Below are 52,876 nucleotides of genomic sequence, written 5' to 3'. Positions count from 1 at the left end.
CAGGATCAGCGGATCGGCGTTCGGTGCGAACCGGCGTACGGTGACATGGCACACCACGGGCATCGCGGCTGCCGTCAGGCAGGTCAGCGCCATACCCGGCGGCAGCTTGCCGCTGACGGCGAGGGCCGTCTCCGCATAGCCGTAGCAGCAGATGAGGATGGCGCCGAGGAGCAGGACGAGCTCCAGGTTCCGGTCACTCAGGCGTCCCGACCGGCCCGGCCACACGGCCAGTTTCGCCGGTTCACGCCGACCAGTCATGCTTTCCCCCTCGATCGGGTCCACCCCCTCGATTCCCGCTGCGGGACTTGGCCAACAGGGTTATATGGTTGCGCAATAACGCAACTGAACTGTAGCCGAGGCCAGGTAAGAGGAGGGTCGGCGTGGCGGCACGCAGGAGGGGGCGCCGCAAGGCGTGGGCGGTGCTGATCGGGGTGAGCGTGGTCCTGGCGCTCGTGAGCTATCTCGCCGTCCGGCTCATCCGCTCGGCAACTCCCGACGAATGCACGGCGCATGGCACGGACGGCACGACCGTCACGCTCGATCTGGACCAGGCATCCCACGCCGCGACCATCGCGGCCGTGGCCCACGCGCACGGCCTGCCGCAACGCGCCGTCACCATCGCCCTGGCGACCGCGATCCAGGAGTCCAAACTCCACAACTTGACGTACGGGGACCGCGACTCCCTCGGCCTGTTCCAGCAGCGCCCGTCCCAGGGCTGGGGCACTCCCGCCCAGATCCGCGACCCCGTCTACGCGTCGGGCAAGTTCTTCGACGCGCTGGTCAAGGTGCCCGACTACCTCGGCCTTCCGGTCACCGTCGCCGCGCAGCGAGTCCAGCACAGCGGCTACCCGGAGGCCTACGCAGCACATGAGGCCATGGCGGCGACGCTGGCCGACGTGCTGACGGGGCGGGAGGGGCCGGCGCTGAACTGCACGGTGAGTGGGGCCGATCCGGCTCCCTCCGATACAGCGAGCAGCGCGGCGGGTGGCGTGAGCGAGGCCGGTGGCGGCAGCGGTGTCGCGGCAGCCGTCCGACGGGAGTTCGGCGACGCGCCGGTCGCCCTGCCCGCGACCGGCGGCGACAGCGTCAGCTTCCCGATTGCGACCGAGCAGGCTTCCACAGGCTGGTCCCTCGCCCTGTGGCTGCTCTGCCACGCCACCGCACTGCACGCCACATCCGTGACATTCGACGGCCGGCGCTGGAGCAGTGCCGCCTCGGACCGAGGCTGGACGCACAGCACCCCCGATTCCCGGCAGACCGGGATGCTGGCGGTGGAGCTGGGTTAGGCCCGCGCGGGCGGACCTTCATCATCTGAAGGAGCCCCACCGCCACACACGGCGAACATGGACGAGCCGGCGTAGGAGACGAACGGCAATGGGCCACAGCGCGCCTTGAGCGGCACTGATCCATCAGCACGTGGCCTGTGTCCGCGATCGCGGGATCGCCGACCTGCTCGGCATGGGTGCCAGGGCCTGTCGTTCCCGCATGTGCCGGACCCGGGGATCGACGCGGGAGTATCGCGCAGTCCGAGTCTTGCGATCAATGCGTCCGTCCCGCACTCTGGGTAACGCCGGGCTGCGCGAACCGCGCCCCCGCCGGCCGGCGCGCGGCTATGGTCGCCGTCCCGTGCGTGACATTGCCGACGAGGTCGCTCAGTCCGGGGCACGCCCCTCCACCGTTTGACCCTACGAGGACCAACCCAGCTCAAACACTTGCCTACTTGCGTGACTGTGCAACCATCAGGGGTCCGATTTCGTCTCACTGGTAGCAGTCGGGGCGACACTCCGGATTCAGCCGTGTTGCCCGCGTCGAGATGAGCGAGAGCGAGCGCATGCGCCATCAACAGGAACGCGTCAACAGCGCCATCGGCGCGCAGCGGCAGCACAGCTCCGTGACGCACGGTCGGGTGGTCCCTCAGGGTCGGACCGGAGAGCGGACGCCGTCCGAAGACACATTCCGTGCACGACGCTCGCGGCGGGACGAGGGCGGCGCGCCTCCTGTGCGTCGGCCCCGGGCAGGGGCCATCGCAGCGATGCTGCTGGGACCGTTGCTTCTGGGGGACGGGGTGGATGCCCTGGTCGGCCGGGAGCCCGGCTGGGGTGTGGTGGTGGGAGCGACGGCGGGAGCCCTGCTCGCGGCCCTGGCGGCGGTTCGTCGCCGCACTCTGGGGTCCGTGGCACCGCTGCCGGCCCTTGCTGTGGCCGTTGTCACGGCGGGGACGGTGCTGACGTCGCACGGTCCGCTGGCCACGCGGCTGGTGCGGTGGGCCGTGGCGGTGTTCCCGGCGATGGCCGCGGCGGAGTGCGCGGTGGTCGTCGTGGCGCTGGCGGTAGCCGTGCTCCGGTACGGAATGAACAGGAGGGATCGTGCCTGAGAGCATGCGACACCGTTCGTACCCGGCCGCCGTCACACGCGGACGCAGGGCGCCCTGGCTTGTCATGTTGCGTGTTGCGACATGGACGGTTTCGGCGGCTCTGCTGCTCGGCTGCGGTGCGACCTGGTACGCCTACCGGTCCCTGACGCACGGCCTCACCACCTCTGATGCGCTCGACGCGGTCCGCGGCAAGGCGCCCCGACACCTGGACAACGCGGTCAACTTGCTGCTCATAGGTCTCGACTCGCGCAAGGACATGAACGGCAACGACCTGCCACGGCAGTTCGTGCAGAGCGAGTTGCACGCCGGGTCCAGCGACATCGGTTACTACAACACCAACACCCTGATCCTCATGCACATCCCCGCGAACGGCGGCAAGGTGCAGGCGTTCTCCATCCCGCGCGACGACTACGTGCAGACGCTGAACGGAGACGGCTCGGTGCAGGGCCACTTCAAGATCAAGGAGGCGTACGCCAACGCGTACACCACTGCCCACGACAAGTACGCCGCCCAGGGCGTCAGGGGCGCGGATCTGGAAGCGAAAAGCCGTGAGGCCGGCCGGGAGGCGACGCTGGCGACGGTGCAGCAGTTCGCCGGTGTGCCCATCGACCACTTCGCCGAGATCAACCTCCTCGGCTTCTACGACATCGCCAAGGTTCTGCAGCCCATCACGGTGTGTCTCAAACACCCGGTCAAGGACCGTTATTCGGGTGCCGACTTCCCGGCCGGCGTGCAGCAGCTGAACGCCCGTCAGGCGCTGGCCTTCGTACGGCAGCGGCACGGGCTGGACGCCGGGGACCTGGACCGTACGCGCCGGCAGCAGGCCTTCATCTCCACAGTCACGCATCAGCTCAAGACGGAGGGTGTCTGGGGCAGCCCGTCCAAGCTTCAAGGACTGTTCGACGTCGTGAAGAAGGACGTCGTTCTCGACAGCAGCTGGAACGTGCTCGATTTCGCACAGCAGGCCCCGGACCTCACCGGCGGCAACGTGGTGTTCCACACCCTGCCCATCGAGGGCTTCGGGATCCGCAACCGCGAGGACGTCAACCTCGTGGATCCGGAGAAGATCAAGTCGATCGTGCAGCAAGCCTTCGGAGCGGCCGGTGCCCCGTCTCCCGCGGCCTCCGGCACCACTGCGGCCGCACCCGCCACCGTGGATGTCATCAACGGCAACGGCGGTCGGGGCCTCGCCTCGAAGGCGCTCTCCTCTCTGGTCGAACTCGGCTACACGGCCGGTACCACGGGCAACACCACCACGCAGCCTGCGACCACCGTCCGCTACGGCGCCGGGGCACAGCAGGCGGCTCAGCAGATCGCCGGCCGGCTCCACGCCGGCACCGCCGCTTCCAGTCCTGCCGTGTCCGCGGGCCACGTCGTCGTCACCCTCGGCGAGGACTACACGCATCCCGGTCAGGCAGCTCCGACCCGGACGCCGACCGCATCCGCGTCGAGCACGGCAACAGCGGACGACTCCGGCCCGGCCGTGAAGGCGGGCGGTGTGCCGTGCGTCAACTGACCCACCCTCGATGCGTGACTCGCGTGAGCGGTGATCCAGGACCGGGTTGCTTCTTGCCGAGTCGACGTCGACGCGCGTATCCCTGGCCGGAAGGAGGCGAGAGACATGGTTCGCAGCATGGGCGGACCCGAGGCGGCCCGGCCGCCCGTGGCGGCGTAGGGCGGCGCAGGTGTCAGGTCGGCCAAAGCGCAGGTGGACGAGTGGCGTTACCGGGTGCCGAGGGTGGGCGAGGTCGATCGGATGCGGGGCCGACTGTGGCCCGGACTACTGCAAGTGCGGTTCATCTGACTCCCGCCTCCCTCCGGCGTGGCGTCGTACGACTCGGCAACGAGCAGACCGGCCCACACGGCGGTGGCCCGTGCACCCCGACTCGTGGCCGTCCGCGATCCGGGTCGCCGCGTCCCGTCCAGTGGTGCAGGTGCGAGAACCGCCTCGGTGGGCTTCGGCATGTCGTCGCGCCATGGGAGGGCGTACCCTGGCCGGAGGGCGCGATGCGTCGTTGCCCGATCTGACCGCCGCGAGCGCGAGGAGGTGAACGGGATGAGTTCCTGCAGCAGTAGTCCCAGCTCCCATTCCGTGGCACCACGGGCGTCCGGCGGGCACCGCACCGCTGTCTGACGGCCTGGCTCTCCAGAGTATTCCGGACAGTCATCACGCCTGCCTCCGGTCCGCCAGCGGGTGCCGATCAGGCGGAGGTGCGTCATGACGATCACGATCACACTGCCCCGGTTCACGCTGCCCGCCGTGGCCGAGCGTGGCCTGCGGACGCTGCTCCCCGTCGCCGAGCCGGCGGTCCTCGCCGTAGCCGATGCCTGCGGTGTCGGGATGCCGGTGCGCCTGCTGGGACTCGGTGTCAAGCTTGCCCGGTCGGCCACGCAGGACTGATCCGGCTCGGTCCCGGGGAGGCAGGCGGTGAACGATCAGCGGTGGGCACAGGAACGCCTCGCGGTGCGCCAGGCGGCGCAACGGCTGACCGAGGACGCGGGGGCCCTGATGGCGGCCTCCGCGGAGGCCGCCGAGGCCGGGCTGGCGACGCGTGCGGAGGACCTTCGGCGTGCCGTCGTCGCTGCCTGGAGCGCCGGTGTCACGCCCGAGGTCCTGGCCTTGGACGCCGGGGTAAAGGTCGCCGTGATCGATGACTGGATCGGTCCGGGCGACGTACGCCATGGTCCGTGACCGCGTCAAGAGGTCATCAATGACTTGCGCAAACATGCAAGCGTTGGGCTACACTCTTTGAGGTTTGAAAAGGGCACCTCGTTCGGTGAGGCGTCTTCACGGACACAGGCCACTGACCCCACGACGTCGAGAGACGCCCAGGGTCAGGACACCTCTCCCCGGCCTAAGGGGTGAGGCCAAGTGGCTTCCCTTGCAGGGGGATTACGCCGTGGAGTGCCAAAGCTCTGACGAGTTGGGGTGTACCGGCCGCAGTCTGCGCGCCGGTCCGCTCCCTGCCGAGTCGACGTCGACGCGCGCCGTGCGTGTCTCCGGCCGGAAGGAGGCGAGAGACATGGACTGCAGTTGCAGTAGTCCGGGCCACAGTCGGCCCCTTACCCGCTTGTCCTCGCATTCTTCCGGCACGCGGTAACCACCTTCCCTGCGCGGATTTCCGTCCGCGTCTCGCGCCCCCGCACGGCCGTGCGCCGTGACGGGCTGCCGTCCTGCGCGCTCGCGCGGGGAGGATGGCTTTCGCGTGCCCCCTGCCTCCCCCAATTGGGGGGATTCGGGAGGTACGTCATGACCACTGTGACCAACATGTCCGAGGCCCCGCGCTCCGCGGTCCTGGACGACGCGCACGTCGGCGACATCCAGGGTGCGCTCGGCACCATCCGGCTCGACGACACCGCACCCCGCACCGGCCTGTCCGCCAAGCTCAAGACACTGCTGGCGATCGTCGGGCCCGGCCTGATCGTCATGGTCGGCGACAACGACGCCGGCGCCTTCGCCACCTACGGCCAGGCCGGCCAGAACTACGGCACCCACCTGCTGTGGACCCTGCTCCTGCTGGTCCCCGTCCTGTTCGTCAACCAGGAGATGGTGCTGCGTCTGGGCGCCGTCACCGGCGTCGGCCACGCCCGGCTCATCCTGGAGCGGTTCGGCAAGTTCTGGGGCGCGTTCAGTGTCATCGACTTGTTCCTACTCAACGCCCTCACCTTGGTGACCGAGTTCATCGGCATCACCCTGGCCACCGGCTACCTGGGCCTGCCCAAGGCCGCCTCCGTGGTGCTCGCCGCCGCCATCATCGTCGCCTCGGCGTTCACCGGCTCCTTCCGCCGCTTCGAGCGGGTCGCCATCACCCTGTGCGCGGCCTCGCTGCTGCTGGTGCCGGTCTACTGCATGGTCCACCCGCACGCCTCGCAGATGGCACGGGACTTCGTCGTGCCCAACATGCCCGGCGGTACCGGGCAGTTGTCCACCGTCATGCTGCTGATCATCGGCATCGTCGGCACCACGGTCGCCCCCTGGCAGCTGTTCTTCCAGCAGTCGTACGTGATCGACAAGCGGATCACCCCGCGCTTCATGAAGTACGAGAAGGCCGACCTGTGGATCGGCATCGCCGTGGTCGTCATCGGCGCGGCGGCCATGATGGGCTTCACCGCCGCCGCCTTCGCCGGCACCCACGGCTTCGGGAACTTCACGGACGCCGGGGGCATCGCCACCGGTCTGGAGGCCAAGGCCGGCAAGCTCGCCGGCGTGCTGTTCGCCATCGCGCTGCTGGACGCCTCCATCATCGGCGCCTTCGCCGTGTCCCTGTCCACCGCCTACGCGATCGGGGACGTCTTCGGCATCCGGCACTCGCTCCACCGGGGCGTCAAGAAAGCCAAGGGCTTCTACGCCGTCTACGCCGGCCTGGTCGCCGCAGCCGCCGCCATCGTGCTCATCCCCGGCTCCCCGCTGGGCCTGCTCACCGAAGGCGTCCAGACCCTCGCCGGCGTCCTGCTGCCCTCCGCCAGCGTGTTCCTGCTCCTTCTCTGCAATGACAAGCAGGTCCTCGGCCCCTGGGTCAACGGCCCCAAGACCAACGCGTTCACTTCGGCCGTCGTCGGCGTCCTGGTCGCCCTGTCGATCATCCTGACCGCCTCGGTGCTTTTCCCGGACATCTCCGCGACCGCGATCCTCGACATCATGGCCGCCTGCGGCATCGTCGGCGTGCTGGCCGCCGGGTACGCCTTCACGCGCCGCCGCACCAACACCAAGGAAGACCCGATCGACCGCATCGGCCGGGACACCTGGCGCATGCCCGCACTGGCCACACTGACCCGGCCGACCATGTCCACCGCCCGCAAGCTCGGCATGGGCGCCCTGCGCACCTACCTCCTCATCGCCATGATCCTCGTCGTCATCAAGATCGTGGAAGTGGCCCTCGGCCACTGAGTCCCCCCACCGGCCGGGGTGCGCCCTCGGCCTGACCGAGATCCCCAAGCCACCGGTGCTCGCCGCCCGGGGTGGCTGCTGGTTCGCCACCCCTGACGGCAGCGTGCGGCTCCACTTGGGCATCGAAGACCCCTTCCGGCCCGCGCAGAAGGCCCACCCCGGGCTGCGGGTGACCGGCATCGACGCCCTCGCCGACTGCCTCGCCGCACACGGCGCGCCGGTCGTGTGGGACGACAACCTGCCCGGCCACCGCCGCTTCTACAGCACCGACCCCGTCGGCAACCGCCTGGAATTCCTCGAGCCGCTCGCCTGACGTCCGGCGCCGGACGCCGTGCGGATACCGCCTGGGGCGTCACTGTCACGCATATGATCCGGCCGCTCGCGGCCCCGGTCCTCAAGGAGGTGCCTCGTGCACGCACTGACCACCGTCGAATTCCTGACTCGACTCGGCACCGGGGTGGCCTGTGGCGCGCTGATCGGCGTCGAGCGGCAGTGGCGGGCCCGGATGGCGGGCCTGCGCACCAACGCCCTGGTCGCCACCGGCGCCACCCTGTTCGTGCTGTACAGCGAGGCCGTCGGCGATATGGGCAGCCCCACCCGGGTCGCCTCCTACGTGGTGTCCGGCATCGGATTTCTCGGCGGTGGCGTGATCCTGCGCGACGGGGCCGGAGTGCGCGGCCTGAACACCGCCGCCACCCTGTGGTGCTCGGCGGCCGTCGGAGTGCTGGCCGCCTCCGGCAAGCTGAGCCTGGCCGTCCTCGGTACCGTAGTGGTCCTGGCCGTCCACCTTGTGCTGCGGCCGGCCGGGCGGCTGCTGGACCGGGCGCCGGCTTCCGGTACGGACCCTGATGCCACTGTCCACGCCACTGTCCACCTGGTGTGCGAGCGCAGTGCCGAGACGCACTTGCGCGCCCTGCTGCTGCAGACCCTGACCGCTTCCGGACTCGCCCCTACCGGGCTGCGTGCCCGCCGGGAGGGCGAGGCGGCCAGCCTGCGTGCCGCGGTCATGATCAACGGCGATGTCGCCGCCGCACTGGAGCAGGTCATCTCCCGGTTGTCCCTGGAGCCGGGCGTGAGCGACCTGCACTGGCACGTGGACGACGAGGAGTCCGAACGGGAACGCCCGCGGGCGCTGGCCTGACGCACCAGGGCAGCGCCCTCCGGCCGCCCGGCCCGGGGTCCTCAGGGGCCCGCCACGAGTTCGGGATGCTCATGCTCGCAGGTGTCGTCGATGCCGTAGGTGTCCCAGGTGGGGAACGGGTCCGTGGGCGGCAGGCTCTCGCCGTCGGCCATGAGGCAGTCGGTCAGTGCCGCGTGCAGTGCGTCCGCGTGCAGGTGCGTGCCGATGAAGACCAGTTCCTGGCATTCGGGGCTCTCGGTGTCGCGGGCGGCGGACGGCTCGAAGCGTGCGACGGAGCCGGCCTGTGACCACAGGCCCGTCACGTGCGGGCGGCTGGCGAGGGTGAAGAAGCCCTTGGAGCGCAGGATCTGTCCGTACGCGCCGCTGTCGAGTTCCTCGGTCACGAACGTCCACAATCTGCCTGGATGGAAGGGCAGTTCGGAGCGGAAGACGGTGGAGGAGATGCCGTACTCCTCCGTCTCGGGTACGTGGTCGCCGTTGAGTTCCCTCACCCAGCCGGGGGCCTGTTGGGCGCGTTCCAGGTCGAACAGCCGGGTGCCCAGCACGTCGCCCACCTTCACGCGGCCGTGGACGGCCGGGACGAGACGTGCGGCGGGGTTGAGGCGGGTGAGTGTCGCTCGCAGCCGGTCGGCCGACTCCTTGTCCACAAGGTCGAGCTTGTTCAGGACGATGACGTCGGCGAACTCGATCTGGTCCATCAGCAGGTCGCTGACGGTGCGTTCGTCGTCCTCGTACTGGTCCAGGCCGCGCTCGACGAGTTCGTCGCCGCTTGCCAGCTCGGGCAGGAAGTTCGCGGCGTCCACGACCGTGACCATGGTGTCCAGGCGGGCGAGGTCGCCGAGGGTGGCGCCGTCGTCGCGGGCGAAGGCGAAGGTCGCGGCGACCGGCATGGGTTCGGAGATGCCGGACGACTCGATGAGCAGGTAGTCGAAGCGGCCCTCTCGGGCCAGCCGGTCGACCTCTTCGAGCAGGTCGTCGCGCAGGGTGCAGCAGATGCAGCCGTTGGTCATCTCGACCAGGCGTTCCTCGGTGCGTGACAGGGCGGCCTCGCCGCCGCGCACCAGGGCGGCGTCGATGTTGACCTCGCTCATGTCGTTGACGATGACCGCGACGCGCAGTCCTTCGCGGTTGCCGAGGACGTGGTTGAGGAGGGTGGTCTTGCCGGCGCCGAGGAATCCGGACAGGACGGTGACGGGCAGTCGGCCGGAGGGGCCGGGCGGCATCATCGCTCAGTCCTCGGGTCGCAGCAGGCCGCGCTCGTACGCCTTCACCAGCCGCTGCGGTACCAGGTATGACACCCCGTCGACGATGACCGGTACGAGCGCCGGCGTGGTCGCCTTCCACTGGGCGCGGCGGTGGCGGGTGTTGCTGCGGGACATCTTCCGCTTGGGAACGGCCATGGGAATCCTCCTGGTTGGGATGGCGAGTAGAGGCTACATGAAAATGAACACCATTACGAAGTGATCCATGATTCATGTTTCCGTGAATTCAGGAATCCGTGTACCGTTGTCGGTGTGCTGACTGTTGCCTCCGACATCGAGGTCCTGGTCCGGTTCGGCCGGGCGCTCGCCGATCCGATCCGCTGCCGCATCCTGCTCGCCCTGCGGGAAGCACCCGCCTATCCCGCTGACCTGGCCGACGCGCTGGGCGTCTCGCGCACCAGGCTGTCGAACCACCTGGCGTGCCTGCGTGACTGCGGCCTGGTCGTCACCGTCCCCGACGGCCGTCGCACCCGCTACGAACTCGCCGACGAACGCCTCGGCCACGCGCTCGACGACCTGCGCACCGCCGTGGTCGCCGTCGAGGGCGACCGGACGTGCGTCGACGCGGACGACAAGGGGTGCTGCTGACCGTGAGCGCAGAGATATCCATGTCCTTCGGCCCCGACCCGGCCAGGCGCGGCGCGCTTGCCCGGCGGATACGGCTGCTGGTTGCCGCGACCATCACCTACAACGCCGTCGAGGCGGCCGTCGCCCTCACGGCCGGGACCCTGGCTTCGTCCGCCGCGCTGATCGGCTTCGGCCTCGACTCCGTCATCGAGGTCTCCTCGGCCGCCACTGTCGCCTGGCAGTTCTCCGCCCGCGAACACGCGGTGCGTGAGGCCCGGGAGAAGACCGCGTTGCGGATCATCGCGCTGTCGTTCTTCGCGCTCGCCGCCTACGTCACCGTCGATGCCGTACGGGCCCTGACCGGCTCAGGCGAGGCCACGCGCTCCCTGCCCGGGGTTGTGGTGGCTGCCTTCTCGCTCGTGGTCATGCCGGTCCTGTCGGCGGCCCAGCGTCGCGCCGGTCGGGAACTCGGCTCCGCATCTGCCGTGGCCGACTCCAAGCAGACCCTGCTGTGCACCTATTTGTCGGCGGTGCTGCTGGTGGGCCTGGTCGTCAATGCCGTGTTCGGCTGGTCGTGGGCGGATCCGCTCGCGGCCCTGGTCATCGCCGCGGTCGCGGTGAAGGAGGGGCGCGACGCGTGGCGTGGGCAGGGGTGCTGCGCAACGCCGTTGGCCGCCGTGCCGGACGAGGGTCGGCGGGAGGCGGATGCCTGCGGCTGTGCTCCGGGCTGCGACTGCCGCCCTTGACGGTGACCACTCCGGAAAGGAAGTGGCGCCGGAGTTCACCGGTGCTCGTCCGCTGCCAGCCGTCGGCCGCAGTCCGGGCACACCCCGGACAGCTGCACCGTGTGCCGGACGTTCGCGAACCCGGAGGTCTGCGCGACCGTGTCGGCCCATTCCTCCACCGGGCCGGAGTCAACGGGCCGGCTCAGGCCGCATTCGGTGCAGATGAGGTAGTGGCGGTGTTCCGGTCCCGGGCGGTAGCGGAAGAGGCGTTCACCGCTGGTGTCGCGCACCATGTCGGCCCGGCCGACGGCGGCCAGGCCGGCCAGCGTGCGGTAGACCGTGGAGAGGCCGACCGGTGAGCCGGCGGCGGCGAGCTGGTTGTGGAGGGCTTGGGCGCCGACGAAGCCGTCGGCCCGGATGAGCGCCTCGACCACGGTGGTGCGTTGCTGGGTGAGGCGGCCGATCAGCGTGACGTCGTGCGAGGGGGTGGGGGTGTGCTGGCGGTCGGGTGCCATCGGGTGCCTTCGCTCATGTGCCGGTGGGGACGGCGGTGCGCGTACGAGGACGGGGGACCGGGCGTCGTATCAGGAAGGTCGCGGCGTAGACGGCCGTGGCGGCGGCCATGATGGCGAAGCTCGGCGGCATCTTCGGCACCGCGTACGAGGCGAAAAGCCCCGCCCACATCTCCAGCACCGCCAGCCCTGCGGAGAGGGCGAGCGCACGGTAGGGGCGATCGGTAATCCGGATCGCGGCGCCCGCAGGGGCGGCGAGCAGACCGAGCAGGAGCAGGGAACCGACCGCCTGGGTGGCCTCGGCGGCGCTGATCCCGGCCAGGGCGAGGAAGCCGTAGCCGAGCAGCCGGACGGGTACCCCGCGGGCGGCGGCCACGGCCTCGTCGAGCGTGGCGAACAGCAGCGGTCGGGCGATGAGGACCACCAGCAGGCCGACCCCGGCGGCCACCAGGGCGGCGACGGCCGCGCTGCTGGAGGAGATGCCGAAGATGGAGCCGAACAGGACGCTGACGCCGGCGGTGCCGTTCGTGGTGCTGCGCGAGGTCGTGTAGAGCGTGATGAAGAAGGCTCCCAGGCCCAGGATCCAGGAGAAGACGCTCCCGATGACCACGTCGTCGGGTCGCGCCTTGCGGCCGAGGGTGCCGAAGAGCAGCGCCATGGCGATGGTGGCGGCGAACAGTCCGAGGCGAAGGTCGGCGCCGAAGGCGAGAGCGGCCATCGCGCCGGTGAAGGCGACATGACTGAGCGCGTCCCCGGTGAAGACCTGGGCCCGCAGCACCAGGAAGTAGCCGACCAGCCCGCAGGCTGCGGCGATGGCGGTCCCGGCGAGGAAGGCGTGCAGGAAGAACGGGTGGGACAACGGGGACGCGGCGAGCAGGACCGTCATGCGACCACCTCCTTGGCAGCGGGCGTGGCCCCGGCCCGGGTGCGAGTGAGTACCTCGCGCAGCGAGCGTCGGCCCAGTGCGAGCAGGTATCCGGCGAAGGCGATGGTCGTCACGAAGAAGCCCAGAGGGTAGGGCCAGTAGTAGGCGGCGGTCAGCCCCAGCCAGGTCGCGGCGAAGGCCAGCAGGACGGCCAGGGCCAGACTCAACGCCGGGCGGGCAGTGAGGACTTGCGCGGTGGCGGCCGGGATCACCATGAGCGCGAAGACCAGGAGGGTCCCGGTGATCTGGCTCGCCTCGGCGGTGGCCGCACCGAGCAGGACGAGGAAGACCACCGACAGGGCGCGGACCGGCACCCCGCGCCCGCCGGCGACCTGCGGGTCGACCGACGCGAACAGCAGCGGCCGTCCGATCAGCGCCAGCATCGCGAGCACCACCGCGCCGACCACCGTCAGCACGGTCACCTGGGAGGAGGTGATTCCCAGGAAGGTGCCGAAGAGGATGGTCTGCGGCCCCTCCAGCAGCCCTCTGTACAGGGCGGTGAACAGGAAGCCGGACGCGAGCAGGAACGCCTGCACGGTCCCGGTCAGCGCCGACTCCTCGTGCTCTCCGCCGCCCCGCAGGGCCGCGATGACCAGCGCGGCGGCCACACACAGCGTGAAGTAGCCGTAGACCGCGCTGAACCCGAGCAGGAGCGCTCCGGCGGCGCCGGGGAAGGCGACGGCGGAGACGGTGTGCGCGGCGAACGTCTGCCGCCGCAGCACCACGAACCACCCCACGACCGCCGAGACCACGGCCACGACCGCGCCGGCGCGGAACGCGTTGACCATGAAGGGATAGGACCACATGTCCTGGAAGTCGGTCAGGAGGTTCCACGACCAGGTTGGTGCCCCTGTCTCAGCCAGCAGCATGACTGCTCCCCGGGGTGTCGTGCCGGTCGGTGTGCACGGCCGGTGCCTCCGGCTGGCCCACGACGACCAGCCGCCCGTCCGAGGTCTGCAGCACCTCGACCGGTGTGCCGTACAGCCGGGTCAGCGTCTTTGAGGTGATGACCTCGGTCGGTGTGCCTGCGGCGGCGCCGCCCTCGGCCAGGTACACCACCCGGTCCAGGTGGTGGAGTATCGGGTTCACATCATGGGCGACCATGACCACCGAGACACCCTCGTGATGGCAGATGCGCCCGATCAGCGCCGCGACGGCGCTCTGGTTGGGCAGGTCGAGGCTGTCCAACGGCTCGTCCAGCAGGAGCAGTTCGGGCCTGCGGACCAGTGCCTGGGCGATCAGTAGGCGCTGCTGCTCGCCGCCGGAACACTGCCCGATGGGCCGGTGTGCGTACGCCGATGCTCCGACCAGCTCGATCACCTCGTCCACCCGCGCGCGGGCGGACCGCCGACGCGCGCTCGGGATCGGCAGGGGCACCCCCCACCGGTCACCGTCCAGGCCCATGCGCACCACATCGACACCGCGAATGCGCAGATTGGCGTCGAAACTGCGCCGCTGCGGCAGGTAGCCGATGCGGTCGTTGGCCTGCCCGGGCCGGGCGCCGAGCACCCGAACCTCGCCGGCCACCGCAGGCAGAGCACCCAGCAGAACCTTGATCATGGTGGACTTGCCGACGCCGTTGGGGCCGAGCACGGCGGTGAACTCGCCGGCCCCGATGTGAAGGTCCACCCCCGACCACAGCGTCCGGCCGCCGACGCGCACGGCGGCGCCGCGCAGGGCGACCACCGGGCCGCTTCCTGTTCCTGCGGCCGTGTCGTGACCCCCGCCTCGGTGGCCGGGGATGGCGTGGCCGCCGGTGTGTGTGACGGCTTCGCGGGCCTTCGCTATCGGGTTCATGGCTTCAGTTCACTTCCCGGTGGCCTTGGCCAGGGCCTGCTCGATGCCCTGCAGCTGGGTGGTCTGCCACTGCTGGAAGGTGGCCCCGGCGGGGGTGAGGGTCTCGGTCACCGTGGCGACCGGGATGCCCTGGGCCTTGGCCCCCTTGACCTGCGCCTGCACGTCCGGTGTGGAGTTCTGGGAGTTGTAGACGTAGATCTTGATCTGCTTGTTCTTGATCTTCTGGTCGATGGTGGCCTTGTCCTTGGCCGTGGGGTCGGAGCCCTCGCTCATCGCGTCCAGGAACGTCTCCGGAGTGAGCATCTTCAGCCCCAGGCCCTCGGCGAGCGGCGTGACGATGGACTCGGAAGCACCGATCGGCGTGCCCGCGTACTTCGCCTTGATGTCGGCGATGAGCTTGTTGTAATCGCCGAGCGTTTTGGTCTCGAAGGTCGTCTTCTGCTGGTCGAAGTAGGCCGCGTCGGCCGGGTCGATCTTCTTGTAGTCCGCGGTGATCTTCTCGATGACCTGGTGGACGTTGTCGGGGGAGTACCAGCGGTGCGGGTTGCCGCCCGGCTTGATGCCGACCAGGTCGCCGACCTTGAGCTGGGTGCGTCCGCTGCCGGGGTTGGCGGCCAGCAGCTTGTCCGCCCAGGCGTCGTAGCCGATGCCGTTGACGATCGTGTACTGGGCGCCGGCCACGGTACGGGCGTCGGCGGCGGTCGGCTCGTAGTTGTGCGGGTCGGCGTCAGGGTTGGTGATGATACTGGTCACCTTCACGTGGCTGCCGCCGAGCTGGGAGGCGATGCTGCCCCAGAAGTTCTCGGCCGCCACCACCTGGATCGTCTTGCCCGACCCGCTTGCGCTGCCGGTCGCGGCGGTGTCGGTGGTGTGCGAGGAGGAGGTCGAGCAGGCGGTCGCCGTCACGGCCGTCAGGGCGGCCGTCGCGGTGACCAGTGCGATCCTCGCGGTCGGCCGGGTGGAACGGGAGGCGGGGGCGGTGGACATGCGGAGCTCCTTCGGGCGATGCCGGGCGCGCGACGGACACGCGCCGACCGTGTGGCGACACCTTCGACGCTAGATGGAAATGATTTTCAGATCAATGCCAGATGAAAACCGTTGCCATCTCTTGACCGGGCGTACGACTGCTCGGGGGCTGCAGGAAGGGGGTGCGGCGGATGCCGCCGGGACAAGCGCTGGCGGCCGTCGCTCACGAGGACCGGGTGTCCTGGTGGGCGACGGCCGCCGAGGGGGCGAAGTGGCCGGCCTGACTGCCGAACGCCGTCTCCGGCAGTCGGCGGTCGCGACCGGCAGTGGTTCAGCAGTCGCGGAACTCCGGCGACTGGTTGAGGATCTGCGCCCGGAGCGAGGTGAAGCGGATGTGAGTCTCGCCGCCGCGTGCCTCGGGGTGGAAGGCGGCGACGCGGTGGCAGTTCTGGAAGGCGAGGGCGATGCCGAAATGGCGTTCCAGGCTGCCGCGGATGGCGTCACTGGAGAGGGCGCGCAGGAGCTGGCCGCGCTCCTTCTCGGAGGGCGGCGGGGTCTGGTTGTCGGCGAACTCCGCCGTGCCGGACCGCAGTTCCTCGGCGAGGCGGGCGATGAGGTCGTAGGCATACGGCAGGGAGGTGCGCACCGTTTCCACGAAGTCCTGCTCCCGTACCTCGCCGTTCTCGGCTTCGGTGAGCAGCTGCGGGGAGACGTCGAGTGACATGAAGGGCTGTCCTGTTCTGTGGTTCTGTTCTTGAGGGAGTGAAGGTCAGACGAGGGCGGTCAGTGCTGTGGGGCCGTGCCGGAAGTCCGGGTCTACCTGGGTGGCGAGGTCCTGGCCGGTGGCCTCGTTGGCCCAGGCGGCGGCGTTGCGCAGGTGGAACTCCACGGCGTGCCTCTGGAAGGCCGCCCAGTCCTTGGGGCGGGCGTCCACGGCCGCGCGCAGCAGGTCCAGGGTGCGGGTGTTGTGCGGCTCCAACTCGCCGTGGCCGCGGCCCTGTTCCTGGGCGCGTACGTAGGAGGACTGCGCGAGGTGTGCGAGCAGATCGTCGCCGACGTGCTCCTTGAGGAAGAGCAGGTCGTCCTCGCCGGTGACCTTGTTGCCGACGACGGCGACCGGGATGTCGAACTCGGCGGCGTGGTCGCGGTACTGGCGGTAGACGGAGAGGCTTTTGCGGGTAGGTTCGACGACCAGGAACGTCATGTCGAAGCGGGTGAACAGGCCGGAGGCGAAGGCGTCGGCGCCGGCGGTCATGTCGACGACGACGTACTCGCCGGGTCCGTCCACGAGGTGGTTGAGGTACAGCTCGACCGCGCCGAGCTTGGAGTGGTAGCAGGCCACTCCCAGGTCGCTCTCCGCGAAGGCGCCGGTGACCATGAGCGGTACGCCACCGACCTCCTGGACGTGGTGGCTGTGCACCTCGTCGTCGCCGAGCAGCCGCAGCAGCCGGGATCCGCGTCCGGGCGGGGTCGTCTTCACCATGGCTTCGATGGAAGGGATCCGCGGATTCGTGCCCCGCAGGTACTCCTTGATCTCACCGGTGCGCACGCTGAGCGGCGGCGCAGCGAAGGCCTCGTCCTCGTCGAGGCCGAGGGCGTTCGCCAGGTGCTGGTTGATGTCGCCGTCGATCGCGACGACCGGCGCTCCCGAGTGCGCCAGGTGACGCGAGAAGAGGGCCGACAGGGTCGTCTTGCCGCTGCCGCCCTTGCCGACGAAGGCAACGCGCATGGCTAGCCACTCCCTATATTGAAAATGGATGTCATAAGCATAGGCTGGGGGTGTGGCCGGGTGCTGTCAAATCGCCAGGGCTTCAACTTGCCGACAGCCATGGCCTGTTGGGGCGCCCGCAGCGGCAAGCGGGGGATCCCTTTCACCCACACGGAGGAGACTCAGAGATGAGCGATACCGCAGGCGGCCGTCAGAGCCGCCCTTTCACCCTCGTGGTCTGCGGCTCATGCCGTGCCGCCGCGAGGGGGCGGGTGATGGACGCCCTGCGCCGTGCGGTCCGGGAGTGCCCGCACGGGGTGATGGTCTCCACCGGTTGCCTCGCGAGGGTGCTGCACTGCCGCGGGCGCCGCGGGCTGCATGCCGCCGTGCAGCCGTGCGGGGCCGACCGCAGGCCGAGTGGTGTCGTCGTACGCCTCGGTCCGCTGGTGACGGAAGCCGACGCCGAGGCGGTGGGGGAGTGGCTTCGGGCCGGAATGCCCGACGACGGCACGCTGCCCGACCGGCTGCGCGCGGCCCCGGCGCCGCAGCAGGTGGCACACCTCAACTGACGCACTGCTCCTGGATGCTGTGCGTCAGCCGATGTCGCGTACGCCGAGGCGCAGGTGCTCGATGTGGTGGACGGCCTGGTCGAGGAGTTGGGCGACGTGGTCGTCGTAGAGGCTGTAGACGATGCGCCGGCCGTCGCGGCGGCCGGTGACCAGACCCAGGGCGCGCAGCAGGCGCAGTTGGTGGGAGACGGCGGACTGTTCCATGCCGATGCCGGCGGCGAGTTCGCCGACGGGGTACGGGCGTTGCCGCAGGGTGGTGAGGATCAGCAGGCGGGATGGCGTGGCGAGGGCCTGGAGCGTCGTGGCGACGGAGGCGGCGGTGGCTTCGTCGAGCCGGGCGGCCGCGAGGATGCCGCGGCCGCCGGCGTCGAGGTCATCGGCGTGCACGGGCGCGGGCCTCGCGCGGCGGGCGGATCAGCTGGAGGGCCAGGGTGGCGGGCGGTTCGGCGATGCCGGGTCCGCCCGCCTGCGCCCAGCGCAGCAGGTCGTCCGTGCTGTCGTCGTCCATGGCGAAGCCGACCCAGACGGCGCGGCCCCCGGCCCGACGCCCGGCGGTGGAGGGCTGGACGACGATGACGTTGGCCTGGTCACAGGGGCCGAGGCAGTCCGTCGTACGGACCTGGAAGCCGTGTTCTGCCGCGCCGGCGCGCAGTCGGTCCAGTTGCCAGGCGTGGTCGGTGCCGGGGTGCTTGCGCGGGTTGCCGCAGCAGCAGCCCCGGCACACGACGATCGTGCAGGGGCGGGGAGCGGCCGCCCGGATGACGGACCGGTTCACAGCGCGGTCCGGGACGGCACGCCGTACGTCCGGATCCGGCCGTCCCGCCAGGCGACGGCCAGCAGGTGGGGACCCGTCCAGGCCACTGCGGCGACCGCCGCGCCCGTGCCGTCCAGTTCGCGCGCGGGCCGCAGGCGCGCCTGGGGCCGCCCGGCCGTGGCGTGCCACAGGGCTACGGTGCCGTCGGCGCCGCCGCTGGCGAGGTGCCCGCCGGCGCCCGGCCGCCAGGCCAGCGCGGTCACCGTCTCGTGGCAGCGCAGCGAGCGCGGAGCCGTGCCCTCCGGGCCCTTGCCGGAGAAGTCCCACACGGTTACGTCGGGTGCGCCGTCGGCGGCCAGCCAGAAGCCGGTGTCGTCGAAGGCGAGCCGGGAGACCTTCTCCGGGTAACCGGACATGGTCAGTTCGCCGCCGTCGCGGGCGCGCCAGATATGGATGGAGGCGTCCTGGTTGCCGCTGCAGATCCACCTCCCGGTGGGCGCGACGGCGAGCGCGAGGTGCGAGCCGACGTAGGGGTAGGTGGCGACCGGCTTCTCGGTGTGCCGCTCGTGGCAGCGCACGGCCCCGTACGCCGCCACGGCCAGGCGCCGCCCCTGCCGCATCCAGGCGACGTCGGTGACGGTGGACGCCGCGGGCTCCGTACGCCACAACTCGCCGCCGTCCGCGTCGAGTACGAGCGCGCGGCGGCCGGAGGCGACCGCGACCCGGGTGCCGTCGGCCCAGGCGGCGGCCGCCGACCAGGCACCGGACTCCCGCACCGTCGTACGCCCGTCGGAGCGGCGCCACAGCGCGTACCCCATCGGACCGGTCGCCACCACGTGCCCGGCATCCGGGGAGAGCGCGACCGCGAGTGCACCTCCGGGAAGGCTGAACGCCCCGATCTCGGCGCCCATCGCCGCGTCGAGAACCTTCACCATCCCCTCGGCCCCGGCGACGGCGACCAGATCGCCCCGCGCACTGAGGGCGACAGGTGCGTCGTCGACGCCGGCTTCCCAGGCGAGCGGGGACTGCACCGTCGTACTCACGCAACTGCCCCCGTCGTGGCCAGGCAGTCGGCGAAACCGCGTTCGAGGGCGTTGCGGTCGAGGTTGCGGCCGATGAACACCAGCTTGTTCGCGCGGCGTTCGCCTTCCGCCCAGTCGCGTCCGAAGGTGCCGTCCAGCAGCATGTGGACGCCCTGGAAGACGTACTGCTTGGGCGCTCCGGCGATGGCCAGGATGCCCTTGGAGCGGAAGAGGTCGACCCCCTTGGTGCGCAGCAACTGGCCGAGCCAGGCGTTGAGCCGGTCCTCGTCCAGCTCCCCGGTCAGCTCGATGCCGACCGAGGTGACGGTGGTGTCGTGCTGGTGCTCGGTCTCGGTGAGGAAGGCGGGGTCGTCGGCGAGCACCCGCTCAAGGTCGAACGCGCCCACGTCCAGCACTTCGTGGAGATTGATGCGCGCGTGCTGTGCGGGGATGATCTGCACTCCGCCGTTGATGGCCCGGATGCGGCGTACGACCTGTCCGATGGTCTCCTCCCCGGCCAGGTCTGTCTTGTTGAGGACGACGCGGTCGGCGAAGGCGATCTGCTCGACGGCCTCGTTCTCCACGCCCTCCGGCTTGACCTCGTCCAGGTGCTGGAGCACGTGGGCGGCGTCGACGAGGGTGACGATGGCGTCCAGCCGCAGCTGGGCGGCGATCTCGTCGTCCATGAAGAAGGTCTGCGCGACGGGCGCGGGGTCGGCGAGGCCGGTGGTCTCGATGAGGATGTGGTCGAACTTCTCGCGGCGCCGCATCAGCGCACCGAGGATGCGGATCAGATCTCCGCGCACGGTGCAGCAGATGCAGCCGTTGTTCATCTCGAAGATCTCCTCCTCGGCGTCGAGGACGAGGGCGTCGTCGATGCCGACCTCGCCGAACTCGTTCTCGATGACCGCGATCCTCATGCCGTGGTTCTCGGTGAGGATGCGGTTGAGGAGGGTGGTCTTGCCGGAGCCGAGGAAGCCGGTCAGGACGGTGATGGGGACCCTCCCCCAGACTTCGTCCGGGGGTGCCCCCACGTCGCGCGGTTCTTCGGTTACGGGGGTGGTCAAATCGGTCTCCTAGTCGTGCTGTTCAGCGGCGAGCAGGGCGGCCCGCAGGTCGTCCTCGGTGATCTGGTCGGCGGGGCGGTGCAAGTCCAGCGTCGGGCGTCGCCCTCCATCGGCAGCACGACGACGACCGTTTCCAGCGGCGGGCAGCCTGGTTCGGTGCAGGCGAGCTGGCGGATCAGGACGGCGGTGTCGTCGTCGAGATCGAGCAGGGCGCGCACCGTCTCCTTTAGCTCACGCAGCTGCGGACTGGGCCCCGGAGGCCCGGGGTGAGCTCCCAGTGGCATGGCTGTTCCTCTCCTCCATCTCCGTCCCCGGACGGCCGGCCTCCGTCGGTGTGGGGCAGACAGTCGGCGCAGACGCCGGTGAGTTCGACGGTGTGCTCCACCGTGGTGAAACCGGTCGCGGCGGCGATCCGGCCCGCCCACTCCTCGACGACCTCGGAGTCCACCGGCCGGCTGCGGCCGCAGTCGCGGCACATCAGGTAGTGGCGATGCCCGTCGGCCGGACGCAGCCGGTAGAGCCGCCCGCCGGTCTCGTCGCGTATGACGTCCACACCGCCGTCCGCCTCCAGCTCGCGCAGGGCGCGATAGACAGTGGTCAGGCCGATCGCGTGGTCGCCGACCACCAGAAGGGCGTACAACTCCTGGGCCGACACGAAGTCCTGGCAGCCCGCGAGTGCCCGCGTGACCGCCTTGCGTTGTCGGGTCGTCCGGCCGCCCATGGCGCATCACCCCCTGTGGCTCGTGCCGGGTCGGCACCTCTACCGTAGATGGAAATGAAATCCATGTCCATATGAGTGGTCGGTCATGTGTCACTGTGCGACGCCTCGCTTCGGCGGCGCTGCCGGAGCAATCGGACGGCAAGGCCCGCCGCACCAGTGCTGGTGTGACGGGCCGTGGGGCTGGACGGGTCAGCGGCGGCCCTCCTCGCGGGACCTGTCGTGGAGAGCCTGCGTGTGCTTGACCGTCGGCCTGTTCGAGGTCCTGGATGCTCAGGCTGGAGGAAGACGTGGACGCTCACGCTCTGAGTCGTCAGGGGTGGACGATCTCTGCGATCGCCCGGCATCTGGGGCGTGACCGCAAGACGACCCGTGCGTATCTGAACGGGGAGATCGAGCCGGGCCGGCGCCGTCAGGCTCCGGATGCGCCGGTGCCGTTCCGTCCCTTGTCACCGAGCGCGCTCGGGACCAGGCCGTCCTTCTTCATCTGCTTGCACAGCGCCACCAGCGCGTCCCAGGTGGCGGGAACCTGGTAGCCGTACTTCTGGAAGACGCTCTTGCGGTAGAAGACCGCCCACGGGTACCTGGTCAGCGGCACGAAGTAGTACTAGCCGTCCGCGCCCTTGCTCAGCTTCTTCATCGCCTCGGGGAAAGTTGCCCCCGATCTTCTCCCACACGTCGTCGATCGGGCTGGCGAGACCCTTGGCCGCGAAGAACTGCATGCGGTAGCCGGCGGACCAGTTGAACACGTCGTCCGGCGTGCCCTGCAGGTAGGAGTTGATCTGCTCCTGGAAGGTGTTGTGGTCCTTGGTGTTGACCTCGACGGTGAGGCCGGACTGCTTGGTGAAGGCCGTGTAGATCTCACCGTAGGCCTTCTTCGGTACGGCGTCCGACTGGTTGCAGCCGAGGGTGGCGGTCTTGGGGTCCAAGCCACTTCCGCTGCCGCCACAGGCGCTCAGCAAAGGGATGCCCGCACCCGCGAGCAGGGCGGCGCCACTCACACCGCGCAGCAGACTGCGACGGCTCGGCGCGGGGAGGGAGAGACCCGAAGGGGAGAGGTCCATGTACGGCTCCTGGACAGGGCTGCTGCACCCAAGGTGCGGCAGGTCGGCCCGATGCCATGAACAGCGCGACGTTGGAGTCCTCCAGTTCGCGGCGCCCCGGGGTCCACAGCAGCTCGGTGTCCGGCGTCACGGGTGCCCTCCGGCGGGGGTTGTTGCCCCGAGCGGTGCGCTTGCGGAGTCGGACTCCAGGGTGCGGATGAGTTCCTCGGCCAGGGACCACTGGCCGTACCCGGATGCCGGGTTGAGGTGGCCGACCGGGCCCAGCTCCACGAGACGGCTGCCCCAGCTGCGGGCGAGCCCGGCGACGCGCTCCGGCGCCGCGAGGGGGTCGTCGGCGCTGGCGGCGACGATGCTGGGGAAGGGCAGCGGCTGGCGGGGCACGGGGGTCCAGCCGTGGTCCACCAGGTCGGCGGGGGTGGGGTAACCGTCCGGCAGGGGTGTCTCGAAGTCCGGGGGCGTGGCGAGCAGCGCGCCGCGTACGTCGGCGCGGTGGCGCCTGGCCCAGTGCACGGTGGTGATGGCTCCGGCGCTGTGGGCGACCAGCAGGACGGGTCCGTTCAACGGCGCCAGCGTGGCGGCCAGGTTGCCGACCTGGACGTCCAGACTCAGTCGGTTCCCCTCCACCGGGGGAACCGCGCGAAGGGCGCGGCCGGCCTGGGCCAGCCGTTCCGCCAGCAGGGTCTGCCAGTGGCCGTCAACGTGGTCGCGCAGACCGGGGACGATGACCACGGTGGGTTCCGCGATGGCGCTCATGAGGGGATCTCCGACGGGTGCTTGGGCTCGGCCTTCACAGCGAGGTCGTCGAGGCGGAGCAGGTCGCGTTCGTACCAGTGCCGGCCGACCAGGAAGGCCACCGTGGCTCCGAGCGCGACGAGTGGCACGATACGCAGGGCGCCCAGCAGGCCGAAGTGGTCCGCGAGCGCACCCGTGACAGCGGGGCCCGGGGCCAGCCCGAGCAGGCTGTTGGCCAGGGTGAGGGTGGCGAAGGCGGTTGCGGCGATGGCGGCGGGGGTCAGGTTGGCGACCATGGCCGCCGCGGGTCCGGCGGAACCGGCCGACAGCAGGGCGCCGACGGCGAGGGCCGACAACTGTGCTGGCCCGGTGGGCAGTTGGAAGGCAAGGGTCAGCAGGAGGAGCGAGCCGAGGCTGCAACCGACGGCGACGGCCCACTTGCGGATCGGGGTGGTGGAGCTGATGCGGTCGGAAGCGATGCCTCCGAAGATCATTCCGAAGCCGATGACCATCGCATAGCCGCCGGCGACCGCGCCCGCGCCGGCCGTGGTCATGTGGTAGTAGCGGTTGAAGAAGCTGGGCAGCCAGGACAGCAGCGCGCCTGCAATGAACAGTTGCAGTCCGCTGCCGACATAGGCACTGACGACGGAGACGGAGGAGAACAGGCGCGGCAGGTGGGCGCGTAGCTGCCGACGCTCCTGCACGCCGTCCTCGCCCCTGGTGAGCCGTCCGCGCGGCGCGAGCCTGCTCTCCTTGACCACGACTCCGTACACCACGGCGAGCACCAGGCCGAAGATTCCCATCGCGGCGAACGCCCAGCGCCAGCCGGCCGCCTGGGCCACGGCGCCACCGACGGCGACGCCGAGCACCGAACCGAAGGCTCCGCCTGCGATGAAAGCGCCGGAGAGGGTGGCCCTGAGGGTCACCGGGAAGACACTGAGAACCACGGCGATTCCCACACTGCCGTACGCCGCCTCGCCGATGCCGACGAAGAGACGGCCGACGAACATCTCGCCGTAGCCTGCCGATACGGCGCATCCGAGGGTGGCCAGGCTCCACATCGTGGCGGCGATCAGCAGGCTGCGCACCCTGCCCCAGCGGTCGGCCATGAGGGACATGGGGAAGGTGAGCACGCCGACCGCCAGGGCCACGATGCCGCTGAGCGAGCCCAGGGCACCGTCGGACAGCAGCCATTGGGCCTTCAGCATCGGGAAGACGGCGTTGAGGACCTGTCGGGACATGTAGTCGGACAGCAGCAGGCCGAAGCCGAGCGCGAAGACCGTCCAGGCATAGCCTTTGGACTCGGGCCATTCCGACGCTGATGCGGTCGGGGCCGTGGACTGCGCAGTGGTGTGAAACTCCATTGTCATCACCTCGACTGCTTGGGGAAGGGCAGGTCAGAACGGTCTGTCGCCGACGATCCCGGCGCGCTCCATCTTGCGGACGGCGGGCCAGTAGTCCTGGACGGCGTAGTGCTGGGTGGAGCGGTTGTCCCAGATGGCCACGCTGCCCGGACTCCAGCGCCAGCGCACCTGGTACTCGGGGATGGCAGCCTGGCTGATCAGGTAGGTGAGCAGGTGGCTCGCGCCTGGCGCGTAGTCCTGGCCGAAACGCACGTTCTCGGGCGTGTGGTAGTTGACGAAGTGCGTCGCGAAGGCGTTGACGAACAGGATCTTCTCGCCCGTCTCGGGGTGGGTGCGCACCACCGGGTGCTCGGCGTCCGGGAACCGCTCCTTCAGCGCATGGCGCTTTTCCTCGGGCATGACGGCGCCGAAGGTGGCCTCGATGCTGTGGCGGGCGCGCAGCCCCTCGATCGTGGTCTTGATGTGGTCGGGAAGCCGGCGGTACGCCTCGGCCATGTTGACCCAGATCGTGTCACCGCCGACCGGGGGTGATTCGACGCAGCGCAGTACCGCGCCCATCGAGGGGTTCACCCGCCAGGTGCCGTCCGTGTGCAGGGCGTTCTCGTAGTGCTCCGGGGGGCTGTCCAGGTCCTTGTAGATGCGGACCAGTCCGGGGTGGTCGGGGTCGCTGCCGGCGACGGGGTGGTCCTCCAGCGGGCCGAACCGCGAGGCGAACGCGACGTGGTCGGCACGCGAGATGTCCTGGTCCCGCAGGAAGAGGACCTTGTACCGCAGCAGCAGGCTCTTGATCTCGGCGAACAGGTCGTCGTCACGGGCCGCGTCGGCGAGGTTCACGCCGGTGATCTCGGCTCCGATGGTGCAGGTCAGCGGCTCGGCTTCGACGGACGTGCGGCGCGCGCTCGGGCGCACCAGTGCCGGGGCCTGCCGTAGCGACGGCGAAACGGTGTCTGGCATGGGTGCTCACTCCCTGGGTGGATACGGGGTGCGCCCTCTCACAGGACGAAGACCGAGGACCCGGTGGTCCGGCCGGCTTCCAGGTCGCGGTGCGCCTGCTCCGCGTCCTCGAGGGCGTAGCGCTGATTGATTTCGATCTTGATGCGCCCGGAGGAGACGTGCTCGAACAGCTCCCCGGCCAGCGCGGCGCGCTCGGCGGGATCGGCGATGTAGTCGGCCAGGGCGGGCCGGGTGACGAACAGCGAGCCACGAACGGCCAGTTGCATGGCGTCGATGGGCGGTACGGGACCGGAGGCGGTGCCGAAGCAGACCAGCAGGCCACGGCGGGACAGCGAGGCCAGGGAGCCGGCGAAGGTGTCCTTGCCGACGCTGTCGAGCACCAGAGGTACTCCGGCGCCGTCGGTCAGTTCCCGCACCCTGTCGGCGACGTTCTCCTGCCGGTAACGGATGACGTGCCGGCATCCGTGTGCGTGGGCGATCTCCGCCTTCTCCTCGCTGGAGACCGTTCCGATGACACGGATGCCGAGCAGGGCGGCCCACTGGGAGACGATCAGGCCCACGCCGCCGGCCGCCGCGTGCAGCAGTATCGTGTCCCCCTCCCGCAGCGGGTGGATCCTGCGCAGGAGGTAGGCCGCCGTCAGGCCGCGCATGGTCATCGCGGCGGCCGTCTCGCAGCTGATGTCGGCGGGCAGCCGGATCAGGTGCGAGGCGTCCATGACCCGTTCGGTGCTGTAGGCCCCCAGCGGGCTTCCGGTGTACGTCACCCTGTCCCCCGGGGCGACGTCGGTGACGCCCTCGCCGACGGCTTCCACCACTCCCGCGGCCTCGACGCCGATGCCGTCGGGCAGCCGTACCGGGTAGAGGCCGGTACGGAAGTAGGTGTCGGCGAAGTTGAGGCCGACGGCCTCGTGCCGGATGCGCACCTGGCCCGGTCCGGGGTCGCCGACGGACACCTCCTCCCAGGTGAGGACGTCAGGGCCACCGGTTTCGTAGAAGCGGACGGCGTGTGCCACGGAGAGCTCCCGGAGGGGGTCGCAGGGGTGGGGATGGAGGCCGGATATCCCGGGGGATCAGCCCTGGACGTCGCGCAGCATGAAGCCGCGCTGTCCCGGGCGGCGGTTGGGCACCATGCCGAGCCGGGCGAGGGTCTCGTCGGCATCCGCGTAGTACTCGCCGAGCTTGTAGATCCGCTTGGCGTCCGCCCCGGTGGCGATCTCCCGGCCGAGCGCCTCGGAGATCCTCACCATCTGCTCGACCTGGGCTACGGAGGACATCCGCTCGCCCTTGGCGCGCCACAGGTTGTCCTCGTTGCCGACGCGCACGTGCTGGCCGAGGGCGATGGCGACGGCGTTCATCGGGGCCACCGCCCGCATGGAGCTCTCGATCGTCAGGACGGCGCCGTCCGGCACGCGGCGGATGAACTCGACCAGGTCGGCGGGGTGCCGGCCGGCGAAACCGCCGCCGATGGCCACGTAGTTGAGGATCAGCGGCCCGGTGTAGATGCCTGCGCGGATCAGCCGCTCCACGGTCTCCAGCTGGGCCAGGTGGGCGAGCTGGAAGTGGGGCTGTATTCCGTTGGCGTGCAGGCGCTTGAGGTGCTCCAGGTAGAACTCCGGACCGGCCTCGACGACCATGTCGCGGTAGGCGCGGTAGTAGTCCGGCTTCGCGATCGACGTGCCCTGAAGGTCGTCGTCGTTCATGATCTCGACGATGTTCATCTGGCTGGTGTTGATCGCGATCGTCACCTGGTCCGGCGCCGGGGTGAGCTCGGCCAGCAGGTGGCGGGTGTCGTAGGCGAGCCACTTGGCGTCGCCGCCCTCTCCCTCGGGGGCGAAGGAGATCGAGCCGCCGATCTGGAGCACCATGTCCGGCACGGCCTCGCGCAGCCGCCCGAGCAGTTCGTTGAACATGGACATCCGCTTGGAGCCCTTGCCGTCGAGCTCACGCACGTGGATGTGGAGCACCGTCGCGCCGGCGTTGTAGCAGTCGACGGCCGCCTGCACGTGCTCGTCCATGGTCAGCGGCAGGTCGTCGGCGTCGCCGGGAAGCCATTCGGGGCCGTACGGTGCGGCCTGGATGACCAGCTTCTCCTGGTTCTCGGGGAAGAGGGAGTCGTCGTGGAAGTGCACGGAGCTTCTCCTTGTCGCAGGGGTGATCGCGGCACGGGGCAGGCGGCGGACGCGACGACAGGGCGTGCGGCAGCGGACGTCCGGGCCGGTGGCGACACCTGGCCCAGGCGGTCTCGGGCCGGTCCGGAGGGAGTGCTCTCAGGGGAGCAGCAGAGCGCCCCCTCCGGAGGCCGGCCGCCTGCGCGGTGGTGCAACCGTAGGGCGGGCACTGCGCGCCTGCTTTGCCTGTGGTGACAGGTGACTTGCCGATCGGGGACACACCTGCGGATCCGTAGGCCGTACCGTCCCCGCGTATGCCGCGGGCTCAGCTCCCGCCGAGGCCTGCCGAGCCGCTCCGGCTCTTGCGCCACTCCCGTGGACCGGTGCCGAAGTACTCGTGGAACCAGCGGGAGAACGCACTCAGCGAGGAGAACCCCAGCAGGGTGGAGACCTCGGTCAGGGAGCGGCTGGGATTGGCGACGAACTGCTCCGCGAGCCCCATGCGGGTCGAGTTGAGCAGGGAGGAGAACGTCTCGCCGGAACGGGCGAGATGACGGTGCACGGTGCGCCGGTCGACACCGAGGCTGCGCGCGATCTGCTCGATGGAGCAGCGCCCGGTCGGCAGCAGCGCCTCGATGAGGTCGCGCACCCGGTCCACCTCGGACGCCTCCCTGGGGGCCGCGACGGGCTCGAAGTACTGGCGGGTGTAGCTGCGCAACTGCGCGTCGGCCATGGCGTTGGGGGCGTCCAGGTCCTCGGCGTAGCAGACGATGCCGTTGAAGTCGCGGTCGAACTCCACCACGGGCCCGAACAGGCGGCGGTGGCCGGCAGTGTCCCGCGGCGCTCGGTGGGCGAAGCAGACCGATGACGGGCGCCAGTGCGGGCCGAGGAAGCCGCACAGCACGCGGTGGAACGCGCCCACGGCGAGCTCCGTGCCCTGCCGGGCCGGCTGCGGCTCCCCAAGCCTGAGGTCCACCTTGAGTGTGGCCACCCCGTTGCCCTCGGAGAGCCGGGCGTGCAGGACCTCGTTGTACGTGTGCTGGTGGCGGATCAACAGTGCCAATGCGCTGCGGACATCGGGCTCTTCACGGACGAGCAGGCTGATGGGGCCGAGGTTGGAGAAGCGTCGCAGTTCCGCCAGGAGCAGACCGAAGTCCTCACGACCGGAGGCAGCGGCCGACAGTTCCAGCAGTCTGACGACCGCTGTGCCGGAGATCCACCGGTCCTGCACGGCCAGGTCCGCGGTGTCCAGGCCGACGCTCTTCATCAGTGCACGGGGATCGAGACCGAGGGAACGGCTCAGCTCGACGTAGCCGTTCAACGCGGCGGTGCGGGCAAGGGGCCTCATGGGCACGCTCCAGGGCGGCAGGGTCCCCAAAAGTTAAGTTTCCCGTCCCTGTGCGTCAAGCAGGGGAGGCGAGTGATTCGTAGCATCCCCCATCAACGCGACCGTGTGGCGACCGGCAGCAGTGCCGCCCGACCGCCGCACCGCTGGAAGAAGCTGCTCGGCTCACAGACCTCGCGGAGGCGACCATGGCCGAAACCCCGGATACGAGGACGGCGCCGACCGATCCGTTCAAGGGTCCCGCCCTGTGGTACGGACCCGATGTGGCAGACCGTGACGACTGGATGGTGTGGCTGTCCGCCGAGCACCGCCAGGAACTGCGTACGGCTGTGCACACCGCCCGCGGGCGAGGCGCCACCCTGCTGCGGATGATCGTCGCCGACTTCCCCCTGCCCGCGCTCGCTGCCGAGCTCGCGCGCGCCGCGGCGGCGCTGGCCGAGGGGCCGGGCTTCGTCCTGCTCCGGGGCGTTCCGGCGGATCTGCTCGGCGAGGCGGAAGCGAGCATCGTGCTGCGCGGCATCGGCCAGTACCTCGGCAGGCCCGTCCCGCAAACCGCCGACGGCCGCATCCTCTGCCACATCCGGGACATCGGCGCGGTGCCGGGCCTGCCCCGGGCGGCGCTGCCGTTCCGCACCGCCGAGTCGGACCTGCTCGGCCTGCTGTGTCTGCGGCCGGCCCGCTCGGGCGGCCGGACTCTGCTGGCGAGTGCGGCCGCCGTACACAACGCCGTACTCGGTACCCGCCCGGACCTCGCCGGGCGCCTGTACCGCAGTCATCTCTTCGACCGTCAGGAGGAACGGGCGCCTGGTGAGGAGGCGTACCTGGCCTCTCCGCTTGTCATCCGGCACGGCAACCGGCCCAGCATGCGCTACGACCGCGCCCGCTTGGCGGGCGCCGCACACACTGCCCACGACTGTGATCCGGACGGTGCCCGGGCCGCCGACCGGGAGCTGTACGACCTCATCGAGACGACGGCCGGCTCGCCCGCCGTCCGGCTCGAAATGGATCTCCAGCCCGGTGACCTGCTGCTGGTCGACAACCACGTCGTGCTGCACGCCCGCTCGGCGTACAAGGACTTCGACGCACCGGAGCGCAGACGCCACCTTCTGCGCATGTGGCTGGCCCGCGACGAGGACGCCGCCCCGACCGTCCGGTCAGCCGGACCGAACTTCCACCCCGTGCCACGCACCGGCGTCACTCCGAGCGATGTCATCCGCCCCCGGAGCCTGCGCAGAGCGCGCCCGGGCTCTGGATTCATGCCGCATCGTACCCACTGACACGAATCGAGGACGGCCCAGTCATGCCCAATCTCGCCACGCTCCTGGTGAACTCCGCCGCCGTGCACGGAGCGCACGTCGCCGTACGCCACGACAACACCACCCTGACGTACGAGCAGCTCGACGAGGCGAGTGCCCGGCTCGCCACGGTTCTGCACGACCGGGGTGTCAGACCGGGCGACGTGGTCACGATGACCATGCCCAACGTGCCGCTCTTCCCGGTCGTGTACTACGGCATCCTGCGGGCCGGCGGCGTGGTGGTGCCGATGAACCCGCTGCTCAAAGCCCGAGAGGCAGCCTTCGTGCTCCGCGACTCCGGCGCTCGGACGGCGCTGGTCCACCCGATGTACGCGGACGAGGTCGGCAAGGCGGCGACCGAGACCGGAGCGAAGTGCCTGCTCACGGACCCCGACGCCTTCCACGCGCTGCTGCTCGCTGCCGAGCCCATGGCGGGTGTCGTCGAGCGGCCCGACGACGCCACCGCCGTGATCCTGTACACCTCGGGCACCACCGGCACGCCCAAGGGAGCCGAACTGACCCACCGCAACCTGCTGACCAACACGGCCACCACCGCGCAGACGCTGCTCCGTCTCGGCCCGGACGACGTCCTGTTCGGCGGCCTGCCGCTGTTCCACGCCTTCGGGCAGACCTGCGCCATGAACACGGCCGTGGCCGCCGGCGCGACGCTGACCCTGCTGCCCCGGTTCGACCCGGGGCGAGCACTGGAGATCATGCAGCGGGACCGGGTCACCGTCTTCCTGGGCGTGCCGACGATGTACTCCGCGCTCTTGCACGCCGAACGCCCGGACGGGCACGGAATGCTGCGGCTCCGGCTCGCGGTCTCGGGCGGTGCCGCCCTGCCAGTCGAGGTGCTGCGCGGCTTCGAGCGGACCTTCGGGGCGACCGCCCTGGAAGGCTACGGCCTGTCCGAGACGTCTCCTGTGGCCGCCTTCAACCATCCGGACCGACCACGCAAGGCCGGCTCCATCGGCACGCCCGTGCGGGGAGTCGAGATGAAACTGGTGGGGGACGACGGATGCGCGGTGGAGCCCGGCGAGGTGGGCGAGATCGCCGTCCGTGGTGAGAACGTGATGAAGGGCTACTTCAACAACCCGGAAGCCGACGCTCTCGCCCTGCGTGACGGCTGGTTCCACACCGGCGACCTGGCACGCGTCGACGAGGACGGCTTCTACTTCATCGTGGACCGGAAGAAGGACCTGATCATCCGGGGCGGCTACAACGTGTATCCGCGGGAGATCGAGGAGGTGCTGTACGGGCACCCTGCGATCGCCGAGTGCGCGGTCGTGGGTGTTCCCGATCCGCTGCACGGTGAAGAGGTGGCTGCGGTCGTGGTCCTCCGGACCGGCGAGGAGGCCACCGCGGAGGAGATCCGCGACTACGCCAAGGAGCGCGTCGCGGCTTACAAGTACCCACGCATCGTCACCCTGGCCACCGAGCTTCCCAAGGGCTCCACCGGCAAGATCCTCAAGCGCGAACTCAACGTGCCGCTGCCGCTGACGACCCGGGACCCACTCCACTCCTGAGTGGATGTCCGGGGAAACCTCTCGGGCTCCGGCAGCGGCGTCCGAGCACGTGGAACCTGGTCAACGCGTTCCCGCGGCTTCTGGGACACTCCGGCGCCTGCTGAGAAGCGTGGCGATCGGGAGGGCCGCCGCCAGGCCGCTCAGGAGGATCGCGGCGAGTGCGCCGAACGGCAGCAGGGCGTCCAGCGCCGGCGTACGCCTCCTCCCCGGCAGGGGCTGGTTCGCCGGGGGCTGGTAGCTTCGGGGCGCGTCAAACGGATCGGGGTGTTCAGGATGGACACGCAGGGGGCTCACAAGCACCGGCACCAGCAGCGAGGGCGGGCTGATGGCGGCCTGATGTTCAGGCGCCGCCGCGAGCGTGGCAGTTGGCGGCTCACCGCCGACGGCTTGGACCACGATGCGGCGTTGGCGGTGCTGCGTAAACGGCGTTCGTCGGTCGGCGCATGGCCGGCCTGCCGTGTCGGCTCGGGCGGCTCGATCGCGCTCAACGCGCCGGGCCGCAATCAGAGCGCCAAGTTCCGTGGCCGGCTTGACGTGGTGCCGGATCCGCAAGGAGGCGGGAGAGCACTGGTGGTCTCCGGAGTGATGCTGGAAACCATGAACGGGGTCATGCTTGCGCCGTTGTTCGGCTTCGTGACGCTGATGGGGCTCGCGATCTTCCTCCTCGGGGCGCTGACGGTCACGATCCCGCCGCTGGTGATCGGCCTGGTGTCGACGCCGCTGATGGGTACGCTGACCGTGCTCTTCGTGCGCGGCCGCGGCCGGGCGTACGACCTCGACGCCCACCGGCTCTACCGCGACCTGCACAAGCTCCTGGCGCCTTTGCACCCGGAGCCGCTTGAGGACTCCCGGCGGCTGGCGGGGCCCTGACGGACAGCGCGACGACCGACCCGGTCGGCGATGTCGCCTGCGAACTCCGACCGGGGTGGCCCATGGCGGCGACGTCGGCGACCTCCCGCGCCTGGCGGTCGTGTTCGAGGCCGCCGACGTCACCCCGAGCAAGCTCGGGTCGGCCTGAGGTGTGGCCGGTACGGCGCGGCAGGCTGAGGCTGAGCCTCGGTCGCGGTGGAGGTCCGGCCGAGACCGGTGCAGATCCCTGAAGGCCCTCATTACTGCTGGTCAAGACTGCTGACTCGTAGACATGATGGGGTCGTTCGTGTCGTACGACGTACGGACTCCCTCATGGCTCTGCCCCTGCTCAGTCCCGATCAGCGTCGGGATGCTCTCGAGAAGGCCGCCGCCGCGCGCAAGGAGCGGGGCGAGGTAAAGGACGCCCTCAAGCACGGCAGGATGTCCCTCGCCGAGGTGCTGGCCGGCGACTCCGAAGCCATCCCCAAGGTGACGGTCTGCGCCCTGCTCGAATCCCTCTCGACGTCGGCAAGGTGCGGGCCCACAAGCTCCTGTCGGAGACGGAGATCTCCGAGAGCCGGCGCGTACGCGGCCTGGGCACTCAGCAGCGCGACCGCCTTCTCGAACGGTTCGCGACGCAGCGCTGTCCGGCGGCGTCCCGGCGCATGACGGCCCTGACGCCGGGCACGGGTCAGGGCCGTCAGCCACACGAGTACCGGCGCAGGGGCCGGAGGGAGACACCGTGTCGTCATCTCCAACGCAGTCGGCTGCCGGGAGGTCACGCCCGGCCGGAGCTGATGCCGGGCCGCTGACCTCAGCGGGTGGGGTTGATGGCGATTCCTGACAACGGCTCTGGCCGTAGTTCCGTGAAACAGCTGGCGGCGAAACGGCGTGCAGTTGGGACGCTCGATCCTTTCCGGCTGCGGCCGGGGTGGGCCTGCCCCGGAGCCGCGTCGCCACGTCAGGTTTACTCAGTTACCGCTTCATGCCTGCTACCTACGCGCATGCTTGGATGCACTTCGCGTTCGATGTGCGGCATGAGCTCCGGGATGTAGATCTTCTGGATGGCGTCACCGGCATCGTGAGCCTCCCAGTGGGCGCGGCTGGCCCAGCGCTCGACCAGGACGAAGCGGCTGGGGTCCTGGTGTGACTGGTACGCCTCCCAGCTGACGCAGCCGTCTTCTGCCAGACACAAGGGGCGCATCCGAGACAGAGCATCGGCAACCGCGTCGACGTTGGTGGTCTCGCAGACCCGGATGATGACGATGAGGTCGAACAACGTACTCCTCAGGGGTGGGTGAGCTCCCGTCAGTAGCGTGGGGGCTCGGACAACCAATTAGGGTAAGCGATCTTTCGTCGCTTGTTCTGGCCTGCTGTTTCACGAAATCGCGGCCAGAGCCCTGAAAACGACCAGTGAGCCTCCTCGCCCCACTCGGTCCGGAGCCATGCTCAAGACCTAATAGCAGTGCACGGTGACGGGTGACCCCTACTCAAGATCCCGGAGTTCGACTCCTTTCCACAGGCAGAGGGCCTCGTCGCCGTGCAGCTGCCGGAGCATGTCGTAGACCTCCACGATGACGTCATGATCGTGACCTGAGCCGTCCGTACGGCCACCTCTCCCTCAGGCCGCCGACGACCTCGCTGAGGCCGCGGCGGAGGCGTTCGCCGAGCATCCGGACGCCGAGATCCTGGGCAGCTTCCCCGGGATCGGGCCGCTCACCGGCGCACGCGTCCTGGCCGAGATCGGCGACGACCGTTCCCGCTTTGCCGACGCCCGCGCCCTGAAGGCGTATGCCGGCGCGGCCCCGGTCACCATCGCCAGCGGCAGGAGCCACGTCGTGCGCCACCGCCGGGTGAAGAACCAGCGGCTGGCCGCCGCGGGCTACGTCTGGATCTTCGGGGCGTTGCCCTACCCACGGGTCAAAGCGGAGTACGACCGTCGCCGCGGCCTCGGCGACCGGCGCACCGCCGCCATGCCCAACGTCTTCAACCGCCTCCTCGGCAGCCTGTTCCACTGCTTGCAGACCGGGCAGAAGTTCGATCCCGACAAGGCGTTTCCCGCCACGAGCCCGGCGGTCGTTCCGCTCGCGGCTTGACTTCTTACCAAGCTCGGATGTCTGTGGATCGAGCTCGGGGAGCATGCGAAGGGCGTACCTTCCCGAGTGATCGATTGATGGTCATCGAGTAGGCCGGTTCGCAGCACCGGTCGGGAAGGCACGCCCGTGCTCAGCGTAGTCAACGACGACGGCACCACCGTCAACGGCTCCTGCCTGATCGACGAGATCGTCCGGGAAGGCGCAAGGAGGATGCCGGCCGCCGCGCTGGAAGCCGAAGTCAACGCCTACAAAGCCGAGTTGGCCGACCAGCACGACGAGAACGGCCGGCGGCTCGTGGTCCGCAACGGCTACCACCAGCCCAGGAAGGTCACCACCGCGGCCGGGGTGGTCGAGGCCACCGGCGAGCGCAAGCGGTTCTCCTCCGCGATCCTGCCGCCGTGGTGCCGCAAGTCCCTGAAGATCAGTGAGGTGCTGCCGCTGCTCTACCTGCACGGCCTGTCCTCCGGTGACTTCGTGCCCGCCCTGGAGCAGTTCCTCGGAAGTTCGGCCGGGCTCTCGCCCGCGACGGTCACGCGGCTGACTCAGCAGTGGCAGGCCGACCACGCCGCGTTCATGGACCGCGACCTCGCGGAGGTCGACTACGTGTATGTGTGGGCCGACGGTATCCACCTCAGCGTCCGCCTGGAGGAGGCCAAAGCCTGCGTCCTGGTGCTCATCGGGGTCCGCCCGGACGGCTCCAAGGAACTGGTGGCGCTCAAGGACGGCTACCGCGAGTCCGCCGAGTCGTGGGCCGACGTGAGGCGCGACTGCGCCCGCCGGTGCATGCGCGCCCCGGTCCTCGCGGTCGGCGACGGCGCCCTGGGTTTCTGGAAGGTTCTGGCCGAGGTGTTCCCCGAAACCCGCGAGCAAAGGTGCTGGGTTCACAAAACGGCCAACGTCCTCGACTCCCTGCCGAAGTCCGCGCAGCCCGGCGCGAAGAAGGCCGTCCAGGACATCTACAACGCCGAGAACCGCGCCCACGCCGAGGCGGCGATCAAGACGTTCGCCAAGCTCTACGGCGCGAAGTTCCCCAAGGCCGTCAAGAAGATCACCGACGACCAGGACCAGCTGCTGGCCTTCTACGACTTCCCGGCCGAGCACTGGATCCACCTACGCGCCACCAACCCGATTGAGTCGACCTTCTCCACGGTCCGGCTGCAGACCAAGGTCACCCGCGGGGCCGGCTCCCGCACCGCTGCCCTGGCCATGGTCTTCAGGCTCGTCGAGTCCGCCCAGCAGCGGTGGCGGGCCGTGAACGCACCCCACCTCGTCGCCCTCGTCCGCGCCGGAGCGCGCTTCGAAGGTGGCCGGCTGATCGAACGGGCCCAGGAGCGGGCGGCATGACGGTTATCGGCCTGCGGTCGGCCACCTCTGCGGACAGCGAGTACTGCTTCCAGCTGCACAAGCCCGCCATGGGCGCCTACATCACGGCCATCTGGGGCTGGGACGAGCAGGTCCAACGCGACTTCCACGCCAACGCGTTCACCCCGGACCGATGGCAGATCATCACCGTCGACGGCACGGAGGCAGGCATGCTGCACGTCGAGCACCGGCCCAGCGAGATCTACCTGGCGCGGATCGAGCTCCACCCCGACCACCAGGGACGTGGCATCGGCGGCCGGCTCATCCGCGGCCTCCTGCACCAAGCCCGCCAGCAGGGTCGGGACCTCACCTTGGACGTCCTAGTCGTCAACCAGCGGGCCCAGGCCCTCTACCGGCGACTGGGCCTGCACGAAGTCACTCGTCACGGCGAGAACAACATCAAGATCAGGATGTCCACCAAGCCGCCTCAGCCTGGCCCGATCCACAGATCTTGACAATGCCTCCGATGCTGGTGCCCTTCCGTACAGGGCGGCCAGACGATGGCATGACCTTCCTCGTCGCGCACTTCCTCAAGGACCAGGTCCTGTACTTGATCGGCGAGCATCCAGATACACCCGTCCAGATCCCGTGCGGGATCAACTGCCAGATGCCCGATTCTCCGGCCGGCCACGGACAGATCTGCTCGGAGCAGTCCATCGGTCAAGCCGCTGCTGTCCCCTTTGAGACGGGCAGACAGTCCTGACGCGACGAGATCGCGCAGCACTTCCTGGAAGGGCTCCTCCATCCCCTGGTGCATGCTTCCCCTTCAGTTGACGCCCGGCCGGTAGGTGCAGTTCACCCACGCGTACCCGCCGGAGGTGGGCCTGGCGATGCTGTGCCAGAACCACAGGAAGGACACCGACGAACCATTGTGCATCTGGTGTTTGAGGCTGCTGCGGATGATCGAGAATGGGTTGCCCAGATTTCCGTGGAACCAGTGGTTCCACGGCTCGTTGTGCGGCTGGTAGCTGTTTGCCTGGTAGTTGTCTGCGAAGCTCTGATTGCTGAAGTTGACGGCTCTGAGCGAGGCGTTAGCCGGTGCGAGACGGACACTCCAGGGTATGCTGGCATTGCTCTCTTGGAGCGTCACCGTGGCCGAGGTGTCGTTGAACGTGCCCGTGCAGTTTCTCGTTGTGGCGGCCGGTGAGCGCACAAGAGCCGCACCACATGCGACGCTGAGGAAGGCCTCGTGGATGTCGTCGCGTATCTCCCGGCGGATCCGCACTCGGCGGAACCAGCGCAGGTGGGGGAACGCGGGCTCCGCGACCAGCGTCGGAGTCGACGGCGAGCCGTTCCACGAGGTCGGCGGGCAACGACGGGTTCTCGGCGAGGGCCGCCAGGTGCGTCCGCTCGGCGACGCACCGCTCGGCGTCGGTGCGGGCGAGGAGCCCTCGGCTCAGCGCCTCGGCGGCGGACTTCGGATCGCGGAGGAGTTCGGCGGTGACGCGTGCGTCCCGCGGGCACTCCCACAGTGCGGTGGCCCGCCGCACCTCGGGGTCAGGGGCGGCCAGCAGCGCCGACCGCTCGCCCGGCGGCAGGATCTCCCATGCACGCACTGCTTTCCGGCGCGCTGCCGAACTGTGATGAGTGGCCGTCGAGGCCACGAACGACGGCGCCAAATGAGGCGAGTCCAGCAGTGCCGCCCGGACAGATGGGGCGGGGTCGTCGAGCAGGCGGACGCACGCGGCGTCCGGGAGCGGCGCGACCTTTGTTCGCGGGTGGTACACCTCGGGTCCGTGTGCAAGAGCAGCCCGCACCCTGGGAGAAGGATCGTCCACGAGCCGGGCCCGCTGTGCAGGCTCCGCCCTGGCGCTCATGGCAAAGTCGATCCAGACGCCCGGGTTCGGGTGGGCAAGGATCACCACGACCAGGCGTCTCAGGGCGGACGGTCACCGCCCCCGTCGAAGGCGAGCAGGCGCAGTAGCAGCCGTGTCGGCAGCGACGGATTGCGGGCGACTCCGTCCAGCACGGATGCGTGAAACGCCACCATCGCCAGTTGAGCCGGCGGACCGTGCACCTGACCGTTTGCCATCCGAGGACCTCAACATTCCGCCGACCCGAAGCGTCCTCTCGGCACCGCATGGACAGGAACGGTGGCCGATCGCGTGCGAGCTGGTTGTTCCCTGTACCATCGGAAATCCCGCTCTTGAGGTCACAAATCGGTGAGTCCGAGTTGGCGCAGCATGCCGAGTTCGTCGCTGCTGCCCCAGCGTTCGACGAGCTTTCCGTCGCTGTCGAAGCGGCTGATCTGCATGCCCCGGTAGCTTGCCTTCCTGCCGGTCGCCGGCCGTCCCATCAGCGGCCCCAGATGCGTTCCGGTGATGGTGTAGGCAAAGGCCAACTCGTCGTCGGTGGCCACCAGATGCTCCACCGCGACGTGCAGGTCGGGAAAGGCTGCCCGCAGATCGGCGAACATGGCCTTGTACCCTTCGGGCCCCGGCAGCTGTCCTGGGGCTGGATCATGGTCGATCGAGTCGGGTGCGACGATCTCGTCGAGGGCCGCGAGGTCGCCGGTGATGACCGCCTCCGCGAACGCGGTCTGTGCGGCGATGTTCGTTTGCTGAGACATGGGCATTCCTCGGGCTCGCGCCTGCCAGTGGTCTGGCGCCGGCCGCGTGAACGCGGGAAGACCGGTGAAACGACACCTGGTCGGTCAGCCGCGTGCGAATTCAAGGAGGTCGTTGTTGAACCGTCCCGCGAACTCCGGCACCATCGACAGGCCGTGCGGAGCACCGGAGTAGACCTTGAAGGTCACGTCCTTGACCAGTTGCGACGATTTTTTCGCGGATGCCACGATGGGCACGATCTGGTCGTCGTCGCCGTGAATGATCAGCGTGGGGATGTCGAACTCCTTGAGGTCCTCCGTGAGGTCAGTCTCAGAGAACGCTTTGACGCAGTCGTAGGCGCTCTTGACGCCTACCGTCATGCTCCAGAGCCAGAACTCGTCACGGGTCCCCTGCGACACGGTCGAACCTTCGCGGTTGGCACCGTAGAACGGAGCGCTGAGGTCCTTGTAGTACTGGGACCGGTCCGTCAGCACACCTTGCCGGATCTCGTCGAAGACCTCGATCGGCAGCCCCTCCGGGTTCGCTTCCGTCCTGAGCATCAACGGAGGGATCGCGCCGAGCAGAACCACCTTGGCAACACGCCTCGAGCCGTGCCGGCCGATGTAGCGCGTCACCTCTCCGCCGCCCGTCGAGTGACCGACCAGGATGGCGTCCTGGAGATCAAGGTTCTCCAGGACCGATGCCAGGTCGTCGGCATACGTGTCCAGGTCGTTGCCCATCCACGGCTGGTCGGACCGGCCGCCTCCACGTCGGTCGTGGGCCACGGCCCGGAAACCGTTGTCCGCCATCAGCTTCAGCTGCGGATCCCACGCATCCGCGATCAGTGGCCAGCCGTGGGAAAACACCACCGGCTGACCGGCCCCCCAGTCCTTGAAGTAGATCTGTGTGCCGTCCTTGGCAGCGGCAAAGGCCATGATCGCCTCGCTAGCACTTGTTCGGAACTCCACCCTTCACGGCCATTCAGCGCCCGAGCCGGGCATGTGAATACCACGTCCGACCAGCAGTGAACGCCCGCGAGGGCGAGGGCGATACTGGTGAAGGCAGCCGTTCCGTACAGTCTCTTCCCCACGCTACTCGGGACGCCCCACTTCAGCACGCCAGGGCAGACGGGATCCCGGTCGCATCCGTGATCAGGTGATGCTTGCTGCCCGTCCTGCCCCGATCAACCGGGCTTCGTCCCGTCTTGGTGCCCCCTTTAGGGCTCTGACGTGCGATGAGTCCACTGCTGCGCAGGAGAAGTCCAGGGGCATCGGCCGCGCGTAGCTTGGCTAGGAGGGCCTCATGGAGGCGTTGCCAGACGGCGGCCTCATGCCACTCGACGAGACGACGCCAGCAGGTCATCCCCGAGCCGAATCCCAGCTCCTGCGGCAGGTGCTCCCAGGAGATCCCGGTATGGAGAACAAACAAGATCCCCTGGAACACCAGGCGGTCATGCAGTCGCTTCCGCCCTGGGTAGCGAGACCGTCGCTCGACATTCGGAAGCAGCAGCTCGATCACCGCCCAGAGCTCATCGCTGACCTCCCACGGCTTCAGCCGCGCCACCCCAGCACCCCCACAGCCGGCACATGGCGGCGAGGCCTCGGGGTCGCCGCACGAAGCGTCATGTCAGGGGCATTCCCCGTCCCTCGCGCAATGCTGCAAGCCGGGCCATTTGCTCACCCATACCGCGTGCTCCGGCCAACGGCGTGTGGACGTGCGGCCAGACGGAGCGCACGAGGCTGATGTGTCGTGCACCGCCGAGGGCCACCACCGGGTCAAGGCCCACGATGTCACGCACGGTTGCCTGTTCCAGAAGGACCTGGCTCGTTACCGCGTCGGCTGCGCCATGAGGTGTGTCGTACGGCTCGATGACGTCGTCGAGGTCGAGGAGCCCGTGGCGTGCAGAGAGAATGAGCAGCAGGTCAGGTTGCAGTGCGTCGGCGGCCTTGCGGCATGCCCGGTGGTAGGAGCCTACGTACATGTCTGCGGAGCGCGCGGGCGAGCCCAGTTTGCGGCTGCCGCACGGGATGACGACGAGTTGCGGCTTGAAGTAGTCGAGATGGTCGTTTGTGGTCATGTCTGGGGTCCTGCCTGTGCTGTGATGTGAGCAGTACTGGTCGTGTGCGCGCCCGGCGTGTTCCGGTGGAGACCCGCCTGCCGGGCGGTCGAGCCGGGGGATGGTTATGGCGGAGCGGAGTTCGAGAAGAACAGGGTCATGCCGGATGACCGGCCTGAGGCGTCCACGGGAGGGGCAGGGGAGGCGGCCGATGGAAGCTCAGACCCGGTAATGCCGCCGTCGCACGAACAGCTGGTGCACACTCGGCCTCTTCGAGCAGGCCCACTATGTCCCCTGACGCGCCGCGGCAGCACCGTTCCGCCAGGCCCGCCGCGGCCGCGGACTCTCGCTTTCGCCGCCGGCGGCACGTCAGACCAAGCGCTCCTTGGCGTTGGTCCTCACCGTCGGAGTCTCGGCCGGTGTCGGGTGGATTCCGGCGAAGCCGAGGAACGCACCGAAGGCCGTCATGCCGGCGGCGATGGTGAAGCTGAAGGCGTAACCGTACGCGGCGGCGGTCACTTGGTCGGCGCCCGCGCGCCGCAGCACGGCGGCATGGTTGGTGCCCAGTGAGACCAGGGCAGCCAGGCCGAGGGCGCTGCCGATCTGCATGGACGCATTGTTCATGCTGGTGGCGATGCCCGCGTCCTCACCGGTGGCGCCGTCCACTCCGGCGACAGTGGATCCGACGAGGACGAGGCCGCCTCCCAGCGGCACGAGGATCAGTCCGGGCAGTACGTCGGCCACATAGGTGCCGTGGCTGCTGAGGCCGGCAAGGAGAACGTAGCCGACCGTGGTGACCGCAAGCCCTCCTCCGTTCAGGGCCCGCAGACCGAACCGGGGAAGGAGACGTGGTGCCATCACGGTGGCGCTGAAGAGAATGACCAACCCGAACGGTGCAAAGGCGAATCCGGTCGCCAGCGCGGAAAAGTGCAGTATGCGCTGGACATACAGGCTCAGTGAGAAGAAAAGGGTGGCGAACCCGAGGTAGTAGCAGATGCGCACGATGTTGGCGATGCTCCGGTTACGTGAGCGCAGGAATGCGAGGGGCACCAGGGGCTGGGCCACGTGAGCCTCCACCAGCACGAAGCCGATCAGGCAGAGCACACCGATCCCGACGCAACCCAGGACGGGGAACGAGAACCATACGTGACTGTCCTTCTCCAGGAGGCCGAACACGACCAGGAGCAGACCGAGAGTGACCGTGACGGCGCCGAGGACGTCAGGCCGACCGCGCTTGGTGGCCCGGCTTTCGGAGACGAGCCTGAAAGTGGCGAAAAACGCGAACGCGGCGATGGGCAGATTGATGAAGAATATCCAACGCCAGGAGGCGATGGTGGTCAGCATGCCCGAGAGCACGACTCCCAGGGCTACCCCAACTCCGGCCAGGCCGCTCCAGATGGCCATGGCCCGTGCCCTTTCCTGCCGCTGTGTGAACAGCAGCGTCACCAGGGACAGGGCTGCCGGGCTGACGAGTGCCGCGCCGACGCCCTGTGCGAAGCGGCCGGCGATCAGTACACCGGCTTGCTGGGCCACTCCCGCGCTCGCCGACGCCAGCGCGAAGATCGCCAAGCCGGTCAGGAAGAGGCGTCTGCGGCCGAGCAGATCACCCAGGCGTCCGCCAAGCATCAGCAGCCCACCGTAGGTGACGGTGTAGCCGTTGACGACCCATGCCAGGCCCGTGGTCGTGAAGTCGAGATCGTGCTGGATGGGGGGAAGCGCGACATTGACCACGGTCACATCGAGGAGCAGCATCACCTGCACGAGGCAGATGATCCCGAGCGCGCGCCACCTGCGCGGATCCGGTACGGGAGTGGGACTGATCGGAGTCATCACTGATCGCCTTCTATACGGTCGGGCCGCCGCCGTCCCCGCGGACGCCGTCTCAGGAGGAGAGGCAGCAAGCGGGCCCGGCCCAACGGACATTTCCTGAGGTTTTCAACTCGCAGGCGCCAGGTGTGCGTGGCTGCGGATAAGGACAGCGAAGGCGCACATTCGGTCTTCGCTGCGGGTTCGTCGCAGACCCCGGCGCCGGTACCGGAGCGAGGCTGAAGCACCTCCGGGTGCCGCCGCCTCCGGGGAGCGGCGCCGGCACTCGTGATGTCCCAGGCCGGTGGGAGGGTCAGCCCTTCGCCCGCCTCCTTTGGCGGGACCCCGGGTGCGCCCGATAGGCGCTGACGCTCGACTCGCCCAGCATCCAGAAGCGCCAGGGGTACAAAGCGGCAGGACCGCCCACCCCCGTCCGCGGCCCTCGGCCGACCCGCGCGGACGAGACGCCCCCGGCGGGTTCCGCGAGGAACAACTCCGCCGCTGCGTCGCATGCTGACTGTCCGTCATGATGCAGATCAGCGATGCCCAACGCTCGCGCGAGGTTGGCCGGGCCGCGCGCCAGATCACGCGCCCGTACCCCAGGCCCTCGGCGTTCTTGCGCGACGTCTGCTCCCTCCACGACGGTGCCGGCGCGGAGCAGCACCGAAGCGGGACGCCGCCCGGGCCCGCAGACGGCGTTCAGGCACCGATGCACCGCGTGCGTCCGGTACACATAGAAGGTCCCCGGGGCCCCGAACTCCGCTCGATTGGTCCGGTTCGGGCCCTGGAACGCGTGCGAGGCCGGGTCATCGGGCCCCTCGTACGCCTCCACCTCGGTGATACGCACCGCCGTCACGCCGCGCTGCGAGCGCGAGACCACGAGAGCCCCCAGGAGTTCGGGAGCCACCTCGAGGGCGGGCCGGTCGAAGAAGTGCTCGCGCAATGCGGACCGCCCTGCCGACGCAGCCCCCGGCTCATCGAACGCCCGCAACTGCTCGTGATCGGTCCCGGCCACGCCCGGGACCGTCCGGTTCTCTGCCAAGCCGCTGCCTCCTGTCGAGATTCCGGGACGCCGGATCCGACGCCCCCACCGTCCCAGCGCTCTCCTTGCGTTGCCCCATGGCCCGAGAAACTGCCGTGAGGCACTCGGATACGGACCTTCGAGCCGAACGCCCACCAGGCCGTTGGAGGAAGGAACACGCTTCCGGACGAGGTGACATCGAGGCCGAGCACGCGATCCAGGCTGCGGAACGCGATGCTGGACTATCCGCAGTCGGGCGAACGTTTCCGGGGCCGCGAGACAACGCGGCGGGCATCCGGCCGACCGGCGCTTCGCCCTCCTGCGCGTCACCGGCCACGCGCATGTATGGGTGAGCGAATGCGTCACCATCTACGACGGTGCGCCTTCGTACTCGGCGAGGTCATGGAATTCGCCGACCAACAGGTCGTGCACGAGACGCAGTACTTCGCCGGTCCTTTCAGCGCGCCCGCGTGGCGGGCCGCGCTCGCCGAGCCGGTGCTTGGGACAGACTGTCGAGGAGGCCTGACTGGCCTCGTCCGGCACGGCCGGCCTGTCGGATTTCGGCGATTGTCTGTGCTCGCCGGATACCTCCAGGGCTCAGGCGCCCTTGCCGTCGACTCCGGTGTGCGTGGTGCGGAAGCGTGCCCGGTAGGCTCCCGGCGTGATGCCGAGGTTGCGCGTGAAGGCCCGACGCAGGGACTCCGGTGACCCGAAGCCGGTGCGCCGGGCCACGGTGGCCATGGGGTCGTCGCTGTCTTCCAGCATCGCCTGGGCGGCCTCCATGCGGACCTGCTCGACGTAGCGGGCCGGGGTCGTGTGCATCTCGTCGTGGAACAGGCGTGTCATGTGGCGGGTGCTCACACCTGCCCGGCGCGCCATGGCGGCAAGGGTGTGCGGGGCGGACGGGTCCTCGGCGACCGCGTCCAGGACCCGGCGCAGCATCTCATGTCTCGCGCGCGGGGTGTGGGTGCGGACACTGAACTGGGACTGGCCGCCCGGCCGCTGCATGAACACGACCATGTCCTTGGCCACGGCGCGGGCGACGTCGGCGCCGAGGTGTTCCTCGACCAGGGCGAGCGAGAGATCGATGCCCGAGGTGACGCCTGCGGAGGTCATGATGTGGCCGTCGCGTACGAACAGGGCGTCCGCTTCCACGGTCACCTTCGGGTAGCGCAGGGCGAGCTGGTCGGCGAAGCGCCAGTGCGTTGTCGCCTTGCGTCCGTCGAGCAGTCCGGCCGCGGCGAGGAGGAAGGCGCCGGTGCAGATGGACGCCGTGCGGCAGCCGCGTGCGTCGAGCCCTCTCATGGCGTCCAGCAGCGCGTCGTCCTTGATGAGAGAGGGCCACTCCGGGCCGCCGGGGATGACGACCACATCGCTGGCCGCCTGTACCTGCGCGGCAGCGAGGTCGACGCGCAGTCCGGTGCCGGCTGCGGTGACCACGTCGGCGCCGTCAGGGGAGACCGTGCGTACGCGGTAGCGGCCGCCGAATTCGTTGGCTGTCGTGAACACCTCGATCGGTCCGGTGACGTCGAGCAGCCGTACGCCGGGGAAGACCAGCACGGTGACCAGGAGCGGCTTCCTGCCTGACGGCCTGTCCTTCATCGTGCGCCTCCCGGACGGACTGGGGCCCACATCGGAGGACACCATCATCCGCCCGGCGATGCTCTGCCGCTCCCGTGCCGATTGTCGTCTGCGTCCCTGTGGCATGCTGCTGCCTTCCGTGGTGTGGAACGAGGCATCGGGCTTCGGCGCCTCGCCCGTGTTCAGCGGTCGCTTGCCGTCTCGTCATGGCCACAGGTGTGGCCACAACACGCTCGGACAAGGACATCGGGGCATCGGGCCGGCACCCGGCAACGGGCCTGCACGGTGCTCGATGTCCTGGTGTGAGGGCGTCATGGCGCGTGCTGTTCTGTGGCGGGAGCCGCGCTTCGCCATAGCGTCGAGGGCGCCAATGGGCCGACGGTCTCGGCCGCGTCCCTGAGCTGCTGGGTGTGGCCCGGCCAGTCGGCCGGCCCGTCACCGTGGCTGGTCGTGGACGGTGACGCATCCGACACCCCAAGAGAAGGCACTCCGCGTCGTGACACCCCACCCCAGTACCAGCCGAGCGGTCCCGTCCCAGGTCGGTCCGGCCCCGAGAGCGTCCGCGGTCGGCTCGGCCCCGAGATCATCCGTGCTTGTACGTGACCAGCCGGACGAGGCGAACGGCAGGAAGCGTGGCCGGCTCGGTCCCGGCTGGTTCGCCGCCGTCATGGGCAGCGGGATCGTCGCCGTCGCGGCCGCCACCCTGCCGCGCGGTTTCCCCGGGTTCGGCGAGGCCGCCACGGTGGTCTGGGCGGGGACCGCGCTGCTGCTGATCGTGCTCGCCGTCAGCTATACCGGGCAGCGGGCGCTGCGGGTGCATGCCGGTGATCCGGTACTGGCCCAGTTCTTCGGGGCACCGCCGATGGCTCTGCTCACCGTCGGGGCCGGGACGCTGCTGCTCGGCCGGCGGCTGATCGGGGAGCGTGCGGCGGTGGATGCGGACTGGGTGCTGTGGTCGGCCGGTACGGTACTGGGTCTTGCCACCGCCTGCACGGTGCCGTATCTCATGGTCACGCGGCACCGTTTCACGCCGGACGCGGCGTTCGGCGGCTGGCTGCTACCGGTGGTGCCGCCGCTGGTCTCCGCCGCGACGGGCGCGCTGCTCATCCCGCGGGCGCTGGCCGGGCAGGTGCGGCTGGCCCTACTGCTGTGCTGCTACTCGATGCTCGGGCTCGGGTTGGTCGCGGTCCTGCTGGTGCTGGCCATGGTGTACAGCCGCTTGGTGCATCATGACGCGCCCGGCGGTGCGGTGGTGCCCACGATGTGGATCGGCGTGGGGGCGCTGGATCAGGCGGTGACAGCGCTGGGGACGCTGGCCACGGCGTCGCCGAGCGCACTACCCGCCCCGTACGCGCGCGGGAGTGGTGTCGCAGCGCTCCTGGGTGGGCTCGGGATCTGGGGCTTCGCCCTGCTGTGGCTGGTACTGGCCACGGCGCTGACCGTACGGGAAATCCGCAGAGGGCTGCCCTTCGCAGCCACCTGGTGGTCCTTCATCTTCCCCCTCGGCGCGTGCGTCACCGGCACGAGCGCACTCGCTGCTCGTACCGGCTCGCAGCTGTTCGTCTGGATCGCCGTCGTCCTGTACGCCCTGCTCGTCGCCGCCTGGGCGGTGGTCGCCTGGCACTCCCTGCGCCATGTTGTCCGGCAGCGTGAGCGCGCCCGCCGCTGACAGGGCCCGTGCAACGCTCCGCATGACACGGACGCGTCGCGCGAACCCGGCTGTCTGCCGACGGGCAGCCGGGTTCGCGCCGCACCGCAACACGTGCCTGTGGCAGCGCCCCGGTTGCCGTCGAGGCCGTGCTCTGCGGGCGGGCCGTCTGCCCCGCACCGGCGGATCCGTGCGCGGTCGTGGGGCGGGCCCGGAGTCTGGCGGCCACCATGGCGGCGAACACGACAGCCCAGAACACCACGGTGATCCAGACCTCCCAGCGGCCCACGCTCGTCATCCACGAGGTTGCGCTCGCGCGTCCCAGCTCATGCGTGGTGACCGCATACATGCCGACCGGGAAGACGAGGTTCCACCAGCCGAGCTCGTAGCGCAGCGGGATACGGCACAGCGCGTGCCGCCAAACGCCCAGAGCCAGCAGGAGCGGAATCAGCCAGCTTGAGAACGCCCACAGGACGACGGACGTCCCGATGACGAGCGGACGCGACAACATCGTGGTGCCTGGATGGAGTGCGATCAGCCGGACTCCGGCGAGTACGGCGATCGCCGCCGCCCCCATGAAGATCCATACGGACGTCATGAGGCCTTCCGGCTGCACCGGCCGGGCCAGCAGCCGGGCCAGGACCAGCGCGGCGGTCAGCAGGTACTGCATCAGGCCGACGGCCCAGCACACCACTGCCAGGACGGCCAGTGCGTGTCCCGGGGGCACCCGGGCCAGCGATGCCGCCGCGACCGCCACCGACTCCGATCCCACCGACCACAGGAACCAGGTGCCGTTCACCTGGTCGAGCGAGGGGCCCCGCTTCAGCGTGGTGATGAGCGCGAGCGGGATGCCGTAGTCCAGCACCACCCACCCCAGCGTCCCGAACGCCAGGAACGCCCCGGCGACCGCGGTGTGTCCGGTCGGCACAAGGCGAGCAGCCAGCACGTTCGAGGAGATCGCGAGGGTGAGGAACGCGAAGGCACGCGGCCCGAGGAGATCCGCGACGAACCGCTCGCGCCGGCGCAGCAGCCGCCAGCCGTAGGCGGGCACCAGTACGGCATAACCGGCCAGGGCCACCCACAGCAGTACGGCGGAGGCGGTGTCGGCGTCGTTGACGTACAGGGCCGTGGAGACGATGCCGGTGCCCATCACGAACGCGAGTGCGCCCGCGTTGAGATTGGCCACCGCGGCGGAGACCGCCGCGCGGTGTCCGGGCGGCCGGGAACCGGGAGCGGTGCGTCCGTGCTCGGGAAGGGTGGCATCCGGGCGCCGCTCATCGTGAGAGCCGGGTTCGGTGAGCCATTCGGCCAGGACCGCGGTATGGCTGTGGTCCATGTCCTGGGTGGAGGTCAGCAGGGTGAGGCTGCGGTCTTGGGCCAGGTCCCGAAGCCGGGCAGCTGCGTATGTGTGGCGTTGATCGCCCAGTTCGGTGAGATAGCGGCGGCGGAACTCACCGAACCGCTGGGGGTGGTGGCCGTACCAGTGCTGCAGCTCGATGGAGGGTGCGACCTCCCGCAGCCACTCGTCGAGCGGTGCGCCTTGCCGGCGCAGACCTTCCGGCCAGACCCGACGAGCACGCGCTCGCCGACCTCGCCGTCCTCGCTTGGCGTCTGCTCGTCGATTCTGCGGCAGATGATCTCGGACATGACGCATCCTCCGGCCGCTTTCGCAGAAGAAGTATTCTACTGGTATGCGAAATTCATTGCCTTTTGGGTGAGGGGACGGTGCGGGGATCGGTGGGTACCGCGATGACGGCCGCGCGGGCCAGGGTCTGGGTGACGGTGTGTGCGATCGCCTGAGCGGTCAGGCCTGCTTCCGCGAGGATCTCGGCCCGGGTGGCCTGCCGGGGAAAGCCGTTCGCCACGCCCACGGCACGTACCGGGGTGCGGATGCCGGCCTCCTGCAGGCCCTGATCCACCGCTGTGCCCACTCCTCCGGCGCGCAGGCCGTCCTCGACCGTGACGACCAGGGCGTGCTCGGCGGCGAGCGCGGGCAGATCGCCGGGGAGCGGCTTGACCCACAGTGGGTCCACTACGGTGACCTCCACCCCCTGCTCGGCGCAGAGCTCCGCCGCTTCGAGAGCGACCGAGGCCGTCGTTCCGACAGCGACCAGCAGGACGCCGCGGCCGGGGGCCTCGCGCAGGACGTCGACCGCACCGGCGCGGCCGACTGCCGGGATCGCCGGGCCGACCGTGCCTCTCGGGTAGCGCAGGACCGTCGGCGCGTCGGTGATCGACACGGCCTCCCGCAACTGCCGCCGCAGCGTGCGCGCATCGCGGGGAGCCCCGATACGCAGGCCGGGGACAGCTTGGAGCATCGCAAGATCCCACAGCCCGTTGTGGCTGGGGCCGTCGTCACCGGTGACTCCGGACCGGTCGAGGACCAGGGTCGCACCGAGCCGGTGCAGCGCGAGGTCCATCAGCACCTGGTCGAGGGCGCGGTTCAGGAACGTGCCGTACAGGGCGATCACCGGATGCAGGCCCGCCATGGCCATCCCGGCGGCCGAGGCGACCGCATGCTGCTCGGCGATCCCGACGTCGAAGAACCGTGCCGGGTAGCGTGCGGCGAAGTCGTTGAGACCGACGGAGCCGGGCATGGCCGCGGTGATCGCGACGACGTCCGGGTGCGCGTCGGCCAGTTCGACCAGTTCCCGGCCGAACACTGCCGTGGACGACGGCCGGGGCGCCATGGGCCTTGGCTCGTTCCAGGGCTGCTTCCAGGGCGGTGATGTCGTGGCCGTCCACGGGCCCGAGGTAGTGCAGTCCCAGCTCGCAGAAGAGCGAGTGCGGCATCACGGCCTCCGCGCTGCCCCCTGCGAGGCCCGCTTTCAGGCCCTCCTTGATGCCTTCCTTGGCCGCGTGCAGGGTGCGGTGCAGCGCCCGGCCCGGCGCCCCGGACCGACGAGCGACTGTCTGCCCCAGCCGGCCAGACGCTCGTAGCCGGCGTGGGTGCGCAGGGCCGCCAGGTGCCGGGCGAGTCCGCCCACGGTCGGTGCGTACGAGCGTCCGTTGTCGTTGACGACGATCACCAACGGCCGGTCCGGTGCCGCCGCTACGTTGTTGAGGGCCTCCCAGGCCAGCCCTCCGGTGAGTGCTCCGTCGCCGACGACGGCGACGATGTGCCGGTCCGACTCTCCTGCGAGCTGTGGCCTTGGCCATGCCATCGGCGTACGACAGGGCGACCGATGCGTGGGAGTGCTCGATGTGGTCGTGCGTGGACTCCTCCCGGCTCGGGTATCCGGAAAGCCCGCCACGCTGCGTAGGCCGGAGAACTCACCGGCCCGCCCCGTCACGATCTTGTGGACGTACGCCTGGTGCCCGACGTCAGATGGCCTCCCGTGGCTGCGACGTGGCGGACCAGGATGTCGCGGATCTCCCCGGCCAGCCGGACCAGCTCTGGATGGCTCAGACCCCTCAAGTCCGCGGGCTGGTTGATGCGCGCCAGCAGGCTCATGCCGCTGCTCCTCCTCAATGCTGCCGTGGTGTCGACGGATACGCGCTGTGGGTAGCCGATGCGCATCGCGCGAGCCGCTGATCACTGGAAGGCCGATGTCACGAGAGCCTTCTGCTCCACGCCGTGCCGGCGGGTCGAGCCGGCCGCGGGCGCGGGCGCCTCGGGCCGGCTCACGCACCCCACGGCGCGCCGGGTCAGCCGGTGCAGACGCGGCGCGACGAATGACCACGCACCCTGGTTCTCCGGCTCCTCCTGCACCCACCGCACGTCCGCGGCCGCGGGGAAGTGGGCGAGTTCCGCCGCGAGTTCCTCGTCGGGGAACGGGTAGAGGCGCTCCACGCGGACGATCGCCGTGTCGGTCGAGCCCGCGGCGTGCCGGTGGGCGTCGAGGTCGTAGAAGACCTTGCCCGAGCACAGCAGCACGCGCGAGACACGGGCCGGGTCCGTCGTGTCGTCCGGCAGGACCGGACGGAATCCGCCCTGGGTGAACTCGGCCAGGGCGGAGACGGCCGCCTTCGACCGCAGCATCGACTTCGGGGTGAAGACCACCAGTGGCCTGCGGCCGTCCAGCGCCTGCTGCCTGAGCAGATGAAAGTAGTTGCCCGGCAGGGAGGGCATGGCCACGGTCATGTTGTCCTGCGCGCACAATTGCAGGAAGCGTTCGATCCGGGCGGAGGAGTGGTCGGGGCCCTGGCCCTCCAGGCCGTGGGGCAGCAGCATGGTCACTGCGGAGCGCTGGCCCCACTTCTGCTCGGACGAGGCGATGTACTCGTCGACGACCGTCTGCGCGCCGTTGGCGAAGTCACCGAACTGGGCCTCCCACAGCACCAGGGCTTCCGGACGGGCCTGCGCATAGCCGGACTCGAAGGCCAGCGCTGCCAGTTCGGACAGCATCGAGTCGTACGGTGCGAAGCTCGCGGCCTGCGGGCTGAGGGAGTTCAGCGGCGTGTGCTCCGCGCCGGTGCGCCGGTCGGTCAGTACGGCGTGGCGCTGGCCGAAGGTGCCGCGCCGGGAGTCCTGTCCGGCCAGCCGCACCGGGACGCCGTCCAGCAGCAGCGAACCGATCGCCAGTGTCTCCGCGGTGGCCCAGTCGACGGTGCCGGTGTCGAGCGTCGCCGTGCGCCGGTGGAGCTGCGGCAGGACACGCGGGTGCACGGTGAAGCCCTGCGGCAGGTCGGCCTGCGATGCGATGACCTGACGGGCCGTCGCCTCGTCGATCGCGGTCGCCGTGCGCTGGGTGGCCGCCTGTCCGGCGTCGGCGCAAGGAAGGTCTTCGGCCGGTGTGGGAGCGGGCAGCGCCCGGGTCTCGGCGAAGGCCCGTTCGAGGTGATCCTGGTAGTGGCGGCGGGCACTGTCCGCCTGCCGCTCGCCGACGTCCCCGCGGCGTAGGAGGGCCGCGGCGTACAGCGTGCGCACCGAAGCCTTGGCGTCGATGCGTTCGTACATCATCGGCTGCGTGATGGACGGGTCGTCGACCTCGCTGTGCCCGTGGCGCCGGTAGCAGACCAGATCGACCACGACGTCCTTGCGGAACGTCTGGCGGTAGTCGAAGGCCATCCGTGCGACGCGGTCGACGGCTTCCGGGTCGTCGCCGTTGACGTGGAAGATCGGGGCCTCCACCATCCGTGCCACATGGGTGGCGTACGTGCTCGAACGACCGTTGGCGGGCAGGGTGGTGAAGCCGACCTGGTTGTTGACGACCACGTGGACCGTCCCGCCCGTGCGGTAGCCCGGCAGTTGCGACATGTTCAGGGTCTCGGCGACCACGCCCTGGCCGGCGAAGGCCGCGTCGCCGTGGAGGACGACCGGCAGTACGGGGAAGGGCTCGCCCTGGTCCCCGGCCAGGTCCTGCTTGGCGCGCACCACGCCCTGGGCCACCGGCCCCACGATCTCCAGGTGCGAGGGGTTCGCCACGACCGAGACGGCGATGGTGCCGCCGTCCAGGGCACGGTAGGTGCCCTCCGCGCCGAGGTGGTACTTCACGTCCCCCGAGCCCTGGACCGACCGGATGTCCACCGCGTCCTCGAACTCGTCGAATATCTGGCCGTATGACTTGCCGATGATGTTGGCCAGTACGTTCAGCCGGCCGCGGTGCGCCATCCCGATGACGGCTTCTTGGACACCGTCTTCGATGGCGCGGAGCAACAGGGCGTCGAGCAGCACGATGGCCGACTCGCCGCCTTCGAGCGAGTACCGCTTCTGGCCCACGTACTTGGTCTGCAGGAACGTCTCGAAGGCCTCCGCGGCCCCCAACCGGTAGAGGATCCGCAGCTGTCCGGCACGGTCCGGGCGGCGCTGCGGGCCCTCGACGCGCTGCTGGATCCAGCGGCGTTCCCGGGCGTCCTGGATGTGCATGTACTCGAACCCGGCGGTGCGGCAGTAGAACTCCCGCAATGCGCCCAGCACTTCGTCGAGTGTCATCGTGGCGCGCCCGGCGAACCCGTCCACGGCGAAGTCCTCCGCCCGGTCCGCGTCGTCAAGTCCGAACGCGGCGATGTCGAGTTCCGGAGGTGCGAAGGCGGGCTGCGCCATGAGCGGGTCCGTTCCGGCCATCAGATGCCCGCGCACGCGATACGCGTGGATGAGCGCCGCGACCCGGACCGCCTTGAGCGCCGCCTCGTCGGTGCCCTCGTGGTGTTGGGCTGAGGCGGTCAGGGAGGTCGCGGCGGCCGGGGACACCAGAGTGGCGAAGAAGTTCCTCCACGTCTGGTCGACCGAGCCGGGGTCCTGGAGGTAACGCCGCCGCTGCTCGTCCACGACCCATTCGTTGAGCCCGAAGTCCAGCCCGTGAGACGCTGCTCGAGCGGTGTCTGATTGCGACGCCATGGCGCGAACGCCTTCTTTCCTCTGCGAAGCCTTGGGATGGCGGACGCGGCTACGGCGGTCGTCCGCCTGCGTGTCAGGTGTTCGAGGACTTCGCAACCGTTGCGGAGACCGACCCGTTCGACCGCGTCGCACTGACGACGCTAGGACGCCGGGTGAGGTTCCCCCGACGTGCGGGAGTGGATGACTAGCTGGTCAGAACGGGTTGACGTGGTTTCAGGTTCACTTGTTCGGCCGCTGCCTGGTCGGAG

48 protein-coding genes, 8 pseudogenes and 1 riboswitch are annotated in these 52,876 nt (G+C 69.7%); of the genes and pseudogenes, 20 read left to right on the top strand and 36 right to left on the bottom strand.

What is annotated here, in order from left to right; translation table 11 throughout:
• Nucleotides 1–258: pseudogene (locus tag ACWC2T_RS38185) on the bottom strand (hypothetical protein); the annotation flags it as partial.
• 122 nt (nucleotides 259–380) lie between these two features.
• Between ACWC2T_RS38185 and ACWC2T_RS38180 the strand changes: the two are divergent.
• The 8 genes and pseudogenes from ACWC2T_RS38180 to ACWC2T_RS38145 all read left to right on the top strand — a co-directional run bounded on the left by ACWC2T_RS38180 (nucleotide 381) and on the right by ACWC2T_RS38145 (nucleotide 8,403).
• Nucleotides 381–1,286 (top strand): heavy metal transporter, encoded by a 906-nt coding sequence (locus tag ACWC2T_RS38180; RefSeq protein WP_450674923.1) that lies wholly within the window; start codon nucleotides 381–383, stop codon nucleotides 1,284–1,286.
• Between the two features lie 746 nt (nucleotides 1,287–2,032).
• Nucleotides 2,033–2,374: a hypothetical protein gene (locus ACWC2T_RS38175; protein WP_450674922.1), complete on the top strand. Its 342-nt coding sequence runs from the start codon at nucleotides 2,033–2,035 to the stop codon at nucleotides 2,372–2,374.
• Nucleotides 2,375–2,438: 64 nt separating this feature from the next.
• Nucleotides 2,439–3,890 carry an LCP family protein gene (locus tag ACWC2T_RS38170; RefSeq protein WP_450674921.1) on the top strand — a complete coding sequence of 484 codons (1,452 nt, stop codon included), beginning with the start codon at nucleotides 2,439–2,441 and terminating at the stop codon, nucleotides 3,888–3,890.
• 702 nt (nucleotides 3,891–4,592) lie between these two features.
• Nucleotides 4,593–4,775 (top strand): GNAT family acetyltransferase, encoded by a 183-nt coding sequence (locus tag ACWC2T_RS38165; RefSeq protein ID WP_450674920.1) that lies wholly within the window; start codon nucleotides 4,593–4,595, stop codon nucleotides 4,773–4,775.
• A 27-nt stretch (nucleotides 4,776–4,802) separates the two neighbouring features.
• Nucleotides 4,803–5,066, top strand: a complete 264-nt coding sequence (locus ACWC2T_RS38160; RefSeq protein ID WP_450674919.1) for a hypothetical protein — start codon at nucleotides 4,803–4,805, stop codon at nucleotides 5,064–5,066.
• A 70-nt stretch (nucleotides 5,067–5,136) separates the two neighbouring features.
• Nucleotides 5,137–5,310, top strand: a riboswitch (M-box (ykoK) riboswitch).
• Between the two features lie 314 nt (nucleotides 5,311–5,624).
• Nucleotides 5,625–7,262: an NRAMP family divalent metal transporter gene (locus ACWC2T_RS38155; protein WP_450674918.1), complete on the top strand. Its 1,638-nt coding sequence runs from the start codon at nucleotides 5,625–5,627 to the stop codon at nucleotides 7,260–7,262.
• A 25-nt stretch (nucleotides 7,263–7,287) separates the two neighbouring features.
• Nucleotides 7,288–7,575: pseudogene (locus ACWC2T_RS38150) on the top strand (glyoxalase); the annotation flags it as partial.
• A 96-nt stretch (nucleotides 7,576–7,671) separates the two neighbouring features.
• Nucleotides 7,672–8,403, top strand: a complete 732-nt coding sequence (locus ACWC2T_RS38145) for an MgtC/SapB family protein (RefSeq protein WP_450674917.1) — start codon at nucleotides 7,672–7,674, stop codon at nucleotides 8,401–8,403.
• Nucleotides 8,404–8,444: 41 nt separating this feature from the next.
• Here the strand turns inward: ACWC2T_RS38145 and ACWC2T_RS38140 are convergent, their stop codons facing one another.
• Both ACWC2T_RS38140 and rpmF read right to left on the bottom strand, forming a co-directional pair.
• The gene (locus ACWC2T_RS38140; protein WP_450674925.1) at nucleotides 8,445–9,626 is read right to left on the bottom strand and encodes a GTP-binding protein; all 1,182 of its coding nucleotides are present in this window, start codon (nucleotides 9,624–9,626) and stop codon (nucleotides 8,445–8,447) included.
• A 6-nt stretch (nucleotides 9,627–9,632) separates the two neighbouring features.
• Complete coding sequence (gene rpmF / locus ACWC2T_RS38135; protein WP_450674916.1) at nucleotides 9,633–9,803, bottom strand: 50S ribosomal protein L32; 171 nt, start codon at nucleotides 9,801–9,803, stop codon at nucleotides 9,633–9,635.
• Between the two features lie 114 nt (nucleotides 9,804–9,917).
• On the opposite strand from rpmF, the gene ACWC2T_RS38130 reads away from it, so the two are divergent.
• Both ACWC2T_RS38130 and ACWC2T_RS38125 read left to right on the top strand, forming a co-directional pair.
• Nucleotides 9,918–10,253 carry an ArsR/SmtB family transcription factor gene (locus tag ACWC2T_RS38130; RefSeq protein WP_450674915.1) on the top strand — a complete coding sequence of 112 codons (336 nt, stop codon included), beginning with the start codon at nucleotides 9,918–9,920 and terminating at the stop codon, nucleotides 10,251–10,253.
• 20 nt (nucleotides 10,254–10,273) lie between these two features.
• Nucleotides 10,274–10,978 (top strand): cation transporter, encoded by a 705-nt coding sequence (locus tag ACWC2T_RS38125; RefSeq protein ID WP_450674924.1) that lies wholly within the window; start codon nucleotides 10,274–10,276, stop codon nucleotides 10,976–10,978.
• A gap of 35 nt (nucleotides 10,979–11,013) precedes the next feature.
• Here the strand turns inward: ACWC2T_RS38125 and ACWC2T_RS38120 are convergent, their stop codons facing one another.
• From ACWC2T_RS38120 to ACWC2T_RS38090, 7 genes are all read right to left on the bottom strand, one after another.
• Entirely contained in the window at nucleotides 11,014–11,472 is a 459-nt protein-coding gene (locus ACWC2T_RS38120; RefSeq protein WP_450674914.1) for a Fur family transcriptional regulator, read from the bottom strand.
• A 13-nt stretch (nucleotides 11,473–11,485) separates the two neighbouring features.
• Nucleotides 11,486–12,355, bottom strand: a complete 870-nt coding sequence (locus ACWC2T_RS38115) for a metal ABC transporter permease (protein ID WP_450674913.1) — start codon at nucleotides 12,353–12,355, stop codon at nucleotides 11,486–11,488.
• Nucleotides 12,352–13,263: a metal ABC transporter permease gene (locus ACWC2T_RS38110; protein WP_450674912.1), complete on the bottom strand. Its 912-nt coding sequence runs from the start codon at nucleotides 13,261–13,263 to the stop codon at nucleotides 12,352–12,354. Before ACWC2T_RS38110 ends, ACWC2T_RS38115 begins: the two co-directional genes overlap by 4 nt.
• Nucleotides 13,250–14,191, bottom strand: coding sequence for a metal ABC transporter ATP-binding protein (locus tag ACWC2T_RS38105; RefSeq protein WP_450674911.1), 942 nt, complete (start codon nucleotides 14,189–14,191; stop codon nucleotides 13,250–13,252). The genes ACWC2T_RS38110 and ACWC2T_RS38105 overlap by 14 nt, the downstream gene beginning before the upstream one ends.
• Nucleotides 14,192–14,200: 9 nt before the next feature.
• Nucleotides 14,201–15,178, bottom strand: coding sequence for a metal ABC transporter solute-binding protein, Zn/Mn family (locus tag ACWC2T_RS38100; RefSeq protein WP_450674910.1), 978 nt, complete (start codon nucleotides 15,176–15,178; stop codon nucleotides 14,201–14,203).
• Nucleotides 15,179–15,488: 310 nt separating this feature from the next.
• Nucleotides 15,489–15,881 carry an SCO5389 family protein gene (locus ACWC2T_RS38095; RefSeq protein WP_450674909.1) on the bottom strand — a complete coding sequence of 131 codons (393 nt, stop codon included), beginning with the start codon at nucleotides 15,879–15,881 and terminating at the stop codon, nucleotides 15,489–15,491.
• Nucleotides 15,882–15,926: 45 nt separating this feature from the next.
• The gene (locus ACWC2T_RS38090; protein ID WP_450674908.1) at nucleotides 15,927–16,886 is read right to left on the bottom strand and encodes an ATP-binding protein; all 960 of its coding nucleotides are present in this window, start codon (nucleotides 16,884–16,886) and stop codon (nucleotides 15,927–15,929) included.
• Between the two features lie 167 nt (nucleotides 16,887–17,053).
• Here ACWC2T_RS38090 and ACWC2T_RS38085 point away from each other — a divergent pair, with 167 nt between their 5' ends.
• Nucleotides 17,054–17,434, top strand: a complete 381-nt coding sequence (locus ACWC2T_RS38085) for a hypothetical protein (RefSeq protein ID WP_450674907.1) — start codon at nucleotides 17,054–17,056, stop codon at nucleotides 17,432–17,434.
• Nucleotides 17,435–17,458: 24 nt separating this feature from the next.
• Here the strand turns inward: ACWC2T_RS38085 and ACWC2T_RS38080 are convergent, their stop codons facing one another.
• The 13 genes and pseudogenes from ACWC2T_RS38080 to ACWC2T_RS38020 all read right to left on the bottom strand — a co-directional run bounded on the left by ACWC2T_RS38080 (nucleotide 17,459) and on the right by ACWC2T_RS38020 (nucleotide 28,565).
• Nucleotides 17,459–17,821 carry an ArsR/SmtB family transcription factor gene (locus tag ACWC2T_RS38080; RefSeq protein WP_450674906.1) on the bottom strand — a complete coding sequence of 121 codons (363 nt, stop codon included), beginning with the start codon at nucleotides 17,819–17,821 and terminating at the stop codon, nucleotides 17,459–17,461.
• Nucleotides 17,808–18,209, bottom strand: coding sequence for a (2Fe-2S) ferredoxin domain-containing protein (locus ACWC2T_RS38075; RefSeq protein ID WP_450674905.1), 402 nt, complete (start codon nucleotides 18,207–18,209; stop codon nucleotides 17,808–17,810). Before ACWC2T_RS38075 ends, ACWC2T_RS38080 begins: the two co-directional genes overlap by 14 nt.
• Complete coding sequence (locus tag ACWC2T_RS38070) at nucleotides 18,206–19,231, bottom strand: WD40 repeat domain-containing protein (RefSeq protein WP_450674904.1); 1,026 nt, start codon at nucleotides 19,229–19,231, stop codon at nucleotides 18,206–18,208. Before ACWC2T_RS38070 ends, ACWC2T_RS38075 begins: the two co-directional genes overlap by 4 nt.
• Nucleotides 19,228–20,277 carry a CobW family GTP-binding protein gene (locus ACWC2T_RS38065; RefSeq protein WP_450674903.1) on the bottom strand — a complete coding sequence of 350 codons (1,050 nt, stop codon included), beginning with the start codon at nucleotides 20,275–20,277 and terminating at the stop codon, nucleotides 19,228–19,230. Before ACWC2T_RS38065 ends, ACWC2T_RS38070 begins: the two co-directional genes overlap by 4 nt.
• Nucleotides 20,274–20,495, bottom strand: coding sequence for a hypothetical protein (locus ACWC2T_RS38060; RefSeq protein ID WP_450674902.1), 222 nt, complete (start codon nucleotides 20,493–20,495; stop codon nucleotides 20,274–20,276). The genes ACWC2T_RS38065 and ACWC2T_RS38060 overlap by 4 nt, the downstream gene beginning before the upstream one ends.
• Before the next feature lie 8 nt (nucleotides 20,496–20,503).
• Complete coding sequence (locus tag ACWC2T_RS38055; protein ID WP_450674901.1) at nucleotides 20,504–20,998, bottom strand: Fur family transcriptional regulator; 495 nt, start codon at nucleotides 20,996–20,998, stop codon at nucleotides 20,504–20,506.
• Between the two features lie 442 nt (nucleotides 20,999–21,440).
• Nucleotides 21,441–22,059: pseudogene (locus ACWC2T_RS38050) on the bottom strand (ABC transporter substrate-binding protein); the annotation flags it as partial.
• A 126-nt stretch (nucleotides 22,060–22,185) separates the two neighbouring features.
• Nucleotides 22,186–22,812 (bottom strand): RBBP9/YdeN family alpha/beta hydrolase, encoded by a 627-nt coding sequence (locus ACWC2T_RS38045; RefSeq protein ID WP_450674900.1) that lies wholly within the window; start codon nucleotides 22,810–22,812, stop codon nucleotides 22,186–22,188.
• Nucleotides 22,809–24,155, bottom strand: coding sequence for an MFS transporter (locus tag ACWC2T_RS38040; RefSeq protein WP_450674899.1), 1,347 nt, complete (start codon nucleotides 24,153–24,155; stop codon nucleotides 22,809–22,811). Before ACWC2T_RS38040 ends, ACWC2T_RS38045 begins: the two co-directional genes overlap by 4 nt.
• A 33-nt stretch (nucleotides 24,156–24,188) precedes the next feature.
• A complete protein-coding gene (locus ACWC2T_RS38035) occupies nucleotides 24,189–25,109 on the bottom strand; it encodes a TauD/TfdA dioxygenase family protein (RefSeq protein ID WP_450674898.1) in 921 nt (306 codons plus the stop codon).
• Between the two features lie 38 nt (nucleotides 25,110–25,147).
• Complete coding sequence (locus ACWC2T_RS38030; protein WP_450674897.1) at nucleotides 25,148–26,122, bottom strand: quinone oxidoreductase family protein; 975 nt, start codon at nucleotides 26,120–26,122, stop codon at nucleotides 25,148–25,150.
• A gap of 57 nt (nucleotides 26,123–26,179) precedes the next feature.
• Complete coding sequence (locus tag ACWC2T_RS38025; protein ID WP_450674896.1) at nucleotides 26,180–27,238, bottom strand: 3-keto-5-aminohexanoate cleavage protein; 1,059 nt, start codon at nucleotides 27,236–27,238, stop codon at nucleotides 26,180–26,182.
• A gap of 304 nt (nucleotides 27,239–27,542) precedes the next feature.
• Nucleotides 27,543–28,565 (bottom strand): AraC family transcriptional regulator ligand-binding domain-containing protein, encoded by a 1,023-nt coding sequence (locus ACWC2T_RS38020; RefSeq protein ID WP_450674895.1) that lies wholly within the window; start codon nucleotides 28,563–28,565, stop codon nucleotides 27,543–27,545.
• 185 nt (nucleotides 28,566–28,750) lie between these two features.
• On the opposite strand from ACWC2T_RS38020, the gene ACWC2T_RS38015 reads away from it, so the two are divergent.
• From ACWC2T_RS38015 to mihF, 4 genes and pseudogenes are all read left to right on the top strand, one after another.
• Complete coding sequence (locus ACWC2T_RS38015; RefSeq protein ID WP_450674894.1) at nucleotides 28,751–29,839, top strand: TauD/TfdA family dioxygenase; 1,089 nt, start codon at nucleotides 28,751–28,753, stop codon at nucleotides 29,837–29,839.
• Nucleotides 29,840–29,862: 23 nt separating this feature from the next.
• On the top strand, nucleotides 29,863–31,383 hold the full coding sequence (locus ACWC2T_RS38010) for a long-chain-fatty-acid--CoA ligase (RefSeq protein WP_450674893.1): 1,521 nt from the start codon (nucleotides 29,863–29,865) through the stop codon (nucleotides 31,381–31,383).
• A gap of 273 nt (nucleotides 31,384–31,656) precedes the next feature.
• Nucleotides 31,657–32,253 carry a hypothetical protein gene (locus tag ACWC2T_RS38005; RefSeq protein ID WP_450674892.1) on the top strand — a complete coding sequence of 199 codons (597 nt, stop codon included), beginning with the start codon at nucleotides 31,657–31,659 and terminating at the stop codon, nucleotides 32,251–32,253.
• Between the two features lie 312 nt (nucleotides 32,254–32,565).
• Nucleotides 32,566–32,870: pseudogene (mihF, locus tag ACWC2T_RS38000) on the top strand (integration host factor, actinobacterial type); the annotation flags it as partial.
• A gap of 329 nt (nucleotides 32,871–33,199) precedes the next feature.
• On the opposite strand, the gene ACWC2T_RS37995 reads toward mihF, so the two are convergent.
• Complete coding sequence (locus ACWC2T_RS37995) at nucleotides 33,200–33,511, bottom strand: putative quinol monooxygenase (protein ID WP_450674891.1); 312 nt, start codon at nucleotides 33,509–33,511, stop codon at nucleotides 33,200–33,202.
• 346 nt (nucleotides 33,512–33,857) lie between these two features.
• On the opposite strand from ACWC2T_RS37995, the pseudogene ACWC2T_RS37990 reads away from it, so the two are divergent.
• From ACWC2T_RS37990 to ACWC2T_RS37975, 4 genes and pseudogenes are all read left to right on the top strand, one after another.
• A pseudogene (locus tag ACWC2T_RS37990) lies at nucleotides 33,858–34,328 on the top strand (IS110 family transposase); the annotation flags it as partial.
• A 126-nt stretch (nucleotides 34,329–34,454) separates the two neighbouring features.
• On the top strand, nucleotides 34,455–35,672 hold the full coding sequence (locus ACWC2T_RS37985) for an IS256 family transposase (protein WP_450674890.1): 1,218 nt from the start codon (nucleotides 34,455–34,457) through the stop codon (nucleotides 35,670–35,672).
• Complete coding sequence (locus ACWC2T_RS37980; RefSeq protein ID WP_450674889.1) at nucleotides 35,669–36,145, top strand: GNAT family N-acetyltransferase; 477 nt, start codon at nucleotides 35,669–35,671, stop codon at nucleotides 36,143–36,145. Before ACWC2T_RS37985 ends, ACWC2T_RS37980 begins: the two co-directional genes overlap by 4 nt.
• Nucleotides 36,146–36,156: 11 nt before the next feature.
• Complete coding sequence (locus ACWC2T_RS37975) at nucleotides 36,157–36,393, top strand: hypothetical protein (protein WP_450674888.1); 237 nt, start codon at nucleotides 36,157–36,159, stop codon at nucleotides 36,391–36,393.
• Nucleotides 36,394–36,456: 63 nt separating this feature from the next.
• Here ACWC2T_RS37975 and ACWC2T_RS37970 read toward each other — a convergent pair whose 3' ends face one another.
• From ACWC2T_RS37970 to ACWC2T_RS37930, 9 genes and pseudogenes are all read right to left on the bottom strand, one after another.
• The gene (locus ACWC2T_RS37970; RefSeq protein WP_450674887.1) at nucleotides 36,457–36,915 is read right to left on the bottom strand and encodes a hypothetical protein; all 459 of its coding nucleotides are present in this window, start codon (nucleotides 36,913–36,915) and stop codon (nucleotides 36,457–36,459) included.
• A gap of 651 nt (nucleotides 36,916–37,566) precedes the next feature.
• On the bottom strand, nucleotides 37,567–37,722 hold the full coding sequence (locus ACWC2T_RS37965) for a hypothetical protein (protein WP_450674886.1): 156 nt from the start codon (nucleotides 37,720–37,722) through the stop codon (nucleotides 37,567–37,569).
• Nucleotides 37,723–37,842: 120 nt separating this feature from the next.
• Entirely contained in the window at nucleotides 37,843–38,259 is a 417-nt protein-coding gene (locus ACWC2T_RS37960; RefSeq protein WP_450674885.1) for an ester cyclase, read from the bottom strand.
• Between the two features lie 84 nt (nucleotides 38,260–38,343).
• Entirely contained in the window at nucleotides 38,344–39,171 is an 828-nt protein-coding gene (locus ACWC2T_RS37955; RefSeq protein ID WP_450674884.1) for an alpha/beta fold hydrolase, read from the bottom strand.
• A gap of 184 nt (nucleotides 39,172–39,355) precedes the next feature.
• A pseudogene (locus tag ACWC2T_RS37950) lies at nucleotides 39,356–39,799 on the bottom strand (IS5 family transposase); the annotation flags it as partial.
• Nucleotides 39,800–39,857: 58 nt separating this feature from the next.
• Nucleotides 39,858–40,313 carry a DUF6884 domain-containing protein gene (locus tag ACWC2T_RS37945; protein ID WP_399183227.1) on the bottom strand — a complete coding sequence of 152 codons (456 nt, stop codon included), beginning with the start codon at nucleotides 40,311–40,313 and terminating at the stop codon, nucleotides 39,858–39,860.
• Nucleotides 40,314–40,661: 348 nt separating this feature from the next.
• Nucleotides 40,662–42,122, bottom strand: a complete 1,461-nt coding sequence (locus ACWC2T_RS37940) for an MFS transporter (RefSeq protein WP_450674883.1) — start codon at nucleotides 42,120–42,122, stop codon at nucleotides 40,662–40,664.
• 289 nt (nucleotides 42,123–42,411) lie between these two features.
• Nucleotides 42,412–43,113, bottom strand: a complete 702-nt coding sequence (locus tag ACWC2T_RS37935) for a DNA-3-methyladenine glycosylase (RefSeq protein ID WP_450674882.1) — start codon at nucleotides 43,111–43,113, stop codon at nucleotides 42,412–42,414.
• A 603-nt stretch (nucleotides 43,114–43,716) separates the two neighbouring features.
• Nucleotides 43,717–44,721 (bottom strand): GlxA family transcriptional regulator, encoded by a 1,005-nt coding sequence (locus tag ACWC2T_RS37930; RefSeq protein WP_450674881.1) that lies wholly within the window; start codon nucleotides 44,719–44,721, stop codon nucleotides 43,717–43,719.
• Between the two features lie 568 nt (nucleotides 44,722–45,289).
• Here ACWC2T_RS37930 and ACWC2T_RS37925 point away from each other — a divergent pair.
• The gene (locus tag ACWC2T_RS37925) at nucleotides 45,290–46,369 is read left to right on the top strand and encodes a TDT family transporter (protein WP_450674880.1); all 1,080 of its coding nucleotides are present in this window, start codon (nucleotides 45,290–45,292) and stop codon (nucleotides 46,367–46,369) included.
• Nucleotides 46,370–46,586: 217 nt separating this feature from the next.
• Here the strand turns inward: ACWC2T_RS37925 and ACWC2T_RS37920 are convergent.
• The 3 genes and pseudogenes from ACWC2T_RS37920 to ACWC2T_RS37910 all read right to left on the bottom strand — a co-directional run.
• Nucleotides 46,587–48,002: pseudogene (locus ACWC2T_RS37920) on the bottom strand (SLAC1 family transporter); the annotation flags it as partial.
• A 46-nt stretch (nucleotides 48,003–48,048) separates the two neighbouring features.
• Nucleotides 48,049–49,802 (bottom strand): annotated as a pseudogene (locus tag ACWC2T_RS37915) (1-deoxy-D-xylulose-5-phosphate synthase N-terminal domain-containing protein).
• A gap of 81 nt (nucleotides 49,803–49,883) precedes the next feature.
• Nucleotides 49,884–52,628 carry a multifunctional oxoglutarate decarboxylase/oxoglutarate dehydrogenase thiamine pyrophosphate-binding subunit/dihydrolipoyllysine-residue succinyltransferase subunit gene (locus tag ACWC2T_RS37910; RefSeq protein ID WP_450674879.1) on the bottom strand — a complete coding sequence of 915 codons (2,745 nt, stop codon included), beginning with the start codon at nucleotides 52,626–52,628 and terminating at the stop codon, nucleotides 49,884–49,886.
• Nucleotides 52,629–52,876: the final 248 nt, after the last annotated feature.

It is taken from the genome of Streptomyces sp. NPDC001393 (genome assembly GCF_053597455.1).
The sequence above is the reverse complement of the archived record's forward strand: the minus strand, read 5'-3'. Positions and strand labels throughout refer to the sequence as shown.

Coding starts and splice junctions, on each gene's coding strand:
- ACWC2T_RS37910 (WP_450674879.1), bottom strand. CDS start 52,628: ATGGCGTCGCAATCAGACACCGCTCGAGCAGCGTCTCACGGGCTGGAC.
- ACWC2T_RS38045 (WP_450674900.1), bottom strand. CDS start 22,812: ATGAGCGCCATCGCGGAACCCACCGTGGTCATCGTCCCCGGTCTGCGC.
- ACWC2T_RS38005 (WP_450674892.1), top strand. CDS start 31,657: ATGGACACGCAGGGGGCTCACAAGCACCGGCACCAGCAGCGAGGGCGG.
- ACWC2T_RS38015 (WP_450674894.1), top strand. CDS start 28,751: ATGGCCGAAACCCCGGATACGAGGACGGCGCCGACCGATCCGTTCAAG.
- ACWC2T_RS37980 (WP_450674889.1), top strand. CDS start 35,669: ATGACGGTTATCGGCCTGCGGTCGGCCACCTCTGCGGACAGCGAGTAC.
- rpmF (WP_450674916.1), bottom strand. CDS start 9,803: ATGGCCGTTCCCAAGCGGAAGATGTCCCGCAGCAACACCCGCCACCGC.
- ACWC2T_RS37960 (WP_450674885.1), bottom strand. CDS start 38,259: ATGTCTCAGCAAACGAACATCGCCGCACAGACCGCGTTCGCGGAGGCG.
- ACWC2T_RS38095 (WP_450674909.1), bottom strand. CDS start 15,881: ATGTCACTCGACGTCTCCCCGCAGCTGCTCACCGAAGCCGAGAACGGC.
- ACWC2T_RS38165 (WP_450674920.1), top strand. CDS start 4,593: ATGACGATCACGATCACACTGCCCCGGTTCACGCTGCCCGCCGTGGCC.
- ACWC2T_RS38120 (WP_450674914.1), bottom strand. CDS start 11,472: ATGGCACCCGACCGCCAGCACACCCCCACCCCCTCGCACGACGTCACG.
- ACWC2T_RS38085 (WP_450674907.1), top strand. CDS start 17,054: ATGAGCGATACCGCAGGCGGCCGTCAGAGCCGCCCTTTCACCCTCGTG.
- ACWC2T_RS38020 (WP_450674895.1), bottom strand. CDS start 28,565: ATGAGGCCCCTTGCCCGCACCGCCGCGTTGAACGGCTACGTCGAGCTG.
- ACWC2T_RS38090 (WP_450674908.1), bottom strand. CDS start 16,886: ATGCGCGTTGCCTTCGTCGGCAAGGGCGGCAGCGGCAAGACGACCCTG.
- ACWC2T_RS38040 (WP_450674899.1), bottom strand. CDS start 24,155: ATGGAGTTTCACACCACTGCGCAGTCCACGGCCCCGACCGCATCAGCG.
- ACWC2T_RS37955 (WP_450674884.1), bottom strand. CDS start 39,171: ATGGCCTTTGCCGCTGCCAAGGACGGCACACAGATCTACTTCAAGGAC.
- ACWC2T_RS37965 (WP_450674886.1), bottom strand. CDS start 37,722: ATGGCAAACGGTCAGGTGCACGGTCCGCCGGCTCAACTGGCGATGGTG.
- ACWC2T_RS38170 (WP_450674921.1), top strand. CDS start 2,439: ATGTTGCGTGTTGCGACATGGACGGTTTCGGCGGCTCTGCTGCTCGGC.
- ACWC2T_RS38115 (WP_450674913.1), bottom strand. CDS start 12,355: ATGACGGTCCTGCTCGCCGCGTCCCCGTTGTCCCACCCGTTCTTCCTG.
- ACWC2T_RS38105 (WP_450674911.1), bottom strand. CDS start 14,191: ATGAACCCGATAGCGAAGGCCCGCGAAGCCGTCACACACACCGGCGGC.
- ACWC2T_RS38175 (WP_450674922.1), top strand. CDS start 2,033: ATGCTGCTGGGACCGTTGCTTCTGGGGGACGGGGTGGATGCCCTGGTC.
- ACWC2T_RS38100 (WP_450674910.1), bottom strand. CDS start 15,178: ATGTCCACCGCCCCCGCCTCCCGTTCCACCCGGCCGACCGCGAGGATC.
- ACWC2T_RS37945 (WP_399183227.1), bottom strand. CDS start 40,313: ATGACCACAAACGACCATCTCGACTACTTCAAGCCGCAACTCGTCGTC.
- ACWC2T_RS37975 (WP_450674888.1), top strand. CDS start 36,157: ATGCTGGTGCCCTTCCGTACAGGGCGGCCAGACGATGGCATGACCTTC.
- ACWC2T_RS38155 (WP_450674918.1), top strand. CDS start 5,625: ATGACCACTGTGACCAACATGTCCGAGGCCCCGCGCTCCGCGGTCCTG.
- ACWC2T_RS37930 (WP_450674881.1), bottom strand. CDS start 44,721: ATGAAGGACAGGCCGTCAGGCAGGAAGCCGCTCCTGGTCACCGTGCTG.
- ACWC2T_RS37940 (WP_450674883.1), bottom strand. CDS start 42,122: ATGACTCCGATCAGTCCCACTCCCGTACCGGATCCGCGCAGGTGGCGC.
- ACWC2T_RS38140 (WP_450674925.1), bottom strand. CDS start 9,626: ATGCCGCCCGGCCCCTCCGGCCGACTGCCCGTCACCGTCCTGTCCGGA.
- ACWC2T_RS38125 (WP_450674924.1), top strand. CDS start 10,274: ATGTCCTTCGGCCCCGACCCGGCCAGGCGCGGCGCGCTTGCCCGGCGG.
- ACWC2T_RS38035 (WP_450674898.1), bottom strand. CDS start 25,109: ATGCCAGACACCGTTTCGCCGTCGCTACGGCAGGCCCCGGCACTGGTG.
- ACWC2T_RS38010 (WP_450674893.1), top strand. CDS start 29,863: ATGCCCAATCTCGCCACGCTCCTGGTGAACTCCGCCGCCGTGCACGGA.
- ACWC2T_RS38110 (WP_450674912.1), bottom strand. CDS start 13,263: ATGCTGCTGGCTGAGACAGGGGCACCAACCTGGTCGTGGAACCTCCTG.
- ACWC2T_RS38055 (WP_450674901.1), bottom strand. CDS start 20,998: ATGGGCGGCCGGACGACCCGACAACGCAAGGCGGTCACGCGGGCACTC.